Consider the following 57,671-nt stretch of genomic DNA (forward strand, 5'->3'; position numbering starts at 1 on the left):
AGACCAGCACCCAGAAAGAAGCCATAAAAGGGAAGTCCATAAAATTATTTGGGCCTTCAGGTGTTAACAGTGCCGGATCTATCGCTTTTAAAGATGAAATTGCGTGATCAATGCCACCGGCTGCATAAATAATGGCTGCCAGCAGTAAAACAGCCCCGATGATCATCACTAAGCCTTGAAAAGCATCGTTTAGGATACTGGCTCTAAATCCACCAAAAGCGGTATAAATGACTGTACCAATTCCAAAGATGAGTAATCCGACATCATAAGGAATTCCTGCTGTTTCAAGCAGTCTGGCACCACCAACAAACTGAACGGTCATCGCACCAATAAAAGCGACTACGATTGCGATGCTGGCAAACCAGACAATCAAACGGCTACGGTAATGGGCATAAAGCATATCGCTCAGTGTGATGGCATTATATTTACGTGCCAAAATAGCAAATTTTTTACCTAAAATACCTAGTGATAAGAGAACTGTGGGTACCTGAATCATAGCCAGCAGAACCCAGCCCAGACCAAATTTATATGCTGCGCCCGGGCCACCGATAAATGAACTGGCACTAATATAAGTAGCGGCTAGTGTCATCGCCAGTAAAAAGCCACCCATAGTGCGATTACCAATAAAGTAATCAGTAAATTGATTCACTTTTTTACGTTTAATATAAGCGTAAACGGATAAAGAGAAGACGAGAATTAAATAGAGAATTAACGGAATAAGAATATCAATATTCATAATTATTATGTTCTTTATTGAGAATCTGGTTCTAAGGAGATATTTTTAAATTTGAAACGCACGGCGATGTAACAGGCGAGCACAAACCCTAGTGGCACAAATACACAAGAGACTTCAAACCAGAGCGGCAGACCTGTAATTCCAGGCTCACTACCCAAACAGTACGCAGTAATTAACCAGGCCAGTAAATATAAAATAGTTAAGAGCAAAGAAAGCACTGCTTCTTTATTTGCTTGTAAATATCGTTTATCCATAGGTGTTTTAACCGAAGAGAACAAGGCATTAGATTAAAAGAAAGTCGCTTAATTAGCAAGTCGGAGAAATTAAGGGCTATGTGCTTAATTATAGAATTTGTATTAATTGATAAATAAAATAATATTGATAATAATTCTCATTTATAATAAATTACTGCATTATCTTTCTTGACCACAAAATGGAATCATTAATATGAAGAGTAATAAAGCATTGACTAAAACATTTGCTGCGGTAGCACTCTCAATTGGTTGCCTGTTTTCTTCAATGGCGATGGCAAAAACAGTTGTAGATATTGTTGGGCGTGAAGTAGAAGTGCCGGAGCAAGTGAATCGCATTTTACTTGGTGAAGGGCGTATTATTCACTCTTTAGCGTTACTTGAAGGTGATAAACCTTTTGCCCGTATTGCTGGCTGGCAGGGTGACTTCCGCAAACTGGATACACAAAACTATGAAGTGTATAGAGAGAAGTTTCCGGAAATTGATAAGATTCCTTTGATTGGTAATACTACAGAAGACAGCATCAGTGCTGAGAAAGTCTTAACGTTAAATCCGGATATTGCCGTATTTGGTTTATCAGGTCATGGTCCGGGCAGAGATAGCCAATTAGTTAAATTACTTGAGAGTTCTGGTGTACCGGTGATTTTTGTCGATTTCCGTTCTTACCCAATGAAAAACACTATTCCAAGTATGCGTTTACTGGGTGATGCACTAAACCGTGAAGCAGAAGCGACTCGTTATATCAATTTCTATGAAGAAAATTTAAAGCGAGTGACTGACGTAGTAAACCCAATCCCTGAAGATCAGCGTACGACTGTATTTATCGAATTAAAAGCCGCAACCAGTGAAGACTGCTGTTCAACAGCGGGTAACGGTAATATGGGCGAGTTTATTGATGCCGCTGGTGGCTTAAATATCTCTAAAAGTTTACTACCTGCAACACTTGGTCACGTGAATCTTGAAAAAATTATTGCAGTTGATCCACAAGTTTATATTGTTAGTGGGACACAGGCACCTGATTCTAAAAATATTGGCGCTAAACTTGGTGCTTTAGTAACAGAAGATCAAAGTCGTGCAACAGCTGCTGCTGTATTTGACCGTAATGGTATCCGTGATTTAACTGCAGTAAAAACTAAGAATACTCATGCAATTTGGCATGGTTATTATAACTCTGCCTATAACATCTTAGCGATTCAGGCCTTTGCTAAATGGTTCTATCCGGAAAAATTTGCTGATTTAGATCCAAAGCAAACCATGAATGAATTATATAGTGAGTTCTTAGCCGTTGAACCAAGAGGGACATTCTGGGTTGATAATTACACTGCAGAATAATGAAGAGAATTATTTCTATACCAACTAAATAAATATAGCGACCGATGTCTGGTCGCTAATCTTTTTTATAGTGATTTATAAAATAAACAGTCATAACTATAAGATTGAGCAATTTTGGAAGCAGACGACCGATGGATAATAGTCATTTAACAGAAAATAAAGATAGTTTGATTTCCCGGCAGCAACAGGGACAAAAATTTTTAAGCCATTATCAAAAATTATTAAAATATCGTATCGGTATTTTATTACTTTTTGTCGTTATGATTTTTATTTCGCTGGTGCTGGATTTTGTTTTAGGACCGGCGGGTTTATCTCTGGAAACACTCTGGAATGCGCTGGTTTCTCAAAATAGTGTAACAGCTAATATTCGTACCATTGTCTGGGATATCCGTCTGCCATATGCGTTAATGGCTATTGTAGTTGGGATGGCGCTTGGGCTTGCGGGTGCCGAAATGCAGACCATTTTAAATAACCCACTTGCCAGCCCGTTTACGCTTGGACTCTCTGACGCAGCTGCGTTTGGTGCTGCACTGGCAATTGTTTTAGATATCTCTATTCCGGGCGTTCCGGGTCAGTGGATTATCTCGGTTAATGCTTTCCTGTTTGCGGTGCTGGCTGCGCTGATGCTTGATTTGGTAACGCGTCGTTCTCGGGTGTCGAGTGCAGGTATTGTTCTGTTTGGTATTGCTCTGGTCTTTACTTTCAAAGCGCTGGTTTCAATGATGCAATTTATTGCTACAGAAGACACTTTACAAGGCTTAGTATTTTGGACAATGGGTAATTTAACTCGTTCTAACTGGGTTAAAATTGGTATCTTATTTGCGATTTTCTGTGTGTTATTTATCTGGTCTATGACAAACTCATGGAAGCTAACAGCACTGCGTTTAGGTGAAGACAGAGCAGTGAGCTTTGGTATTGATACGAAGAAACTGCGTTTAAGCACTTTGCTAAGAGTGAGTCTGCTGTCAGCGACGGCAGTTGCCTTTGTTGGTCCAATTGGCTTTATTGGTCTTGTAGCTCCTCATATTGCCAGAATTTTATTTGGTGAAGATCACCGTTTCTATCTGCCGGCTAGTGCCCTGGTTGGTGCCATTGTACTGTCACTGGCTTCTATCGTGTCTAAAAACTTACTGCACGGTGTGATTATTCCGGTTGGTATTGTTACTGCTCTGGTTGGTGTGCCGTTCTTTATGAGTATTATTTTACGTTATAGAGGGCGAGTGTAATGACAAAGGGATTAACGGTATCACATCTGACCACTGGTTATGGCCACAAAAATATTATTACAGATCTGAATCTATCGACTTTACCTAAAAATAAGGTTGTTGCTCTGCTGGGGCCAAATGGTAGTGGTAAATCAACTCTTTTACGAGCGCTGGCGGGATTAAATAAAGCCACAGGTAAAATCGTTTATGATGGTCTGGATTTTATGCAATGCCCGTTTGTTGAGCGTGCCAGACGAGTTGTGTATTTACCACAATCGTTACCGGCAGGGGTGCATTTAAGAGTGCTTGAATCAGTGATTGTTGCTCAGCGTGCCAGTAATTTTCAGGCAACTGATGAAAACGCGATTCTTGACGTCTTAGCCAGACTGGGTATTACTCATTTAACGCTCAGTTATTTAGATGAACTATCCGGCGGACAGAAGCAGTTGGTTGGGCTCGCTCAATCTTTAATTCGTAAGCCAGATATTTTACTGCTTGATGAACCACTTAGCGCGCTTGACCTGAATTACCAGTTCCATGTGATGGATATGGTAAAAAAAGAGACCGTTCAGCGCGATATGGTGACCGTGATTGTTGTGCACGATATTAATATTGCATTGCGTCATGCAGATTATATTGTGATGCTAAAGCATGGTGGACTGATTGCAGAAGGTATTCCGTGTGAGGTGATTACACCAGAGAATCTGGCAACAGTGTATGGTGTACAAGGGCGGATTGAATATTGCTCGAGGGGCTACCCGCAAGTGTTGGTTGATGGGTTAATCTAGTTGCGTACCGGGGCATGTATTTTTGGTGCGGTGTTTGATATTAGCGTGGGTTTGGGGCGGACTGCGCCGCCCATGCGTAATATTTTTTGTATAGTGTTTATATAAGCCTTGTTAAGCGCCACTGCTCTCTGGAATTTGCGAGAAGGGATGCAAGTGTGCCATCGCAAATTCCAGAGAGCAGCGACACTTCTGTCATCTCTTAACATTTTTAACTTCTTAATCTCTTCCTTTCAAAAAACTCAGTATCTTTCTGAAATAAAATTTACCTAAAATCTTATTGATGGCTCTATCATTATTTAGAAAATAGAAAATAGAAAATAGAAAATAGAAAATAGAAAATAGAAAATAGAAAATAGAAAATAGAAAATAGAAAATAGAAAATAGAAAATAAATTTAATTAAATCAATGTATTATTTTTATTTAATTTTTAAAGATAAAATATTCTGGTAATTAAAGAGAAATTTGATAGTTTGTCTTTGTCTTTGTCTTTGTCTTTGTCTTTGATTTTGAATTTTTGTTGTTATTACATATTGAGTCTGTGATGCAGTGATTGATGGAGAGCGTACCTCATAGGTCTTAGCGAGCCCTCGAGCGGGTGCCTATGGGGTGCGGTAGGCCATCAAGTCCCACAGAACCTGCAACAACACAAAAAGATACACGCCAGCGGGGCGTGCCCCGCAACCCCCCCCAGCTAATAACAGAACCTGACCTAAAACATTGCGCCCGGGCGGCGCAGTCCGCCCCAAACCCCACGCTAATATCAAACACTAACTTCAAATAAATCAAAAACTTAAATTTATAACCCTTTGATTTATTTGAGGAAATTATTTGATTGAGTTGTTTGAGATATGTAACTTAAAATTCTGCAATTTCAGCTGTGAATGAATATCTTTATTGATTTTATTATCCGTCACCACATCAGTAAAAGATGACATAGCAATGGATGAAAACAGAGAATAAGAGCCATATTTACTGCTATCGGCCACTAAAATTACCCGATTAGCTTTTTCGGCAATGCTGGCTTTCACCAGCGCTTTTTCTTCTGTTGGTGCGGTAATGCCTTTCTCCAGACTCCAGGAATTACAACTAATAAAAGCAATATCCGGATTGATTTGACGAAGTAATAACCGACCATGTTCACCGATGCAGGACTGGCTACTGTCATCGATTTTACCACCAATAATCGTCACTTCAATCTGCTTAAATTCAGATAAAAAAAGGGCAATGTGCAAATCAGAAGTGATCACGCGCAGTGGCATATGCGTCAGGCGACGTGCTATCTCAAGCGTTGTGGTGCCAGCATCTAAAATAATTGAATCACCCGCCAGCACAAAGCTCGCTGCGATATCAGCAATCGATTGTTTTTCTGACTGATTACGGTGAATTTTTTCATACGTGGTGGGTTGAGCCGGAATAAAGCGATTAATCGTCACGCCACCGTGGGTACGATTAATCACGCCTTGCTCATCAAGTTTAATCAGGTCACGACGAATCGTAGCAGGAGAAGCCTTGATAGCTATAACTAAATCTTCAACAGTGACCAGATTATGCTCTTTCAGATAATCCATAATCTGGTCTAAACGATTATGCTTACTCACAATTAACTCACGCCTACGCCAGCTGTGCGGCTAAACGAATGGATTCAATCATACTGTCAGCTTTAGCGATACCTTTCCAGGCGATATCAAAAGCGGTACCGTGATCGGCGGAAGTACGAATAAATGGTAAGCCTGCTGCAATATTTACTCCATCATAAAAGCCCAGTAGTTTTAGTGGGATATGCCCCTGATCGTGATACATCGCCACAACCATATCAAACTTACCTTCATGCGTTTGTAAAAACACCGTATCGGGTGGGCAAGGGCCGGTAACATCTATACCCTTTGCTCGCATTGCCTCAATCGCGGGTGTAACAAATTTAATCTCTTCATCACCAAACAAGCCATTTTCACCAGCATGTGGATTGACACCAGCCACAGCAATACGCGGATGAGCATAACCGACACGTTTTAAGAAATCATTAGCAATGCCAATAACAGTTTCAATACGCTGACTATTTAAATTATCTAAGAATTTACGTAGTGAAACGTGTGTTGTTACATGAATTACTTTCAACTTATCGGTATAAAGCACCATCGCATAGTCTTTACTATTAGTGAGTTCTGCGAGCAGTTCCGTATGGCCCGGATACATATGTCCGGCACTGTGCAGTGCTTCTTTGTTTAGTGGCGCTGTGGCAATTGCTGCTACTTCATGATTCATTGCCAGTTCAGTGGCCTTTTTGACACAACGATATGCCAGATCTCCGGCCTGTTTTTGTACTTTACCCGGTATTAAAGTATTAATATTTTCAACCGGAACATCAATCACGTTGATAATGCCATGTGAAAACTTGGCATCTTTAACCTGTTTGATCACATTAATGGTGACATTACTAATGATGCCAAGTTGTAACTGTTTTTTAAGAATATCAGCGGAACCTACAACCACAGAATGAACATTTTCTACAACGGGAGATTGTAACGCCTGAGCAATGATTTCAGGTCCGATTCCAGCCGGATCTCCCATAGTGATAGCAATGACTTTTGACACAATCGGTCTCCTTAAATAAATTCTAAAGTTTTAATAAATATATCTTGTGAACCAAAGCCTCCGGCTTTAGTAAATACACGGTATGTTGCAGATTTGTCAGTCAGTAGCTGACCATATGGCACACCAGAACTGACTTCTCCCTGAATTGAAAATCCTTTAGCCCCCATTGTTTGCGCAACGGCAATAGCGATATCTCCACCTGTCAGGAATAACCCGCCAAACTCTAAATGGCTTGCAACGTGCTTAGTCAGCTGGCCTAAAAAATCACTAATATGTTCCCCTAGTTCAGTACGGGACAAGTGATGAGTTTGACAAAGCTGATTGATAAAATCGCGCAGGGAACTATCACGGCAGGTTCTGACAATACAGTGGTCACTGTTTTGTAAAATCGTCTGAATTTGCTGACTATACTTTTCAAGTTGTGATGGCTGATACTTTGGCAACAGCGTATGAATATCAATATCAACAATTTGCCAGTTTCCCTTACCATGAGTTTGTGTATAGTCAATTTGTTGCTGCGTCATATGACTCATCGAACCGGCAATAACAAGGAGTGATTTTCCTTCAGATTTGGTTGTCGTTTGTTGTTTAGGTTGATACTGAACAGGTAAATGATCGATTAAACCGGCAGATCCAACCAGTAAATAAGGGTGATTTAATTGATTAACTGACTGCATAATCTGTTTTAAGTCAGAATCTTGTTCTGCATCGAACACAATAATCTTCTTACCATCCTGAATCTGTTTCTCTAACTCTTGTTTGAGATTCAAACTACGAATTTGTGGTAAAAACACCTCTCCGCAAGCTAAATCAGTCTGCTGCAAAATAACTTCTTTAATGCGGGAAGAGTGCACAGGTGTTTTTGGGTCGGTAGCAAATTCAGTCTTTAGTAGCTCAACGTTATTAATATAGACAGTTCCGTTTTTTGTCGTTCGACCCATGGCAGGAAAAGCCGGAACAACAATTGCAATTGGGAGTTGTGTGGTACTCAAAATAGCTGAAGTTTCTGCACCAATATTGCCGCGCAAAGTGGAGTCAATCTTCTTATAAATCAGTGCTGGCAGAGGTGATTGTTTGACGACTTGTTCCTGACGATGCGCTGCTTCTTGCGGTGAAACTGCCCGGCTATCAGTATTTATAATAAGTACATCGCCAGGTTGTGAAAGAGTCATATCCTGCCAGTCATACCAATTAAATATAACATTCGCTGTTGCGCCTTTCTTGGCAAGTTGCACACCACTATCATTCGCACCAGTAAAATCGTCGGCAATAATAAGGATTGAATTACTCTCTTTCTGACTATTCATTGATTACACTCATTCAAAAAAATCAATACTTGGCATAGTATACAAATATTTTTTAATAAATGGTATTAAAAATGATTAAATTTAATCATTTTATTGTTTTCGTGATCTCTTTCACAATTCCATAATTGAGTGTGGAAAAGAGTTTATCATTTGTATTACTATAAATGAGCGAAATAAATCAATTTGATTTTATTTGTTCATTAAAGGAGCAGATAAATAAAATAATCAGAATTCTATTGAGGTAAGAGGCATGCACATAAATAGTACTGTTTTAAGTGGGCAGGGTGTGTTACAAAACATTGATTATCTTATCAATGACAGAAATCACATTCTATTTGTAACCGATAAAAATATTATTAATCTTGCGCCTGTACAGCAATTAATTAAAGAGATCAAAGCCACGGCCCCACATGTGACTTTAGTTGATGATATTCCACCAGAACCCAGTAATCACGATGTTGATGCTTTACTAAAACGTATGGCAGTTGCAGATGCTGATTTAGTGGTTGGTGTCGGTGGTGGGAGTGTGCTGGATGTGGCAAAACTACTATCTGTCCTTTGTGTAAAAAGCTCTGGTGTGACGCTTGAATCTTTACTGGCTGGTGAAAAACCGACTAAACGTTGTACGTCGTTACTCATTCCAACGACTGCTGGTACTGGTTCAGAAGCAACACCGAATGCGATTTTAGCTATTCCGGAAAAGAATACCAAGCAAGGGATTATCTCTCCAGTAATGTTACCTGATTATGTTTGTCTGGTACCTGAGCTGACCACTTCAATGCCTAAACGTATTGCTGCTTCAACCGGCGTGGATGCGTTATGTCACCTTATTGAGTGTTTTACTGCCACTATCTCAAACCCGGTGGGTAATAACTATGCGCTTATGGGAATGCAGAAACTGTTTAAACATATTGAAAGCTCAACCAATAATGCCAATGATTTAGAAGGCAAGTTAAATATGCTCTGGGCTTCTTATTATGGTGGCGCGGCGATTGCTCATGCCGGCACTCATCTGGTGCATGCAATGTCTTATCCTTTAGGTGGTAAATACCATATTCCACATGGTGTAGCAAATGCCATTTTACTTGTGCCGTGTATGGAGTTTGTGCGTGATGCCGTCGTGGATAAATTTGCCCAGGCTTATGATTTATTACCTGATGCTAACCTGGTTTTAACTGCCGAGCAAAAATCGATTGAACTAGTCAAATACTTCCGTGGGCTGGTTGAACGATTAGGATTACCAACAAAGTTACAAGAACTAAATGTGTCACCAGATGATCTTCCTTATCTGGTTGATGCAGCTTTAGATGTAAAACGTTTAATGAATAATGTACCAAAAACCGTTAAGCGTGAAGATGTACTGGCTATTTATCAATCCCTTTTATGAGTTCAGATAACGACAAATTTCGATAATTACAAATTAATCTTTGGAGATAATAGAGATGAGTAAAAAAATTGAAGGTGTGTTAACTGCAATTGTCACCACATTCGACGATAATGGCGACTTTTGTGCTACAAGAATGCGTAAACAAGTTCAGCGTCAGTTAAAAAATGGCAATAGTATTTTCTGTAACGGGACTAATGGTGAATTCTTTGTTTTAAATGAGAAAGAAAAACTTGCTGTGACAGAAGTTTGTGTAGATGAAGTCGCGGGTAAAGCACCGGTTATGGCACACATTGGTGAAATCTCTACCAGAGAAACTATCAAACTGGGTAAACAGATTGAAAAGATGGGGGTTGATGCGGTTTCTGTGATCACTCCTTATTTTATTCCGGTTAAGCAGGAAGAGCTAATTTATCACTACACTAAAATTGCTGACGCACTAACCGTTCCTGTGTTTATGTATAACATTCCAGCCAGAACGGGTAACACCATTCTACCTGAAACAGCCGCTAAACTTGGTGAACATCCAAACATTTTAGGGATTAAAGATAGTGCTGGTAGTTATGAAAGTCTTAAAGGGTTTACTGATGTGGCTAAAAAGATGAGTAATTTTAATGTATTAACCGGGCCTGATTCTTTAATTTATCAGGGTTTTGTTGATGGTTGTGTCGGTTCTATTTCTGGACTGGCTAACGTTGCACCGGGTCAAATCAATGCGATCTGGAAGCATTTTAAAGAAGGCAATCTGGAACAATCTAAAGCAGCACAAGATGCGGTTGGAGAACTGAGAAAAAATCTTTATGCCACAGTGTTCTCACCAGCTGCAGTGAAAAAAGCGTTAGCACTGATGGGAGAAGAAGTAGGCGTGAGCCGTTATCCGATTGAATTCTCTGACAGTGATATTGCTGCGATTAAGGCGATTGTCGCTAAGTTATAAAAATTCTCCAAAATCCGAGTGGTTATTTTCTCGGATTTTGGAGTTGGTACGTTGAGCAGTGTGCACTGCTCGAGCAGGTTTAATTAACATTAAAGGTTTAATGGTATGAAAGTGATTTCTACATCGCCATCGTTTGCTAAGTATGACAATACACCGATTGTCGATCTGCAAAAAAATGGTTTTGAGTATCTGGCTTTCCCTGCGGATGTTTCTCTTGATGAGTTGAAGCCTCATCTAAAGGACACCGTGGCTATTATAGTCGCATTTACAGAAATTAACGACAAGTTATTGGACTTAGCACCAAACTTAAAGATTGTCTGTAAACATGGTGTTGGGGTCGATAATATCGATCTGAATGCGACCAAAAATCGTAATATTTGGGTGACTAATGTACCTAATGCCAATAAGCATGCTGTTGCTGATTTTGCGTTTACTCTGCTTCTTGGGGCTGCTCGCCAGTTACCACAAGCGGTGGAAAAAACTAAAAAAGGTGAATGGCCGCGTATTTTTGCCACTGATGCTTATGGCAAAACGATTGGTATTTTAGGACTGGGCAACATTGGTAAGCAGGTAGCACTGCGTGCCCGTGGCTTTAATATGCAAATCCTTGCTTATGATCCTTATCCTGATCACGCGTTTGCCAAAGAATTTGGTGTGACTTTTGTTTCACTCGATGAATTGACTGAGCGTAGTGATTTTATCTCTATCCATATGCCACTGATCGAATCTACCAATAATCTGTTCAATCTTGAACGGATAAAACGCATGAAGAAAGGCGCTTTCTTGATGAATTTATCACGTGGCGGGATTGTGAATGAAGCTGATCTTTATCGGGCTCTTTCTGACAAGATTATCGCAGGTGCAGCATCAGATGTATTTGTGGAAGAACCATTAACTGAGCATCCGCTTTTTGCTTTAGATAATTTTATTGGCACACCACATATTGCCGGCTATACCGATGGTGCGGTGAGCGCAATTGGTGAGCTATGTGTTGAAAATATTATCAATTGCTTAGTACATGGTAGAAAGCCGATTTATGTCGTTAATGGCTTATAACAACAAAACATGGGATTAAAAGGTCAAATATTATGAATGTAATATCACAAAAAAGATCCTCGGTCAGATGGATTGTTGCAGGGCTCATGTGGGCAGCAATTGCGATTAACTATCTGGACCGGGCAATTATTGCCGCAGCAAGTCCGCACTTAATTTCAGAATTTAACTTAACGCCGGAAGAGATGGGCTGGATTATGTCAGCATTCTTCTGGACTTACGCTTTACTACAAATTCCATCAGGCTGGTTAGCTGATAAATTTGGACAAAAGAAAACGCTCGGCTGGGCTGTGGGCTGGTGGTCTGTGGCAACCGCTTGTATGGGCGTGGCGACTGGATTTAAATCATTGTTACTAATGCGTTTTATCTTAGGTGCAGGTGAAGCAGCGGCTTATCCAAGTAATGCAGGTATCGCTTCACGCTGGTTCCCGGATAAAGAAAGAACGTTTGTGTCAGCGCTGTTTGATAGTGCATCTAAGTTTGGCGGTGCGGTTGCAATGCCACTCATCGTCTGGCTGATGTACTTATTTGACTGGCGTATTACGTTTATTCTGTTTGGCTCGATTGGTGTTATTTGGGTTATTTTCTGGATCTTCTTTTATGCGGATTCACCAGAAAAACACAGAATGGTCAATCAGGCAGAAGTCGACTATATCCGTGAAGGTCAGGCGCAAAAACACGGTATGGAAAAAGGTGCAGCGATGAGGTGGTATCAACTACTTCGTTATAAACCAATTTGGGCGATGTGTCTTGGATTCTTTACCATTAATTATACTTCTTATTTCTTTATTACCTGGTTACCGACTTATCTGGTAAAAGAAAAGGGTATGGGCTTAATTAAGATGGGCTTTGTGGCAACGCTACCATTACTTTGTGGTATGGTTGCAGAGATGACGGCTGGTTGGCTTGCAGATCGTCTCCATCACAATAAAACATTATCACTCACCGCAACACGTAAGTTATTCCTGATTGTTGGGATGGCAATGGCACTTTGTGTTGGTTTTGCACCGTTAACTGACTCAGTAGTATTAACTGTAGTGTTATTATGTGTCGCTCGTTCTGGTACAGCGGTTGCTGCTTCACAAGTGTGGGCACTTCCGGGAGACGTGTCACCAAAGAACATGGTATCAACCGTTGCTGGACTACAAAATACTGTTTCTAACTTTGGTGGTGCTTTTGGTCCAATTATCACGGGTGCTATCGTAACAGCTACGGGTTCATTTACTTGGGCATTAATCTTCTCTGCTGGTTTACTGGTACTTGGTATGTTGAACTATGTGTTCTTATTAGGGAAAGTGGAACCGATTAAAGCTTAATTGATATCAGGGAAGTTTTCTTTGACTTAGAAATTAAGACATCATAAATGATGTGTTTCCTTAACAAAACAGCCATAAAATTTATGGCTGTTTCTTTTTATATTGGGTTAAACAGGAAGCTATTTAGCTATATGTAGCTGGAAAGTCTGCCCTTTTAAAATCTGATAGTCTTCTGGTTGTAACTTATTACCGGTCACAATATCCGTAAATTTAGTTAATGGTACAGAGGAGAACAGGGAATAAGAACCATATTTACTGCTATCAGCCACCAGAACGATTCGATTAGCTTTCTCGGCAATGCTGGCTTTAATTAATGCCTTTTCTTCGGTTGGTGCGGTAATGCCTTTATCTAAACTCCATGAGTTACAACTAACAAAGGCGATATCGGGATTAATCTGACGCAATAATAACCGCCCATGTTCACCAATACAGGACTGACTGCTATCATCAATTTTACCACCGATGATAGTCACTTCAATTTGTTTAAATTCAGATAAAAAGAGGGCGATATGTAAGTCCGCAGTAATCACCCGTAAAGGTAAATGAGTAAGGCGACGGGCAATTTCCAGCGTTGTGGTGCCTGCATCAAGCACAATAGAATCACCGGAATTGACAAAGCTGGCAGCAATATCAGCAATGGCACGCTTTTCGGCTATATTTTTATGAATTTTTTCGTGAGTAGTAGGCTGAACCGGAATAAAACGATTTAAAGAAACACCACCATGAGTACGGCTGATGGCTCCTTGTTCACTTAGTTTAATCAAGTCACGACGAATCGTTGCCGGTGACGCATCGGTCGCGATAACCAGATCCTCTACCGTAACCAGATTATGTTCTTTTAAATAGTCCATAATCTGATCTAATCGACTGTTTTTTGCCACTCGTGAAATCTCTTGCTAAACCCTGAATAGGTGAAATTTTAACACACTATTGCCAGATGTTAATAAGGGAGTGCTGTTAATGCTTCAAATTGTTCGTCGATGATTGCTCCGGTAAGCTCAGATACGTGTTTAATATTATGTCTTAAACAATAGATTTTAAGCTCATCAATAATCTGAGTCATGGCAGATGGCTGAATAAAACTGGTTGTTCCTACCTGTACAGCAGTTGCTCCGGCTAAGAAATATTCAATCACATCTTCCACAGAGCTGATGCCACCGCAACCAATAATTGGAATATTGACTTTTTTATAACACTGATACGTCATGCGGATCATAATTGGTTTAATTGCCGGACCTGAATAGCCACCCATAATATTACCTAGTTTTGGCCTGCGGGTATGAATATCAATCGCCATAGCCAAAATTGTATTACCCACAATTAAGGCGTCAGCACCTTCTGCTTCAGCTGCCTGAGCGACACTGGCGATATCACTGGTATTAGGGGTTAATTTTACCCATAACGGTAACTTTGTGGCCTGACGAAGAGCTTTTACCACTTTGGCGGTTGACTCAGCTTCCATAGCAAAGGCTTTACCGTGGGCTTCAATATTTGGACAGGAGATATTCGCTTCGATCCCTGCAATTCCCGGTACGCCATCAAGCTGCGCAGCAAGCGCAGCAAATTCTGCTGAGGTATTAGCCGAAATACTGGTAATCAGTGGTGAAGAGAACTGACGGTAAAAAGGCACCACATGTTCAAGATAGTAATCAACGCCTTTACTTGGGATACCAATCGCATTAAGCATGCCACTTGGCAGCTCACAAGCTCTTGGAACCGGATTACCGGCACGTAAGTCGTGTGTGAAGGTTTTGGTGACCAGAGCGCCTAACTGGTTAAAATCAATGATTGACGCAAGCTCAGTATCAAAAGTACCGGAGGCGGGCATAATAGGATTTTGCAGCGTTAATCCATTAATGTTGACAGAAAGATCTATCATAAAATCACCTCTTTAATATTAAATACCGGGCCGTCAATACAGACACGTTTACTTTTAGGCTCTGATTCACCTTCTTCTTTAAACGGCTTTATGCAGCAATAACACATACCAATGCCGCAGGCCATCTGTTGTTCGAGTGCAACTTCGCCTTCAATGTTTAATTGATTAACTAAATCTTGTAACAAATGAGTCAGGCGAGTAGAGCCACAAGTAAATACTGCATCAAAAGGTGAAGATTTATGACGAGTTAAAATAATATTTTTTACGTTTTCTACGTCACTGGATTTGTTGCTATCAATAACCTCGATAACAGAAGCTCCAGTAGCAGAAAAGCGGTGCTGAGACATAATGCTGTGCTGATCTCTGGCACTTAAAATAGCAGTGACTTTAATGCCTTTTTCTGCAGCACTTTCTGCCAGTGGTGCCAGTGTGGCTAAACCAACACCGCGACCAAGAACCAGAATATGTTTATATTCAGGCTTTAATGTAAATCCTTTACCTAAAGGGCCAAGTACCGGTAATTGCTGTTCTGCCTGCATCATAGCTAATGTACGAGTGCCACTGCCAGTGACTTTATAGAGAAATTCAACCTGACCTGTTTTAGGATTAGCAAAATAGGTACTCATCGGACGGCGGAAGTAAGGTTTATCGCTCTCAGTTTGTGGGCAAAGCAGATTAAAAAACTGCCCGGGCTCAACGGAAGCTGCCTTTTCACCGACATAAACAACCATATGTTTGTATTCGTTGTTTACCCATTCATTGCTTAAGATTTTTGATTGGCTATCTACTATAGTCATTTTTATTACCTGATTATTCTTGTAAACGTCTTAAATTAAGCATTTGCCAGCTCATGCAAGCTTGCTGTTAATAGTTTGGCTCCGGTCATAATGTCTTCAAATGTGCTGAACTCTTCATGATGATGGCTAATTCCTTTATAAGATGGAATAAAGATCATCGCTGCCGGGTATTTTTGTGCCATGTACATGGTGTCATGCCCGGCACCACTGAGCATTGTCATATAAGAGATATGTTGTTTTTCACACTGGTTTTGGATAACCTGACACACATCAGGATTTAATTTTACCGGTTGTTCTTGTGAAAAGGATTTTACTTCAATTCTGACATCAAATTGTTTTGCTGTTTCAGTTAATAAACTTTTTAGTCCGTCAGAGACACGATTTATACTATCCAGTTCAATGCCTCGGATATCAACATAGAATCTGACCTGACCGGGGATCACGTTAATCGCATTTGGTGTCACTGTTAACTTTCCAACAGTACCTACTGTGCCGTGCACCGATTCAATATTAGCTAAGTGATGAACTTCTGTAATAAGTGCTGCTGCTGCTACAAGTGCATCTTGTCTTTGATTCATTGGCGTTGCACCTGAGTGATCGGCATGACCAAAAATATCAATACATAAACGGGTGGGGGCGGCTATTCCTGTCACAATACCAATGTTTTTTTGTTGTTCTTCAAGGCATTTACCCTGTTCGATATGCAGTTCAATAAAAGCTGAAAAATAGTTATCCGGTAGTAAGCAGCTCTCTATTTCATGACTACGATAATAAGCGTGATCAATCGCTTCAAAAATATTGAGTTCCTGATTATCACGGCTGTCTGCCCATTTTTCTTTATCAAAGGCGCCGACTAAAGCTTTACTACCCATACATGAAATACCAAAACGACTTGATTCTTCAGCGCGAAAGATTACCAGTTCCAAATCACGTTTTAATTCATAAGGTTTAAATTGTAGCAACCCATAGATTCCACTTAGAACACCAATGATCCCATCATAAGCACCACCTTGTGGTACTGTATCTAAGTGGGAACCAGTACCCACAGCAGGTAGAGATGAATCTTTACCAGGCAGACGAGCAAATACGTTACCCATTGCATCTTGTCTCACCATCAGACCACGTTTTTGAATTTCGTTCATAATGTATTGATGGGCTCTTTCATCTTCGTCCGTGTAAGCCAGACGAGTTTGACCCTTATCTTTCGGATTGGCCGTAAAGGTAGTGAGTGTATCAAATAACTGTTTTAGCTCTATTTCAGTAAAAGCGCCATGCATGGGTATTATCCAAAATTAATAAATTGATTGTGAATCTAATTTTTGAGATTAAAAAGAAGCGATGATTATCAGTAGGTTGAATGGTTAACTGAGCTATCTTTTCTATTAAACATGCTTATTTTTAGTCTATTTGACTGATTTTTGCAATAAATAATCTTATTTTTGAGACTCATGTCATAAGTAACCTTAATACAATATGAGAATTATTTTTAAAATCTTCAATAAAATCAAATAGTTAAATTTTAAATAATATAATGATTATATTCAGGTTTTTCTGATAAAAGTGAGTTAAATAAGGCTGATAATGTTTAATTGATGAGGGATACAGAGAAAGTCCCCGGGTTATCCCGGGGACTTAGTGGAAGATTATTTATTCAAACGATTAAATTCATCTTTCGCTTTTTGTAGTTGTTCTGTAAACGTTGGTTCTGCATGTAGACGAGCAACGATTGCTGAGCCAACAATACGAGCTGCAGTTACGTCACTTTGCCAGTGATAACCACAAATAACTCGGCTTTGACCCATTTCATAACCACGATTGAGGATTGCTCCCTGATTGTCCGGATTGATTTCAGCTAAAACCAGCGCAGTTGCCCAGCCAATAGTGGTATGTCCTGACGGGTATGAACCATTTTTAGATAAAGTGGCTTCTTCATCAGAGCGACAGGTTGGTTCATTATAGAAAGCAAATGGACGAATACGCATATAGTAGTTTTTAGCGCTACGTGTTGCCAGGTCACCAGCATCTTCACGCATTTTTAGCACTAATTTAAACAACTCTGGTGTTTTGTCTTTTGTGATTGCCATACCAAAGGCTTGAGAGAAGGCATCGGCAACACCATCGCCAGTCACGTGGGCATCACGGAATGCTTGTTGCCCGCGCTCAGTACCGCGTAGCAATTTTCCTGCATCATATTGCGCTTTATCGTTTAAGAAGTCGATGCTATCCATTGCCGGTGGTGGTGGGAGCAACGTTAAACTATCAATAGATTGGGATTCTTTTAAAAAATAGAGATCAGGTTCGGTGGTAACGTCTTTAGCAGCAAGAGCAACATTAGCAAACAGGGAAGAAATAAAGACAGCAAGTAATACTTTTTTCATGGTAACCTCTTTTTAAATATGTGTGAGCCTCAGTAGGACTTTTTAATGATGATCACTAAACAGAATATTTCCATTCATAACATTAGAAGAATATATGTAGAAAAAAAGTAAATATTACAAAGACATAATTCAAAATATTGAATTAAGATGTCATGATGATTCTATGTAAAACCAGATAAAAAGACGACGATAATTGATAACAATTAATATCCATCAAATTGCACATCAAATGAATGCGGAATCGATAAGTTACCGGGAAACTCATTGGTAAATCAGCGTGTTGGGTAAACAGAATCGCTCAGTTAGTAAATAAAAATCCCCCAAAAGAGGGGGATTTTATCGTTATAGAAGTAAGTTAGGCTGTGAATAGTTTATTCATACGCTGAATAAAACTATTTGGATCAATAAGTGTGCCTTGTTCTGCAAACAGTGCTTGTTCAAGAAGGAGTTCAATCCAGTCTTTAAACTGTGCATCATCACTGATACTTGCAATACGTTTAACTAAAGCATGTTCAGGATTAATCTCTAGAGTATATTTTACTTCCGGTACTTTTTGGCCCGTTGCAGCCAACAGTTTTGCCATTTGAGTGGTCATTTCACTGGCGTCTGTTGTGACAATTGCAGGCGTATCTGTTAAACGATGAGTCAGTTTAACGTCTTTTACGCGAGTATCTAATAGTGTTTTTACACGTGTGACAAATGGTTCTAACTCTTTCTCTGCTTGTTTTTGCTCTTCTGTACTTTCAGTATCAGCGAGTTTTTCTAATGTTTCATCTGACTTACTCACAGACTGGAAGGTTTTCCCTTCAAATTCAGTTAAGTAGTTCATCATCCATTCGTCAATGCGGTCAGAAAGAAGTAAAACTTCGATACCTTTTTTGCGGAACAGTTCCAGATGAGGGCTGTTTTTGGCTGCAATATAGCTATCGGCAGTAATATAATAGATCTTATCCTGACCTTCTTGTAAACGAGCTAAATAGTCACTTAATGACACGGTTGGTAAATCGTTATCATTATGTGTTGAAGCAAAACGTAATAATTTAGCAATGGTTTCGCGATTAGCAAAATCCTCACCAGTTCCTTCTTTAAGAACTAAACCAAACTCTTGCCAGAATTGTTGATATTGTTCACTCTCATCTTTAGCCAGTTTCTCCAGCATTTGTAGCACACGTTTAGTACAGGCATTACGTAAATTTTGAGTGACTTTGCTGTCCTGTAAGATCTCACGAGAGACATTTAATGGTAAATCGTTAGAGTCGATTAAGCCTTTTACAAAACGCAGGTAATTTGGCATAAACTGCTCAGCATCGTCCATAATAAAGACACGATTGACATATAATTTTAAGCCATGTTGATGATCGCGATTCCACATATCCCAAGGTGCTTTAGCCGGGATATAGAGCAGGCTGGTATATTCTTGTTTACCTTCTACCCGATTATGACTCCAGGCTAATGGATCACTGAAATCATGAGAAATGTGTTTATAAAATTCTTTATATTCTTCATCACTGATTTCTGATTTACTGCGTGTCCAGAGTGCCTGAGCTTTATTAATTTTCTCCCATTTTGTTTCTTCACCGTCTTGTGTTTGCACTTCAACCGGCAGAGAAATATGGTCTGAGTATTTACTGATAATGCTTTTAATACGCCAGTCATCTAAGAACTCTTTTTCATCATCTCTCAGATGGAGAATAATTTCTGTACCGCGATCGGCTTTAGTCAGGTCTGATAGGGTGTATTCACCTTCACCGGCTGATTCCCACATAACAGCTTCATCAGCCTGATGACCTGCAGCACGCGTTTTGACGGTAACTTTATCGGCAACAATGAAAGAAGAGTAGAAACCTACACCAAACTGACCGATTAGCTGGCTGTCTTTAAGCTGCTCTGAACCGAGTGATTCTAAAAAGGCTTTAGTGCCTGAGCGGGCAATAGTACCTAAGTTCTCAATAACTTCATCACGCGTCATCCCGATACCATTGTCAGCAATGGTTAAGGTGCCGGCTTCTTTGTCTAAAGAGATTCTGACAGCAAGTTCAGCATTACTTTCATACAGAGCAGAGTTTGCTAAAGCTTTAAAGCGCAGCTTATCGGCAGCATCGGATGCGTTAGAGATTAGCTCACGTAGAAAGATTTCTTTATTAGAATAAAGAGAGTGAATCATTAAATGAAGAAGTTGCTTAACTTCGGATTGGAAACCACGAGTTTCAGTTCCTTGCTTACTCATTATTTACCTCTATATTTGTTCAACGTTCAAAATATTAATTTAACTTTGAATATATAGGAGTAGATGTCAAAATTTCAAGGGTAGGGACATAAAATCAAATAGGTCGCAATGGAAAACAGGCAGTATTGTATTCTTATTAGATTGTTTGGATGAAGTTGCGCGACATAGTCGCACTTTTATTTCAAAAACAGTAAATATTAAATCGGCAGGAAACCTGCTATAGAAGTCTTAGGAAACTGTCAAACTATTACGTTTATAGAGTTAGCGGTGAATCTAAAAACATTAGCGAACAGTCCGCCTAAGAAATTAAGCGAATTAAGAAACAATTTCAACAAGATTCCCATCCGGATCTTCAATAACTGCTTCATAATATCCGTCACCCGTTAACCTTGGCTTACCGACAAGTATGCCATCTTTTTCTGCTTGAGTTGCAATGTTATTAACTGCCTGCTCACTACCTACAGAGATTGCAATATGCACCCAGCCGGTCATATTGTTGGTTTCTTTAACTTTCACTAAATCAGGCTTGGTCATCAGCTCGATAGTTGGACCTTCCTGTAATTTAATGAAATAAGATTCAAATCCAGGATTATTTTTACTAATATATTTTTCGTTAGGTATACCAGAGAAATATTTTTTCCAGAATTCAACCTGGCACTCTAGATCACTCGTCCATAGTGCAATATGGGTAATTTTCATAAAACTCCAGCTCCAGATTAGATAATAATATTAAAAATGGATCGATTAGAGAATAAAAAAGGCGACTGATCAGCCGCCTTGATACATTCACTAATAAAAATTATTTAGCGATATGAGCAATTAAATCAAGAACTTTGTTTGAATAACCAACTTCGTTATCGTACCAAGCCACTAATTTAACGAAAGAGTCATTTAATGCAATACCTGCTTTCGCATCAAATACAGAAGTACATTTTTCACCTAAGAAATCAGTTGAAACAACTTCATCTTCTGTGTAACCCATAATGCCTTTTAATTCACCTTGTGAAGCATCTTTCATTGCTTTACAGATTTCAGCATAAGTAGTTGGTTTAGCTAAACGTGCAGTTAAGTCAACAACAGAAACGTCTGGAGTTGGAACACGGAAAGACATACCAGTTAATTTACCGTTTAGCTCAGGAATTACTTTACCTACAGCTTTAGCAGCACCAGTTGAAGATGGGATGATGTTTTGAGCGGCACCACGACCACCACGCCAGTCTTTAGCAGATGGACCATCAACAGTTTTTTGAGTTGCAGTTGTAGCATGAACTGTAGTCATTAGTGCTTCAACGATTCCGAATTTGTCGTGAAGAACTTTAGCTAAAGGTGCTAAACAGTTAGTTGTACAAGATGCGTTAGAAACGATATCTTGGCCAGCATAAGACTTATGGTTTACACCCATTACAAACATTGGAGTTGCATCTTTAGATGGTCCAGTCATAACAACTTTCTTAGCACCAGCCTGGATGTGTTTACGAGCAGAAGCATCGTCAAGGAATAAACCTGTACCTTCAGCAACAACGTCAACACCGATTTCATTCCATTTTAAGTTAGCAGGATCGCGCTCAGCTGTAACACGGATTGATTTACCGTTAACAACTAATTTGCCATCTTTAACTTCAACAGTACCGTTGAAACGACCGTGAGTTGAGTCATATTTAAGCATATAAGCCATATATTCTACGTCTAGAAGGTCATTGATACCTACGATTTCGATATCTGAACGCTCTTGAGCAGCACGGAAAACGATACGGCCGATACGACCAAATCCATTAATACCTACTTTGATTGTCATAGTCTTACCTTTTGGTTTTTAACGTTAAAATAACTATTACAACCTATCAAATTTTGCGGTTTTTTTCAAGTTAATAATTATGGTGATCTGTTGGGCTAGAGTTGATTATAATTAGGTTTTTCTAAGGCAATCTTAAACTTGTTCGTTGGTTGCAGGATGGGTAAATGTATACTATATTAAGCCACTTCTTATTGGTGCAAATATATCTTCATTTCTATGCGATTAAATACCAGTCAACAACAAGCTGTTGAGTACGTTTCCGGACCCTGTTTGGTTCTGGCGGGCGCAGGCTCGGGTAAAACTCGCGTAATCACCAATAAAATCGCTTATCTGATTCGTGAAGCGGGTTATCAAGCCAGACATATTGCTGCGGTCACTTTTACCAATAAAGCCGCCAGAGAGATGAAAGAACGAGTTGCCCAAACGTTAGGTCGTCAGGAGGCCAGAGGGTTGCTAATTTCAACTTTCCATACACTGGGTCTGGAAATCATTAAACGGGAACATGCCGCACTTGGTATTAAATCTAACTTTTCTCTGTTTGATGATCAGGACCAAATGGCACTGTTAAAAGATCTGACTGAGCAGTGGCTGGAAGGCGATAAAGACTTATTAAATCAGCTGCGTTCTACTATTTCTAACTGGAAAAATGACCTGATTGATCCGGTCATTGCCAAGGCGCGTTCTCATACTCAAAAAGATCAGCTCTTTGCACATTGCTATGATTTGTATGATAAGCAGCTCAGAGCCTGTGGTATTTTAGATTTTGATGATTTAATTCTTTTGCCAACGCTGTTATTACAAAAGAATGAAGAAGCTCGTGATCGCTGGCAAAATCGTATTCGCTATCTTTTGATTGATGAGTATCAGGATACCAATACTAGCCAGTATGAGTTTATTAAGTTGCTGGTGGGTCAAAGAGCTCGATTTACTGTGGTGGGTGATGATGATCAGTCAATTTATTCATGGCGTGGTGCTCGTCCACAAAATCTGGTGCTACTCAAAGAAGATTTTCCTGCTCTTAAAGTGATTAAGCTGGAGCAAAATTATCGTTCTTCCGGCCGAATTTTAAAAGCGGCGAATATTTTAATTGAAAATAACCCTCATATCTTTGAAAAGAAACTGTTTTCTGAACTGGGCTATGGTGAACACCTTAAAGTTATTTCTGCCGATAATGAAGAGCATGAAGCCGAGCGGGTTATTGGTGATTTAATTGGTCACCGCTTTGCTAATAACTCCCATTATGGTGAGTACGCCATTTTGTATCGGGGTAATCATCAGTCGCGGATCTTTGAAAAAGTTTTAATGCAAAATCGTATTCCTTACAAAATTTCAGGCGGGACATCGTTTTTCTCTCGCACAGAAATTAAAGATATTATGGCATATTTAAGACTTTTAACTAATCCGGATGATGATAATGCCTTTATTCGCATTATTAATACGCCAAAGCGGGAAATTGGTCCTGCGACACTGCAAAAACTTGGTGAGTGGGCGACTAAGCGTTCAGTGAGTTTATTTCATGCCAGTTCTGATATCGGGCTAACTGAGATTTTATCCGGCAAACGTCTGGAATCTTTAACAACATTTATTACGTGGTTCTCTGACTTAATGACACGAATTGAAACTGAGCCATTTGAAGTTGTTCAGGCTTTGCTGCATGGTATTCATTACGAAAGCTGGTTATATGAGACGTCACCATCACCAACGGCTGCAGATATGCGTATGCGTAACGTTGAGCAATTATTTACATGGCTGGGCGAAATGCTTAGAGGTGATGATCTTGATGAACCTATGACTCTGGCTCAAGCCGTTTCACGTTTTACTTTGCGCGATATGCTGGAACGCAATGAATCTGAAGAAGAGAATGATGAAGTCCAGCTAATGACGTTGCATGCTTCTAAAGGTCTTGAGTTTCCATATGTGTATCTAGTTGGAATGGAAGAGGGATTGTTACCTCATCAGGTGAGTATTGATGAGGAAAATATTGAAGAAGAACGCCGACTGGCTTATGTTGGAATTACCCGTGCACAGAAAGAACTAACCTTTTCATTAAGTCGCCAACGTCGCCAATATGGTGAAACGATTAATCCTGAACCAAGCCGGTTTCTACTCGAGCTTCCACAAGATGATATTCAGTGGGAAAGTCAAAAAACACAAGTCACAGCAGAGCAAAGAATGATAAAAGGTCAGAGTCGCTTATCAGCTTTAAGAGCACAAATCGAAAAAGCTAAAAATAGTTAACAAAGTGCCAAATAAAAATATTTAGCACTTTGCTGACTTTGAACTATTTACTGATCGGAAGACGTTTGCCAGCTATTGAGCTCACCATCTTTAACATGCTGATCAATATAATCTAACTCTTGCTGAGTAAATGTTAGGTTATTAAGTGCCATACAGTTCTCTTCCAGCTGCTCTGGTTTACTGGCTCCAATGAGCACTGTTGTGACACGTTTATCTTTTAAAATCCAGCTGAGCGCCATCTGCGCTAAACTTTGACCACGTTTTTGTGCCAGTTCATTTAATAGTCTGACTGCATTAAGATTTTTCTCACTTAACATTTTATCTTTAAATGATCCGCCTTTCTCTTTCACAAAACGTGAGTCAGTTGGAATTTCATTCAGATATTTGGTGGTTAAAAGTCCCTGAGCCAGCGGAGTAAAGGCAATACAACCAACACCATGCTTATCCAGAGTCTGTAATAACCCGTTTTCTACCCAGCGATTAAGAATATTATACGATGGCTGATGAATGAGCAGGGGAATTTTCCATTCTTTAAGCAGTGCAACCATGTTATTGGTACGTTCTGGTGAGTAGGAAGAGATACCAACATAGAGAGCTTTACCACTTTGCACGGCTGTAGCTAAAGCTGAGGCTGTCTCTTCCATTGGTGTATCTGGGTCAACGCGGTGCGAATAGAAGATATCAACATAGTCCAGCCCCATGCGCTGTAAACTTTGGTCTAAACTGGCTAATAAATATTTTCTGGAGCCGCCTTTACCATAAGGGCCTGGCCACATGTCATATCCTGCTTTGGTTGAAATAATCAGTTCATCACGATAAGGTTTTAGATCTTGCTTTAAGATGCGTCCGAAGTTTTCTTCTGCTGAACCTGGTGGTGGGCCATAGTTATTGGCTAAATCAAAATGGGTAATACCTAAGTCAAACGCTTTATGCAGCAATGTGCGTTGTGATTCCAGTGTATGATATTGATTACTAAAGTTATGCCAGAGTCCCAGAGAGAGCATTGGGAGTTGCAGACCACTTTGACCACAATAACGGTATTGCATAGTTTGATAACGATTGGGATTTGCAGAGTAAGGCATGTCAGTTTCTCCATTAAGATATATTTTAGATATTCCAAATAAGAACCAATGAATTAAAAACCTTTTAGTCAATAATGTACCGTTGATTGAGAAGAATGTCGATGTTAATCAGGATAAAAAAATCCCGCTGAGTGAGAATCACTGAGCGGGATTTGACTAGCTATAAACTAACTTCTTTTGCTGTATTATTCAGCTACCGGAGTTGTTTTTGATGGTTTTGACATCACAGCTCTGTGTTTGTGTTTAGTAAATACTTTAGTTACAAACACGAAGAATAACGGTACAAAGTAGATAGCAAGGAACGTCGCCGTTAACATACCACCGATTACACCTGTACCTACCGCATTTTGGCTGGCAGAACCTGCACCACTACTTAATGCTAGCGGTAACACCCCAAGAATAAAGGCAAATGATGTCATCAGAATTGGACGCAGACGTAAACGACATGCTTCAAGTGTTGCATCAATTAATGTTTTACCTTCTTTCTCAAGGGCATCTTTAGCAAATTCTACGATTAATATCGCATTCTTCGCGGCGAGCCCCATCGTCGTCAAGAGACCTACGATAAAGTAGATATCGTTTTCCAGACTTGCAAACATGGTTGCATAAACTGTACCAAAGATACCTAGTGGGATAACAAACAGTACCGAAATTGGAATACTCCAGCTCTCATATAGTGCTGCCAGTGACAAGAACACCACGATCAATGAGATAATATATAACGTTGTCGTTTGTGAACCTGTTTGACGTTCCTGATAAGAGATATCTGTCCAGTCAAATGAGAAACCAGTAGGAAGATTTTTGGTTAACTGTTCCATGATTGCCATTGCCTGACCAGAGCTTTGTCCCGGAACGGCTGAACCACTGATCCCCATTGCCGATACACCGTCGTAACGAACCAATGATGGTGAACCAAAGGTTTTAGATGTTGTTGCAAATGAATCAAATGGCACCATTTCACCCTGACTGTTCTTAACATGCCAGAAGCTAAAGTCATCTGGTAACATACGATAAGGAGCGTCAGCCTGTACGTATACTTTTTTAACCCGGTTGTTATACACGAAGTCATCGATATAAGATGAACCAAGTGCCGTTGATAACGTTGAGTTAATAGAACTTAAAGAGACACCTAAAGCCTGGGCTGTTTCGAAGTCCACATTAATTTTGTATTGTGGAACATCAAGCATACCAGATGGGCGAACCTGCATTAAGTTTGGATTTTGTGCCGCCATACCTAACATTTGGTAGAAAGCTGTCATTAATTCAGCATGTCCTTTACCACCGGCATCTTTTAGCATAAAGGAGAAGCCGTTTGCCATACCAAGTGATGGTACAGAAGGGATATTTGTTGCAAAGATACGGCCTTCACGGATTGAAGATAAGAATCCGTTAGCTCGACCCACAATTGCATCCACTTTCATATCTGAACCCGGGCGCTCATTCCAGTCTTTTAACTTGATAAAGCCTAGTGCCATGTTTTGACCACGACCACCCATACCAAAGCCAGCAACGGTAAATATCTCTTCAATCGCATCTTTTTCGTTTTCACGGAAGTAGTCAGAAGCTCTGTTTAGCACATCCTGAGTTTGTGATAAGGTTGAACCTGGCGGTAACTCTGCCATCAAAATGAGTACACCCTGATCCTCTGCCGGTAAGAAGCCGGTAGGTAGACGGTTGAAACCAAAAATCAACGCAAAGCAGATAAGTAAGTACGCACCAAAGCTAATAATTGGATGTTTAATAACTTTAATTACACCTTTTTCATAGACTTTTACACTACGATCAAAGGTACGGTTAAACCAGTTAAAGAAGCCTTTTTTCGCTTTCCCAAGCCAGGTAAATGGTGGAACGGTAGCAAGTTTCTCAAATGCAGTTTGTTTTGGTTTAGTGGTAAATTTCGATGGAGCTTTTAAAATTGTCGCACATAATGCTGGTGTTAACACAATCGCGATCACAACTGATAAGGTCATCGCCGTTACGATTGAGATTGAGAACTGACGATAAATACCACCAGCCGCACCACCATAGAATGCCATCGGTACGAATACTGCAGATAAGACGACCGCAATACCGACTAATGCAGAAGTGATCTGTTCCATCGATTTAATGGTCGCTTCACGAGGAGGAAGTCCTTCCTCATGCATGATCCGCTCCACGTTCTCGATAACAACGATGGCGTCATCCACCAGAAGCCCGATGGCCAGAACCATGGCGAACATGGAAAGAGTATTAATGGTAAATCCACAAATATAAAGAACTGCGAAAGTACCCAGTAATACAACCGGAACCGTAATCGTTGGTATCAATGTTGAACGGAAGTTCTGTAAGAACACGTACATAACTAAAACAACAAGGATAATTGCTTCAAATAGTGTTTGTACTACGTTCTCAATTGATAATGTAACGAATGGCGTTGTGTCATAAGGGAATTTATAACGGATATCGTCAGGGAAAATCGCAGATAATTCTTCGATTTTCTTATCAACAGCCGTCGATGTCTCTAACTGGTTAGCACCTGTGGCAAGGTAAATACCAAGACCTGATGAGGTATAACCATTAAAGCGAGATACGAATCCATAACCTTCTGCACCAAGTTCTACTTTAGCAACATCTTGTAGTAAAACTTTAGAACCATCCTGATTTACACGAACAAGAATGTTTTGGAACTCTTCAGCTGTTTTTAAACGAGACTGAGCAGTGATTGTCGCATTTAACTCCTGACCTTCAGTTGCAGGGTAGGCACCAAGCTGACCCGCAGTTACCTGCGCGTTTTGTGCTTGTATTGCAGCTGTAATTTCAGAAGTAGATAATTTGTAATAGGTTAACTTATGTGGATCTAACCAGATACGCATCGCATATTCAGAACCGAATAATTGAGTATCACCTACACCTTGCACACGACGAACCGGGTCTTGTACTGTTGAGTAAATAAAGTCTGCGATATCTGCTTGTGTTTTTTCCGGGTTAGTTGAGTAGAATGCCACAACTTTTAAGAAGTTATTGTTATTCTTAGCAACTGATACACCGTTTTTTTGAACACTTTCAGGTAAACGCGATTTAATCCCTTCAACTTTATTTAACACCTGTACCTGAGCAACGTCCGGGTTTGTACCTGGGGCAAAGGTTAGGGTGGTTTGTACTAAACCTGCAGAACTACTGGATGATTTCATATAAATTAAGTTATCAATACCAGTTAAGTTTTGCTCAATTAGCTGTGTTACTGTATTTTCAATGGTTTCGGCATCCGCACCCGGATATACCGCAGTTACTGTTACTGCTGGTGGTGCTATATCTGGATATTGCTCGATTGGCAGCAGCTTAATAGCCAGCGCACCCCCGAGCATCATCATAATAGCAATTACCCAAGCAAAAACAGGGCGATCGATAAAAAACTTAGCCATATTTCAAAAAACTCCTACTTGGTATTACTATTGATCATGTCATCAACTTGTTGTTGAGTGATTGATGTTGTGCTTACTACTTCAGCTTTAACTTGAGCATTAGGAGCCATCGCACTAAGGTTCAATAGATTTGATACGATCACCTGATCACCAACATTAATGCCACCAGTCACAATCCAGTAGTTTTTAATACCACCGTAGACCTGAACATTGTTACGTGATTCAACCATACCATTGGCGCCGACAACTTTTGCTGTGTAGTTGCCCTGAACGTCACTGGTAATTCCTTTTTGTGGAACAAGCACAGCGTTATCAATAGTACCTAAAGTAATTTGAGGTTTAACAAACATTCCAGGTAGTAGTTGTCTATCTGGATTTTTAAATTCTGCGCGGATAGTAACAGTACCAGTGGTTTCATCTACTGTACGATCTGAGAACTTGATATAACCTTGGTATGGATATACCCGACCATCGTTAAAAGTTAATGACACGCTTGTTGTATTATCAGCTGAATTAAACAGTGTTTTGCTGTTTTCTTCATCTTGCTCATATTTGATAACAGACTGAGTCATATCAATATAGATAGGATCAAGTTGTTGTACAGATGCCAGTGGAGTTGCCTGAGCAGTTGAAACTAATGCACCTTCAGTGACACTTGATTTACCAATATATCCATCAATAGGCGAGTTCACTCTGGTATATTCAAGATTTACTTTGGCGGTATTAACGGCAGCTTGTGCAACCATTACTTGTGCATCAGCTTGTTTAGCCGCAGCTGCAGCTTTATCGTAATCTTGTTGGCTGATAGATTTAGTTTTTAACAAACCTTCATAACGTTTTAATGTTACCTGAGCAAGACTTGCATCTGCTTTAGCACTAGCAAGAGTTGCTTGTGCACTTTCATAACTTGCCTGATAAATTGCCGGGTCGATTTGGTATAAAGATTGTCCTGCTGTGACATCAGAGCTTTCTTCAAATTCTCTTTTAAGAATAATACCACTGACCTGAGGGCGAATTTCAGCAATTTGGGAAGCGATTACACGACCAGGTAAAGTTGTTTTTACTGTATAAGTAACAGGTTCAACTTTAAATACGTCGACTTTTACCGAAGGTGTTTGGCTTCCCTGACTTTGGTCATCCTTTTTTTCACAACCTGTTAATATGAGGCCTCCAGCAAGCATTAAGGCAACAGTAACAGGAGACAGTACTTTTGTTAATTTCATATATCAATACACCTCGGAAAGTAATTCTGGACATTATTTATCCAGTTAATTGCTAAACTTTAGACAAATTTATCATAAAACGATTTTCAAGTAATGGGAGATTCTAACAAAAAACAGATTAAGAGTGTATGTAAAACAACGCTGTATAGCACAGAGTTCTAAAAAATAGAGTCTTATGAAGTGTGCTAAAGAGTAATGTCTTAACTAACAAAATGATTTTAATCTATTTTTTCTAAAATGAGAGTTACTTTATTACTATAATAGCATGACACAAATGTCTAAAATTATTCGTTTTTTCTATCACACTAATACTTCAGATAAATCAAACATATTTTGCCAGACGACATTTGATGGTACATAATGTAGAGCGTATTTGAATTAAGTATTTGTTGTTAGGTCTGGAAATACAGTAAAATACTTAGCATTACCAAGATAATACAAGTAGTAACTATAATCATTTATTGATGATTTGGTTACTTTGAAGAATATTCACTTAATTTGTTGAGATTAGAGTTATGGATAATTTACGCTTAATCCTGATTATTGTTGCGTCGCTGGCTATTATTGCATTAGTGATTCATGGTTTTTGGATTAATAAGAAAGAGCGTTCGACAATTTTTAATAATAAAAATAAGAAAAACGGTATTAAAGATTCAGGATTATCCTGGGAAGCCAAAACTTATGACGATGCTGATGATATTGGAGAGGTCAGAGTCAGGCGTGCATCGGACTTCGTTGAAAAAGCGTTGACTGCAACACCCGATGAAACTCCTCAAGAGATTAAGCCAAAAGATGCAGATAAAGAATACGTTATCTCTCCTGTTCAGTGTGATTTATTTTCTAATATTCAGGAAGAAGATGACAATGAAGAACCAGCTGTTCAGATAACGACTCAAGAAGTGACAAAAGAGGAACCTGTGCAGGCAGCTTCTGAACCCGTCAAAACAGTTAAAAATGATGTCTTAGTATTACATGTAACAGGACTTAATGGCGCAATGCTAAACGGTAATGATCTGTTAAACAGTATTTTACAATCAGGTTTTCAGTTTGGTGATATGCAGATTTTTCACCGTCATGTCGATCCGGCGGGCAATGGCCCGGTATTATTTAGTTTAGCGAATATGGTTAAGCCGGGTTATTTAGATCCGGAAACCATGCATGATATGGTTACACCGGGTATCTCGTTATTTATGATGTTACCATCATTTGGTGATGGGCAACAAAATTTCAAAATGATGTTACAGGCTGCGCAACGTATTGCCGATGATGTAGATGGTATGGTTCAGGATGATGAGCATCATATGATTACACCACAAAAAATCGATAGCTATAAAGAAAGAATTAAACATGTTATGGGCTAAGTTAGCCCATTTTACTCCTGATTAATGATTTTATATTTAAGGTAATGCTGTGACTTCTCCTTCTCTTGCTACTTTACAGCAACTAAAAGACTTACGTAAACAACTCCGCCATCATGAATACCAATACCATGTTCTGGATAATCCGGAAATTCCTGATGTTGAATACGATAAGCTCATGCAACAATTAATTGCGCTTGAGCAGCAATATCCGGAACTCATTACCGCAGATTCTCCGACTCAACGTGTCGGTGCAACACCGCTGAGTGAACTTGGTACAGTTAAACATGAAAAACCAATGCTTTCACTGGATAATGTGTTTGAAGAGGCTGGTTTTTTAGCCTTTTATAAACGTATCACTGATCGCTTAGATTTTACTGACTCGGATCAGATTGATTTTTGTTGTGAATTAAAACTAGACGGCTTAGCGGTTAGTTTACTATATGAAAATGGTGAACTGATTCAGGCAGCAACACGTGGTGATGGTACAACCGGTGAGGATATCACCAGTAATGTCCGAACTATTAAAGCGATTCCATTACGTCTGGAAGGAGAGAATATTCCTCCTCGTATTGAAATTCGCGGTGAAGTCTATATGACTCACAAAGGATTTGAAAAACTCAATCAACAAGCTGAAAAAAATGGTGAAAAGGTTTTTGCTAATCCTCGTAATGCTGCGGCCGGGTCTTTACGCCAGCTTGATCCAAGTATTACCAATAAACGCCCGTTAACTTTCTTCTGTTATGGTGTGGGTATCGTTGATGAAACAACACTGCCTAAGACTCATTATGACAGGTTGATGTTATTTAAATCATGGGGTATTCCTGTCAGTGATTTAGTGCGTATCTGTAAAACACCCGAAGAAGTACTTAGCTATTATCATGAAATTGAAAATAAGCGTATGTCACTGGGTTTTGATATCGATGGCGTAGTTATTAAGGTCAATGATATTGCTCTGCAAGATAGGCTTGGTTATGTTGCACGCGCACCTCGCTGGGCAACTGCATTTAAATTTCCGGCTCAGGAACAAATTACCCAATTAAAACAAGTTGATTTCCAGGTTGGGCGCACCGGTGCTATTACTCCTGTTGCACGTTTAGTTCCGGTTCAGGTTGCTGGTGTTGTGGTGAGTAATGCGACTTTACATAACAGTGATGAAATTGAACGCCTAAATATTCGTGAAGGGGACTTTGTGATTATTCGCCGTGCGGGTGACGTCATCCCGAAAGTTGTCTCTGTAGTACTGGAAAAAAGACCTGCTGATACTAAAGAGATTGTGTTTCCTACCCATTGTCCGGTTTGCCACTCACTGATTGTACGTGATGACGATCAGGCTATTTCTCGTTGTTCTGGTGGTTTAATTTGCCCGGCACAGCGTAAAGAAGCGCTAAAACATTTTGTCTCACGTAAAGCGCTGGATGTTGAAGGACTTGGTGATCGAATTATCGAACAGTTGGTGGATAAAGAATACGTCTCTAATCCGGCAGATTTATATCGTCTAAATATTCGTGAGCTTTGTACTTTAGATAAAGTGGGTGAGAAGTTAGCGAATAACTTACTTGAGTCACTGGCAAACTCTAAAAGCACGACACTAAATCGTTTTATTTATGCACTGGGTATTCCTAATGTAGGGGAAGTGCTGGCGGAAAATCTGGCAAACGAGCTGGGCTCTTTAGAGGCGATTGCGAGTTCTAATATTGAGCAACTCAGCACGGTGACTGATGTGGGTAAAATTGTGGCAGAAAGTATTCAAAACTTTTTGCAAGAACCACATAATCAGTCGGTTATTGCTCAACTCATTAGTGATGAGATCGGGATTCACTGGCCGGCACCATCAACCACGAATCAAATTGTGCATAACAGTGTATTTAAAGACAAGGTGATTGTCTTAACCGGAACGTTGACCGAGATGACTCGTGATGAAGCCAAAGCTAAGTTAAAACGTTTTGGTGCTAAGGTGACGGGTAGTGTATCTAAAAATACGGATTTAGTTATTGCAGGTGCTTCTGCCGGCTCTAAATTGACCAAAGCAGAAGAGCTGGGCATTAAAGTTATTGATGAAGCAAGTATGGTACAGTTATTTGCTGAAGCTGAACAAAATTAACCAATAAGAGGCAAGATTATGCCATTACTCGACAGTTTTAAAGTTGATCATACTAAAATGAAAGCCCCATTTGTACGTGTTGCTAAAACGATGCAAACACCAAAAGGTGATGCGATTACTGTATTTGATCTCCGTTTTACACAGCCAAATAAAGGCATCTTGTCTGAAAAAGGTATTCATACGCTGGAACATCTGTTTGCAGGTTTTATGCGTGATCATTTAAATAGTGATCAGGTGGAGATTATTGATATTTCACCGATGGGATGTCGTACTGGATTTTATATGAGCCTGATTGGTACACCTAAAGAAGAGTTAGTCGCAAAATCCTGGCTGGCAGCCATGCATGATATTTTAAATGTACAGTCTCAGGCAGAAATTCCGGAGCTGAACGAGTATCAATGCGGCACTTATACCATGCACTCATTATCTGACGCGAAACAAATTGCCCAAAATATTATTAATAGTTCAGTAAGTGTTTGTTTAAATAAAGATATTGAATTAACTGATGAACAATTGGCTAAACTGGCAACAAAATAGATGAAAATAACTTATAGAATTTCAGAGAGTGATTATGTTGGTTCTATAAAGCAGCATTTTCGCTTAACATCAAAACATAAAATTATGTATGGTGCTATTACTGTTGTCGCATTATTACTTATTGTTTGGGGAGAAGGGTTCATGTACCCTTTGGCTGGGGCTCTTTTAGCGATGGTGTTAGTGAGTTTTATCATTAGAGAAGTTATTTACCCTTGGGTGGCGCGTAGAGATTATAAAAAGTATCCGGGAATGAAAGATGTTTTTACTATTGAACCAACAAATGATGGATTTGCGATGACATCTGCACATTCTACGTTCATGTTAACCTGGGATATCATTTTAAAATGGCAAGAAGACGATAAATATATTCGAATTTATACTATGCCCAAACTGTTCTTTACCATTCCAAAATCATTTATTGTTGCAGACGGCTATGAACCCTCTGTGATTACTGATCACTTACAATCACGTTTTAGCCAATCTAAATAGGTTGGCTTTTTCTTTATTATCTCTGATAAATGTTTCACCTATAGAATTTTTACTCTTTGTTTTTTAACAAGTATCACATTATTTAAATAAAAAAGATAAAGCTCTTGCAAAGATGAAACTGCATATTATATTAACCTTTCAATCAATAGGTGATTGAGTATTGATGAGCGATAAATTCATAAGAATTATTTATCATCAATGCACATGATATTTATATTCTGGAGAAAGAAGATGCCAACAGTAACGATTAACTTTTTAAAAGGCCGTACTTTAGATCAAAAAAGAGAAATGGTAAAACGTGTGACTGATGCTTTGGTTGATACTATTCACTGTACGCGTGATCATGTTCATATTGAGCTGAACGAAATTTCGAAAGAAGATGTCGCAAACGGTGGTGTACTTGTTTGTGATGAGGAAAGATAATTAATTGATTAATTTAAATATTAATTGACGGTGTGAAATAAATAGCCATATTAATGGCTATTTTAGATTTTGGTTATTTACCCGTTGGATGTAAGTGGAGTAAATGCCCCATTTTCAACACTTTAGTTTCCAGATAATGCTCATTAGATGGGTTTTCACCAACTTCCAGTGGAATACGTTCTGTTATCTTAATACCAGCTTCGGTTAATACTCTGATTTTTTCCGGGTTATTGGTTAATAAACGAATTTGTTTCACGTTCAATAACTCCAGCATATCTGCACATATTGTAAAATCACGCTCATCAGCAGCAAAACCTAATTGATGGTTCGCTTCAACGGTATCTAGTCCTGTGTCTTGCAGTGCATAGGCCCGAATTTTATTTAATAAGCCAATATTTCGACCTTCCTGACGATGATAAAGTAAAATGCCTTGTCCGTTTTTGGCAATTTGCTCCAGTGATGCTTTTAACTGAAAACCACAATCGCAGCGTAAACTAAAAAGTGCATCGCCGGTTAAACATTCTGAATGTACGCGGGTAAGAATGGGTTTGTCTTCTGATATATCACCAAACACTAAAGCGACATGATCTTTTCCTGTTGCCAGCTCCTGAAACCCTACCATTAAAAATTCACCCCAAGGTGTTGGCAATTTGGCCTGTGCAACTCGCTTTAACTTCATGTTTTCCTCTCTGAACTAAAAATACTTCCATTTGTCTATTATATGATAAAATGATCAAACGCAAAATTTATCGCATTGACTTAGGATAGAATAATAGTGACAGTTATAAAAAAAACAATAATAGTTTTAGCTATTTTTTTAGTTACGCCGATTGTGGCACTTTGCTTAAATTGGGATTGGGATCCAAATTCATTAAATAATTTTTCTGAATATCTGTTTTGGATCACTGAAAGTGCAGGTGCGCCTTGGGGTACTCTGACTTGTGTATTTTTCTTTGTACTTTTTTGTGTACTGTTAAAATTAAAAATTAAAAAACAGATATTTCAGGTTTGGGTATTACTCGTTGCAGCTGTTTTAGTTGGACAGGGTGTCAAGTCTGCTATTAAAAATTATGCCGGAGAGTCGCGTCCTTTTGTACTTTGGATGGAAAAAGAACATGAAGTAGATGATGATTATTTTTATTCACTACCAAGAGTTGAGCGCGAAGAGTTAATTGAAGAACATATTGCTCATTTAAATGAAATTCCGGACTGGCTGGTTGAGCACTGGCAAAATGAAACAGGTTATTCATTTCCGTCAGGGCATACCATGTTTGCGACAACATGGGCATTTTTAGCTTTAGTATTGCTGGGCTTCCGCCGGCATCATATTTCAGTTTCTATCATTATTGCCTGGGCAATAGTGATTGAAATTAGTCGTCTGGCACTTGGAATGCACCATCCCATAGATTTAATTTTAGGTGCTATCTTATCCTGGTTAATTGCTATAGCATGTTATTTTTGTGCTAAGAAGTGGCATATAGTAGAATAGCGTAAATCGATTTATCACAAGGAACGAATATAATGAAATTCGTCATATTATTCTTATTTATCATCGTACTTTTTGCAGCGGCAATCACCCTTGGTGCCAATAATGATCAGACAGTAACATTTAACTATTTAATTGCTCAGTCTGAGTTTAGATTATCTACATTACTGGCGATTGTACTTGGTACCGGTTTTGTACTTGGCTGGTTGATCACTGCAGTATTTTATTTGCGAGTCCGCATCAAATTAACTGCCGTGCAACGTAGATTGAAAAAGATCCAAAAACAGTATGATGATGAAGTGGCAAGCCACCGTAAAACACAATTAACTTCATCTGTCCCGACTTTACCTCAACAGTAGATTGAATTATGTTTGAACTGTTATTTCTGTTACTTCCTATTGCTGCCGGTTATGGTTGGTATATGGGTAGCAGAAATGCAAGCCAGCGCTATAAGGATGAGTCCAATCGACTATCACGCGAATATGTCGATGGAGTCAACTTTTTACTTTCTAATCAGAAAGATAAAGCCGTCGATCTCTTTTTAGATATGCTCAAAGATGATTCCGGTACGCTGGAAGCTCATCTGACTTTAGGTAACTTATTCCGTTCTCGGGGTGAGGTTGATAGAGCTATTCGTATTCATCAGGCTTTGATGGAAAGCGCTTCACTTACTTTTGAACAACGTCTTTTAGCTATTCAGCAGCTAGGCCGTGATTATATGGCGGCTGGCTTTTATGATCGTGCTGAAGAGATGTTTACTCAGCTCGTAGATGAAGAAGAGTTTCAACAAGGTGCACTGCAACAACTTATTATTATCTATCAGGCAACCAGTGAATGGAATAAAGCGATAGTTGCAGCGTCCAGATTAGTTAAATTAGGAAAACCTGAATATAATCAGCAGATTGCTCAGTTCTATTGTGAATTAGCGGCACTCACGATCGCAGTAGAGGATTACTCTAAGTCTTTGATTTATTTGCAAAAATCAATATTGGCTGATAAAAACTGCGCCAGAACATCTTTGATGTTTGGTCGCGTATGGATGGCAGAGAAACGCTACGATAAAGCTATTTATCATCTCACACAGATTTTAGATCAAGATAAAGAATATGTTGGTGAGGGGTTAGAATTTTTAAAAGAGTGTTATGAACAGCTAGGACAGATGGAAGAGTTTAAACACTTTTTGAAGCGCTGCGTTGATGCTGATTCTGGGAATGTCGCTGAGCTAATGTTGGCTGATATTATTGAACAGCAAAATGGCCGTGATGCTGCACAATATTATATTTATCGAGAGTTAATTAAACATCCTAACTTGCGCGGTTTCTATCGTCTGATGGATTATCATTTAGCAGATGCGGAGGAAGGGCGTGCTCGTGAAAGTTTATTATTACTTCGTAATATGGTTGGTGAGCAAATTAAGGCGATTCCTAATTACCGTTGCCAGCGCTGTGGGTTTACCGTGAACTCAATTTATTGGTTATGTCCTGCGTGTCGTTCGTGGGAAACAATTAAACCAATTCGTGATTTTGAACAACCATCCTGATTAAATTAAGTTAAAGAGATTATTTATGTTTTTGGTAGATTCACATTGCCATTTAGACGGGCTTGATTATAGCCAAACTAATATTAGCCAAATTATTGATGAAGCAAAGCAACAAGAAGTTAATTTTTGTTTGTCAGTAGCAACTACTTTATCAGGCTATCAGCATTTAAAGGCCTGGTTAGCGCCTTATCAAAATATCGCCTTATCCTGTGGTGTTCATCCCTTAAACCTGGATGATGAACCTTTTAATTTAGCTTTGTTTAAACAACTGGCAGCAGAATCTGTGGTGGTTGGTCTTGGTGAAACTGGTCTGGATTATTATTATCAGAAAGATAATATGGCGACACAACAAGAAGTTTTCAGAGAACATATCCGCCTTGGTCGTGAACTGAATAAACCAGTTATTATTCATACGCGAGAAGCCAAAGATGATACGCTGGCTATTATTAAAGAAGAGAATATTAGCTCAGGTGTTTTGCACTGTTTTACTGAAGATTTAGATATGGCTAAAAAATTGCTGGATCTTGGTTTGTATATCTCTTTTTCGGGTATTGTGACGTTCCGTAATGCTGAACGCCTAAGAGAAGTTGCTCGTTATGTGCCTTTAGATCGTATGTTGATTGAAACAGATTCTCCTTATTTAGCTCCGGTTCCTTATCGCGGCAAAGAAAACCACCCTGCATATGTCAGAGCGGTAGCAGAATATTTAGCTGTATTGAAAAACGTATCAGTAGTTGAGCTGGCATCGCAGACAACCGATAATTTTAGCCAATTGTTTAATGTTAAATTCGATAATCGGTAGTTAAATGATTTATAGTCAGGTTATTTATAGTAGTATATAACACATTACCTAAATCCAACTTGTTAAGGAATTATCCCATGGCAGAAGAAACAATTTTTAGTAAAATTATTCGACGTGAAATTCCAGCTGATATTGTGTTTCAGGATGATCGTGTAACTGCATTTAGAGATATCGCTCCTCAGGCACCTACGCATATTTTAATTATTCCTAATAAATTAATCCCAACTGTCAATGATGTGACTGAAGCCGATGAAGCTACATTGGGTCATATGATCACAGTAGCGGCTAAAATCGCTAAGCAGGAAGGGATTGATGAAAGTGGTTACCGCTTAATTATGAATTGTAATAAAGATGCCGGACAAGTCGTGTTTCATATCCATATGCATTTAGTCGGTGGTCGTAACTTAGGCCGATTAGTTGAGTAGTTTTACCCCAATAAGTGTAGAGATGATGAAAAAGCGATTCGGTTATGTTTTAGTGATTGGTTTGATGTTGCTGTTGACCGGGTGTCACTTGACTCAGTCAACAGCACCGATCAAATCTGTTGAAGAAGTAAAACAACCTGAAACAGGCATTGAGCAGCCACCTAAAATAGTCACCACTGACTGGAAAACTATTCTGGCACCACTGGTTGCTGAACTCATCCAAACCACTCAGCCTGATGCCAATAATCTACTCCTTGTTAGTGATATTAAAAATAATACCGGGGATTATCTTGCCGGTAATAACGTCAGTGATGCTTTAGCTTCTTTACTTAGAGAGCAAGATCTCTATGTCGTTCTGGATAAATCTTTTGTTAATGCTGGTAAACAGGCATTAGGTATCTCTTCTGATGATGTCTTAGTTTCAAGAACAAAAGTTGTTGGACTGGCAAGATACGTTAATGCTAATTATGTTTTATTCACTACGATTAATTCACTACCTAAGTCACCTGACATCCAGGCTAATGTCGCTTTAGAGCTTATTTCTGCCCAGACAGGCGAAATCATCTGGGACTTTTCTTCCGATGAACTCTCCAATAATAATTGATAGATAACATAAATAAGGTAATATGCAGATGGGACCAGTAATGTTAGATGTAAAAGGATATGAAATTGACGCAGAAGAGCGTGAGATTCTGCAACATCCTTTAGTTGGCGGTGTCATCTTTTTCGCGCGTAATTTTCACGACGTTGAACAACTTTCTGCCTTAGTTCAGTCTATTCGTAAAACATCTAAACAACGTTTACTGCTTGCTGTTGATCATGAAGGTGGTCGAGTTCAGCGTTTTCGCACCGGTTTTACTCCTATTCCAACTGCTCGTTCATTTGCAGCGATTAACACTTTAGATGAAGCAAAAAGTTTAGCTCAGGACGCAGGATGGTTGATTGCTTCTGAACTGACGGCACTGGATATTGATATTAGTTTTACACCGGTTTTAGACTTAGGTTATCAGTGTCTGGCAATTGGTGATCGTTCATTTCATGAAGATATAAAAGTCGCTTTACCTGTAGTCACAGCTATGATTGATGGTTTGCATTCGGCAGGAATGAAAGTGACAGGTAAACACTTTCCGGGGCATGGTGCAGTGACTACTGACTCTCATAAAGAAACACCTTTTGATCGTCGTGACAAAAAAGATATTGAGAAAGATATGCAAATCTTTGCCGATCTTATTGCCGGGCATAAATTAGATGCGATTATGCCGGCTCATGTGATTTATCCTGTATTTGATGACAAACCTGCCAGTGGTTCCTCTTTTTGGCTAAAAACAGTATTAAAGAACAGGTTAAATTTTAATGGTGTCGTTTTTTCTGATGACCTTTCAATGGAAGGAGCCGCCATTATGGGGGGATATGGAGCACGTGCTCAGGCCTCACTAGATGCTGGTTGTGATGTTCTTTTGGTTTGTAATAACCGCGAAGGCGCGGTTGAAGTTTTGGACAATTTAACACCAATTGAGACAAATAAACCAGAACTACTGTTTCATCACAACAGAATCAACTATAATGCGTTACTGCAAAGCGATGAATGGAAACATCGCCATGAAAGAATGTTACGTCTAAATGAGCGTTGGCTTGCTTACAAACAGTGATAGGGAATAAAAAAACATGACACAAACGGACTCTCACTTTTCTCCAGTTGCCATTATTGAAATAGATAAACAAGATTCTATACTTGCGATCAACCCAGCTGCAATCCAGCTATTAAATCTTTCTGACAAATTACCCGCTAAATTTAACTATCGGCAGTATTTTGGTCTGTCTGCAAATATTGCTCTGGAAGATTTAGAAAGCACAACAATTGTTATTCATCGTCAGAATTATTTTCTACAAGTCTTTGTCGAAACGGAAAGAACCATTTTCGTCGTTCAACCAATCAATTATCTTAAATCTCGTCTGGCAATTAGCCGTGTACCTATTGAAAATAGTTTTGATTGCTTTGCCTCTAAAAGTAAGGCAATGCAAAATCTGATTGCTCAGGCGAAAGCATTTTCCAGACAAAAAGAGCCTCTTTTAATCTCTGGTGAAACCGGAACGGGTAAAGATGTTTTAGCTCAAGCATGTCATAACTATAGTTTTCGTGGTGATAAAATTTTCTTAGCCATTAATTGTGCAGCATTACCTGATGAAGTGGTTGAAAGTGAACTTTATGGCCATGCTCAGGGCGCGTATCCTGGCGTGACAGAAGGGAAGAAAGGTTTTTTTGAACAGGCTAATGGTGGCTCAGTACTTCTTGATGGTATTGATGAAATGTCATCAAGAATGCAGACTAAATTACTTCGATTTATTAATGACGGGACATTCCGTCGAGTTGGTGACGATAACGAAGTAAAAGTCGATGTCAGAGTTATCTGTGCGACTAAAGCTGATTTATCTTCTCTGGTTAAACAAGGTCTGTTCCGTGAAGACCTCTATTATCGTTTAAATGTTTTACCTCTGCATATTCCAGCACTACGTGAGCGTCAGGATGATATTATGCCACTGACACAATTCTTTGTGGCTGAGTTTGCTAATAAACAAGGGATTGTAGCACCAAAAATAGGTGAGGATGTTGCTACTTTACTCTTAAAATATCCATGGCCGGGTAATGTTCGTCAGCTTAAAAATGTACTCTATTCAACCCTGGCTCAGTTGAATAAAAAGGAACTGACTGCAAAAGATATTCATTTACCGGAGCTAATGAATTCCGGGCAGAATTTATTTGAACTAGCCAACACTCTGTCTGATCAGGGCCTTGATGAGATGGTGAAACAATTTGAAAAAACTATTCTGGCTAAACTGTATTTAGAGTTTCCAAGTACACGTAAGTTATCTAAGCGTTTAGGTATTTCCCATACTGCGGTGGCAAATAAGCTGCGGGATTATGGAATTAGTAAATAATATTAATTAACAACAGGAGAGGATTTTGAATATTCTATTTTTTTCTAATGATGGCAAGCTTGGTGATGCTGTCCTCCATACATCATTAGTTAAAGGTATTAAAGATTCTTATCCTGACGCAAATATTTACTGTACTACTGCCGGCTCAACGACTGAGTTTTGGCAAAGAGATCCTAGAATTACTGAAAGCTGGTATTTATGGAAATTATCTTTCTGGCAGATCATTAAACTGGGTCTGGCTATTCGTAAAAAGAAAATTGATTATATTATCTCCTGGAATCCTATCAAGGCGGAAAAGCTAAAATTATTATGCTGGTTGATTAATCCCAAACATGGCGTGAAGGTTTTTGTTGTTAAACCTCACGAACATGCATCAATTAAAGAGCAACGAGTTCTTGAGATGCTGGGATGTAAAGAGACTAAAGTTCGTTACAACATTACACCAACAAAGGTCGAGTATACCTGGAATGAAAATAGTATCTATCTGAATATTTTTGCTAGTATTGAAAGCAGAACAATACAGCATTCTGATGCAGTGAAATTGCTTGATCTATTGGCTGAGAAATTTCCGACAAGAACAGTTTATTTAACTTATGTTGAGCAAAATAAAAATAGAGTTGATGCACTTATTGAACAAACCAAAAACAAACATGTCATAGGTGTTGATTGTTCTAATAATCTGGAGAAACTCTTATCACTATGTGAACATACGTCACTTGTTATTTCCCCTGATACCGCAATTGTACATATTGCGTCTGCTTTTAATAAAACAATTATTGCACTATTTGAGAAAGATAATATGCTGCTACAGACTAACTGGGCGCCAATTAGTGATCGTTATACCATTATTAATTTCTTTAAAGAACACAATCGAGAAGAGGTTATGGTTCTTGTCATTGATACAATAGTAAATAATAATTTTTAGTTTTTTTCGTTTCTGATTAAATCTAATTGTTCCTGAATGTGTTGAATTAAAATATCCGGCAAAATATCAGATACTTGATTTTTGTTTGCAAACAGCTGGACTGCATTTGGGTAATTTGGTGACCAGACATAGTTATTAATAAAGTTACGATCAATCATTCTATTATTATAAGTACAAATCATTCTTCTATTAAATGTATTTGCCAGATGCACGATGGATGTATCTGGTGTAATAACTAAATCTGCAGATTTTACGAGAGCGGCCGCTACAAAGAATGAGCGGTGTGGATTAATGATGATGTTTTCGTAAGTTTTTAACTGACTAATTCTTTGATGTTCACCAATAATAATGGTCAACACCTGATCTCTGCTATTCAAAAACTGAGTCATTTTATCAATTTGTGTAAGAGAAAAATCTCTCATTTTATTGGTAGAAAAAGGATTAAATATGACTATAGTTGAGTATTTTTGCAAATATTGTTGTAAAAAACCGTTAGCTATAGCCATATCATCTTCAGGAAGTGGAACATCATAACTGATTTCTTGTGCTGGAATTTGTAAGTAATCTAAGAGATATGTTAATCGTTTTGTGATATGGGATTTATATTCTTTGTACTCAATAGAGTGGTCGAAAATATTATATTGTTTCTGGTTAAATCCAATAGTATGTTTAGCGTTAATCGCTTTAATAATTTTAAAACGTATATAGCTGGATAAATCTTTGTCATAGAGATCAATAAGAAGATCAAAGTCAGTTGTTGTTTTTAGTTTTTGATAGTCTTCAGCTGAAAATGATTTATCAACAAGGATAACCTTATCGATATTCGAGTTATTCTCAAAGTAAAATGCAATTCGTTTTTCCGCAAGAATAGTAATTTTATAATTTTGTTCTTTGAGAATTTTAATTAATCCTGAAAGCACAATAGCATCACCAATTCCTTTTCCATACATTAATATAGCGATGTCTGTGATATTATTTAAATCAATATCTGTTTTAATTCGTTTTTCATTACAAAGGAAAAATATTTTGATGTTATTTTTTAATTCTTTGGTTTTGATATTACGTTGTCTGTTCAGATGTTTACAGTATTGAAATATGTTTGAGAGGTATTGAGCCCATTGCATGCATAAATTCTCACTGTTTAATTATTTAAAATAAAAGGAGGGACTTGTTATTGCCTCCTTTTGATAGTTTTTATAAAAGACTCACTTTTAATTTCATTTTAGATGATTATTAAATAGGCTCTAATATTTAAATAAGAAATATAGTTTATTACTTTTAATCAAAGTTGTAAGAGTATAAGTTTTCCCTTAATTATTTACAAGATTTGTTAGATCTTTACTTCTATTTTACTTTATATGTTTGAGGAAATTAATTAGAATGCTTCTACTCATATTGTGCTATTGAATAAAATATACCATTATTAGTAAAATAGAGATTTTATTAATATTACAGCCTAACTTAACGGAATTTTAAAGAGAATTACATTTCGAGAAAAGGATATCAGATGTCTTTGAAACAAAAGGTCAGAGAACTTAATTGGAAGAGAAACTTTGCAGTTAAAAAATTGAGACTTGTTTTAAAATTTAAATTTTATAAATTTATTACATTATTTTTCCCAAGAAGAAGTAAGGATTTTGATCTTAAAAGTTGTAAGAAAGTATTACTTATAAGAAATGACCGCATTGGTGACATGGTTGCGACTACATCAATAATTAGAAGTTTAGCTAATGCGGGATACGATGTTTATATTTCCTCTCGTAAATCAAGTCTCGATATTCTTGAGCAAAACCCTTATATAAAAGGTTCGTTTGTTTATGATGATTCTAGTTTGATAAAATTATTTTCTTCTATTAAAACAATAAGAAAAGAAAGGTTTGATATTGCAATTGAAATGAGATTTAATCGGTTCATTGATTTCAAAAATTTAACCTTTTGTGTATATACAAATACTACAATTTTGGCTGGGTTTAATAAAAGTAGTATTCCTGCATTTAATATTTCAATCCCTTATTATGAACCAAATAAACATGTGACTAATCAATTAGGACTTGTTTTAGATTTATTAAATATAGTACGTGATGATATGCACTATGAGTTATATTCTAACGATCTTCAAAGTAAGAATGCTCAAAATTTTATTGATAAAATAAAAGTTGATGATAGAAAAATTATTTTATTTAATCCTTTTGGTAGTCAAGAGGTAAGATGTTTTTCTAATGAGCAATTAAAGTTAGTTTGTGACATTATAAGTAAATATGGAATTGTTGTTGTTATTGGCGAAAAAAGAAAATTAGAACAAATCTCTAATCTCGTTTCTGATGATATTATAACGTTCGATTCAGCAAGTATTACTGATATTGTACCGTTGGTCCGTCTGTCTGATATGGTTGTAAGCGTGGATACTTCTATTGTTCATATCGCTTCATGCTTTAAGAAAAAAACAATTGCTTTTTATATAGATACAGTGCCCAAAAAACCAAATAGTAATAATAAGAAAGCTACCTACAATTATAATCTTATGATGAGTAAAGCAAAATTAGAAGATTGTTTTCAAGATAGGTTATATATCATTAACAACCATCCGAATCAGTCAACACTTGTAAACCATAATGTTTGGTCTCCCAACAGTCCTTATGCTAAGCAGATCATCTTTGATTTTGACCCTGTAAGCACTATACCTTTGAATATATTGGAAACTGAAACTCGTGAGGCATTTCAAGAAATACTTCATGAAAATGATATAAATTTGAACTTGTAAAAAATTAAAGTAGAATATTTCAATTTTTACGAACAAGTTTAGGAATTTTATGAATATAAAAAATGTTGTTTACTCTACAACAAGACAATGGAACCCGGGAGATGAATTCATTTTATTGGGGGTAAAACACCTTATTACTAAAGTAATTGGCAAGCATAATGCAATTATTTTTAACCGTACTCCTCAAATTCGTCGAGATCAGCACTATGTGGGTGCGAACTGGCTCAGACGCTTCATGTATAAGCATGGGCGTGAAAAATATATGGATAATACGATTTTTTGGGATAACTCAGTAAAAACTGGCAAGGAACTTGATTATGCTGATCTTGTTATCTTCGCGGGTTCTCCTGAGTGGAGAGGGGATAGATTAAAAGAGTTATACAGTGCTATTTTAAAATATCATTTACCAGCCTACTTTTTAGGACTTGGTGCTGCAGGTGATCTAGATTTTAATCAGTTTAGTGAAGATGAAAAAATAGTATTAAGCAATGCAAAGTTGATTACTGCACGTGATGAATACTGTAATGAGCAATTATCTTGTGTAAATAGTCATTATTTGCCTTGTCCAGCATTATTCTCAAGTCCATCTTATAAAGTGGTAAAAGAAGTCAAAAAAGTTGGTTTATTGTATGGCTCTGATTTAGCAGTAACTAATAATAATATCAGTACAGACACTTATAACTTTATGAAAAGGGTATATGCAAAACTACTTGATAAATATGAAGAAAAATATGAATTTGAATTTGTAGCACATTATATTGATGAATTACCACTCTTTAAAAAAGACTATCCTGATAAAACAATTAGATATTCATATGACTCTAAAGATTATCTGGATATTTTTGCTGACTATGACTTGATCATTGGCCATCGAGTTCATGGTATTGGTATGTGTGCTTCAATGGGTACTCCAGGTATTATGATAGCTCACGACCGTCGAGCAACAACAGTGAAAGGGTTTTTGGCTGATATGGTGACAATAGATTCATCTGAGGAAGATTTTCTCCATATTGTAGAGAAAGCAATTGAGGAAGTTGAAACCAGAAGTGAAGCTTTGATTAAGCATCGACTGGAAACAGAAAAGCGTTATTTAGATTTACTAAAACCTACATTTTAATGCTAAAGGTGGTATTAAATAAAATAATACTACCTTTTTCTATCATCCCCCCATATATGGAATTGTTTATTTACCGATATAAAGACTAGTAATGTAACTGTGTTTTAGGAGTAATTATGAAATATATTCATGCAATTATTTTTTTAATGACACATGATTTAACTGAACTAAAAAAATATTGGGAAGTTGAACTCATCAAAGGGAAAGAATTTAGATGGCGAAGACTTTTCCGTCGCTTGAAAGAGCGTCATTTTAATGGTGATTCTAATTTTGTTTTCCTATGGCGATTAGCTAATGAGATGTTCAAGAATGGAACCCAAAGACAAAAAAACGCAGCAAAACGAATCAATAATAAACTCAAAGCCAAATATAATACTGAAATCCAACTCGGTGCTAAGATTGGTGCAGGTTTAAATATTGTTCACCCAATGGCAATAGAAATAACAGCTAAAGTTGATATTGGTGAAAATTTTACCTGTTTACAGTTTGTTACTATTGGTCTTCAGCATTATCCTCTTATGATAAAAATGGGAAATAATGTCACTGTAGGATGTAATTCTGTTGTTTTGGGGGGAGAAATCAATATTGGTAATAATGTATATATTGGAGCTATGTCTTTTGTAAATAAAGATCTTCCTGATAATTGTGTTGTTTATACGAAAAAAACTAATGAGATTATTATAAAAGATAATTGCTAATTTTATAGGTATTGTTTATTGTAATGACTGATTATAAGGATATTTAGAACCATTATAATGAGAAGGACTTCATTAATAAAAATATTATTTTAAAATGAAGGGAATATGGATGAAAATATTCGTTGTTAACCTAAAAAACTCATTAGATCGTAAACAAAATATTATACAGCAGTGTGAAAAATTAGATATCGAAGTTGAGTTTTTTGAAGCAGTATATGGTAAAGAACTGTCAGAAGAACAGTTAAAAGAAAAAGTATTTGGGTATCCGGACATTATCTTATCCAAAGGTGAAATAGGTTGCTCATTAAGCCATATAGAGCTTTATAAGGAAATAGTCAAAAGAAAACTGCCCTATGCTTTAATACTAGAGGACGATACAACTTTTAGTGAGAAATTTCCTCTTCTTATAGAAAAAATCAAACAGATAATGCAGAATAATTTTTCAGATGAACCTGCTGTTCTCTTATTAAATAATGCAAAAGCAAGATATATAAATAGTGGAGCTATCTCCCTCTCCGAGAATTTTAAAATCCATAAAGCATTTGGTTCTTATTGTACAGACTCCTATATTGTTAATTTAAAAGCAGCAGAAAATCTTTATAGTCTATTATATCCAGTCAAGTTTGAAGCTGATCGCTGGGGATTATTTTATCAATTAGGTGTGGTGAACTTATATAAGTTGATACCAAGTTTATTTAAAATCAATGGGGCTTATATTTCTACTATTCAGGATGAAGAGAGAGAACGATTATTTATTACACGTAAACAACAAGTAACAAAAATGATTAAAAATCTGCCAGTTAAGATGAGATTTAATCTGTTACTTAATCGGACTAAAGTTAATTTAAATCCTTTTATGAGAAAGGGAACATAATTTATAGATTTAATCTGAATTGACTAATATTTAGTTTTCCTAAACTAAACATACTCATTTCCTCGAACACAAATAAATCCCAGCCACAATAAATAATGAGCTCACTAAATGAAACCAGGCGAGCTCAACATTTAAAAAGATAATACTGAGTAGCCCACCTGAAAGTGGAATGATGTGGGTATAAATTTCTCCTCTGGTGGCCCCTATATCTGCAATTCCTCTATTCCAAAATACATAAGATAACCAGGACGGAAAAATCACTAGATATAACAAGCCTGCAATAAAGGCGAATTGAAAGTATGGGGAGAAGTTGCTAGTAGGGTGATAGATGCTGTAAATAATCGTAACCGGCAATAAAATTAAAGCGCCGATTAAAGAACTTACAGTGACAAAGGCATTACCAGAAATAGTTTTATCTTTTTTACGTAAAAAAGAGCAGTAAAATGCCCAGCTTATGGCTGAACCCATTGTCCAGAGATCACCCTGGTTAAGATTTTTAAACGCATCCAGATTGGTAAAATTGCCTTGTAAAATCAGGTAAACCACACCAAGAGAGCTCAGTATCACACCCAGGATATTATTACGACTAATGTAATCATTAAATACCAGTTTATTTATCAGGAGTACCATTCCGGGTGTCGCTGACATATAAATCGCTGCATTGAGAGAAGAAGTGTATTGTAAACCAATATAAAGCGTCAGAGGGAAAAGTACCTGACCAAAAACTGCCAGCATGGTAACGGTTGAGAGTGATTTTTTGATTTTAGGTAAGTCTATTTTGACTTGTTTATAATACATGCACATCAGAAGCAAAGCAGTTAAGGCCCAGCGTCCTTCTGTCAGAATAATTGGATCAGTCTGATCAACTAAAATATGACCAACAACGTAGTTTCCACCCCAGAATATAGCAGCCAGTGTTAAGAGTAAATAAGTCACAGTAAAACCTCAAATCAATTACCAGTTATAGGGTAAACAGTATCATTCTAAGATAAAAAATGAGGCCATTCATAGCATTTACTCATAATTTTCATTAAAGAAATAATCGCGCTCACATGATGACATTATGCTAAAATACGCCATTCTAATAATTAGACTGTTTAAACCGAGTATTTTGTGATTGATGATTTTGCGCCAGAGGGTTTACTCGCTCAGGCGATTAAAGGCTTTAAACCAAGAGCTCCGCAACAAGAGATGGCGGAGATGGTTAGCCGTGCAATCGAAAATAAAGAACAACTGGTTGTTGAAGCAGGAACGGGAACAGGTAAAACATTTGCTTATTTAGTGCCTGCATTACGCTCAGATAAAAAAGTAGTCATTTCAACAGGCTCTAAGAATCTACAGGATCAGCTATACAGTAAAGACCTGCCTATTATCAAAAAAGCATTAGACTACTCTGGTAAAATTGCTTTGCTTAAAGGGCGCTCTAATTATCTTTGTCTGGAAAGACTTTCCCATCAATATGCAGCTGCCGGTGATTTAACGGCAACTCTTCGTGAAGATTTATCCAAAGTTAAAAATTGGTCACTGAAAACTAAAGACGGTGATACCAGCAAATGTACCACCGTTAATGAAGATAGCTCAATTTGGCCAATTTTAACCAGTACTAATGACAGTTGCACTGGTACGGAATGTCCTCATTATGAAGATTGCTACGTGGTAAAAGCTCGCAGACGGGCGATGAATGCTGATGTCGTGGTTGTGAATCACCATCTGTTTTTGGCTGATGTGGTGGTAAAAGATACCGGATTTGGTGAGCTCATTCCCCGTGCTGACGTGATGATTTTTGATGAAGCACATCAAGTGCCGGATCTGGCTTGTCAGTATTTTGGGCAGCAGCTTACAAGTAGGCAACTATTTGATTTGGCTAAAGAAATTAATCTTTGTTATCGAACGGAAGTTAAGGACATGTCTCAGCTACAAAAATGCTCAGATAAGCTCAGTAAAAGTGTACAGGATTTTCGTTTAGCGATTGGTGAAAGTGGTTTTAAAGGTAATCTTCGTTATCTTTTTAGCCAGCCAAAAGTGAAACAAGCGATTGATATTTTAAAAGATGCCTTCCTGTTTTGTCGTGATGTACTTATGCTAGGGCTTGGTCGTTCTTCGAATCTGGATAACTGTTTTGAGCGAGTCACTCAATACTCTGATCTGCTTAATCGTTTGATGGATGTGAATGCTCCAGGATTTAGCTACTGGTATGAGTGCACTTCTCATCATTTTGTATTGGCTATTACTCCACTATCTGTAGCACAAAAATTTAGTGAGTTACTGGAGGAACGTAAAGGGACATGGGTATTTACTTCTGCCACATTGTCAGTTGATCATAAGCTAGAGTACTTTACTCAAAGACTTGGCTTAGATGCAGCTAAATCGCTATTATTGGCAAGTCCTTTTGATTATGAACATCAAACACTTCTGTGTGTGCCACGTTATATTCCTTCACCTAATGAGCCAAATTCAGCTGTAAAGCTGGCTGAGATATTGCTTCCTGTGGTTGAGGCAAATAATGGTCGTTGCTTCTTCCTTTGTACCTCTTATGCCATGATGAATGCACTGGCAGAGGAATTTCGTAAAAGTTTAACCTTGCCAATTCTGGTGCAGGGTGAAACCAGTAAAGTGAAACTTTTAGAACAGTTTATTGATAAAGGTAATGCTCTGCTCATTGCTACCAGTAGCTTCTGGGAGGGAGTGGACGTAAGAGGGGACACATTATCGTGCGTTATCATCGATAAACTACCATTTTCATCGCCAGATGAGCCACTGCTTAAAGCCAGAATGGAAGATTGTCAGCTGCAAGGTGGTGATCCATTTGCTGAAGTACAAATCCCGGAAGCTGTAATTACCTTAAAACAGGGTGTGGGTCGTTTAATTCGTGATCATCAGGACCGTGGTGTGATTATTATTTGTGATAATCGTTTAGTCATGCGACCATATGGCTCGACATTTTTAAATAGCCTGCCACCATCACCAAGAACCCGAGATGTGGAAAAGGTTATTCAGTTTTTAACCCAAAAGTCATAACTTAATCATTAATTAGTTTGAGCGTATTATGTCATTAACGATTCTAGCCCTTGATACTTCAACAGAAGCCTGTTCAGTTGCTTTATTAAAAGATAACCAGATTATTGCTGATTTTATCTTATCTCAACGTGAGCATACACAGCGTATCCTGCCAATGGTAGATAAGGTTTTAATTGAAGCAGAAATTACCGTTAATGCTCTTGATGCTATTGCATTTGGACGTGGCCCGGGTAGTTTTACAGGAGTTCGTATCGGCATTGGTATTGCTCAGGGATTAGCATTTGGGGCAGATAAGCCTTTATTAGCTGTCTCAACTCTTGAAACGCTGGCTGAAAGAGCATATAGAGAATCCGGTGCAACCAATGTGATTGCAACTATTGATGCCAGAATGAATGAAGTTTACTTTGGACAATATGAACGAACTACTGATGGTAACTGGCTACTTTTAGGTAAAGAGCTGGTGATTAAACCAGAACAAGTCAGCCATTGTATTTTACCTTTCTCAAATACTAAGCCAGTGTATAGTGCCGGAACCGGATGGCAAACGTATCCGGATATGATGTCAAATATCCAGTCAACTCAAGCCCTTTTGCCAACAGCGCAAGATATGCTACCTATTGCTAAAAACTTATGGCTAACCAAACAGTGGACTGCAGTTGAAAACGTTGAACCAACTTACCTAAGAAATGAAGTGACCTGGCAAAAATTACCGGGCAGAGGATAGATTTACCATATAACTACTTAAAATAAATTATCTATTATGATAGTAGCTCAGAAATACAGGGATAGTGAGATTGCTATTTGCTACTAAATTGACTGAATAAAAACAAGAAAACCTGCCTTTTAATAAACAAAATCATTGTTAATTAAAAATAGCAGGTTTTTATTTTAATGCTAATTAATTATCTTGGAATAGACCCAGATGCTCTTTTGCATAAGCTTCAAAATCAGTGCAGCCACCGATTGGTTTCTCATCAATAAAGATTTGTGGAACTGTTTCAACAGGTTTACCAACACTTTTTGATAGATCTTCCTTAGTAATGCCTTCAGCCTGAATATCTACATAGCGATAAGAGAAATCATCACGATCTTGAGATAGCTTTTCAGCAAGTTCTTTTGCTCTTACACAGTATGGACAACCTGGACGTCCAAAAATAACAGCGTACATTAAACACCTCTTTGTTTTAAAATCTAGTTGCTACTATACTCATCTTTTCCAGAAAGGAAAGCAGTTAATGGTGTTTAATTTAATCGCTTTTAGCTATTAATCCTATATTGTGACATGGGTCATAAATAATGAAAATTATTTATCTGCTATCAACTAAACCCTTTCCAGGATTAGCTCAGTGTGTCCTGTATGTTTACAGGGTTTTGAGTTAATAAGGATAAATCCTTGTTGCTGATAAAAATTTACTGCCTGTTGATTTCTTTGATAAACAGCAAGTGTTAATACTGGATATATTTGAGATATATGATCAATAAGTTGTTTTCCGATACCCTGACGCCAGTGAATGGGATGAATAAATAGAGCTTCTAACACTTTATTATTGGTCACAGCAGCAAAACCAAGTATTTGATTTGACTCCAAAGCAAGGTAAAGATCAGAAGAGGGCAGGTACTGAGATACCATTGACGAATAATATCCCTGCCAGATGGATTTATCGATAAAGTGATGAACCATTATCGATGCTTCAAGCCAGATATCCGCACAGGTTTGAATATCACTCAATGTTTGGCGCTGAATAATATCTATTTTCTTCATTGCTATTTGAACTGGTTGCTTTTAGCATCATAATGAAAATCAGCAGCAGCTAATTTTTGACATAATTCATCTTCTACAATGTCATAATAACGTGCTAAATCGTTCAGAGACGAATACTTATCGCGTAGCTGCATATTCACAATGCTAAGTAAAATATTAACATCCATGGTTTTAAAATTAGTTAAACTCACACGCTGTCCTTCTGACTTAAATTGAAATTATCTTTATTACTTTAACCGGGTTAGTGTAAACTATTTAGCCACAGAAAATAAACGATTAGTATTTATGGTTATTCCCAGTTTTGAACAAATTATGAGCTGGCTTGATGAAGCTGGCATTGGTTATTATCAGTGTGAACATTGTCAGGCGCTGCACATCAAGCATATCCAGTCTCTAAATGATGTCTATGATGCAAAAATCGATTTTATTGATGATATTTTATATTACACGCTTATTGCAGAAGTGCGCCCAAGTGCCGTTCCGACACTGATGACTGAGTTAAGCCAAATCAATGCTGCATCACCTATTATTAAAGCGTATTTAGATATTCAGGATGATAGTTCACCAAAACTGGTACTTTTACATTCGGTAAACTGTGGAGAAGGCCTGAGTGTCAATCAATTCTCGCTCTTTTTGCTGCGAGTGGAAGAAGATGCTTTGCAAGTCATCAATGAGGTGAAAAATTGTGACCTGTTGGCTTATGTCGATCAGGATAATAATGACAATCTCTCTGGTAAGGATTTATCCACCTATCACTAAAACCAAAACTCCCGGCTGTTTGTTTTTTAATCATTTGGCCGCTATTTTATTTAATATTTCTCATTATAAGTGGACATATTTGAGAATTAGCGTATTCTCCCTTTCCGTAAAGCGAGGGTGGTGTCCTAATTTATTATCAGTTTTATTCTTCGTCCCAATTCTCCGGTTGGCCATAATAAAATAACTGACTCGCGGTTACCTCGGTTTTGCCTAACCAGCAAAATTTGGGTGTCTATTTTCCCTTGTCTAACAAGACCTGAAGATAGACATTGTGTTCAACACTGTGTTTCACCCGAACTTATGGGAGTTGTGCGGATGTTTACTCAACGTAACAAATGGTTTAGTAAAAAATCTTCTTTAAATATCATTCCAATGATTGCTGGCATGACGCTAGCGGTATCTCAACCTGTATTTGCAAAAGATGACGTTGTCCGCGTATATAACTGGGCAGGTCAAATTGGCTCTACAACTATTTCTGAATTCCAAAAAGAGACTGGTATTCGCGTTGTTTATGACGTATACGACTCAAATGAAGTTTTGGAAGGTAAGTTAATGGCTGGTCGTTCAGGTTTTGATGTCGTGTCGCCATCTGATAGTTTCCTTGCCAGACAAATTCAGTCTGATATCTATTTACCTTTAGATAAAAGCAAGTTACCAAACTGGAAAAACTTAAATCCTGAGCTAATGAAATTATTATCAGCTCATGACCCGGATAATACTTATTCAATTCCGTATGTGTGGATGACCACAGGAATTGGATATAACGTTGATATGATCAAAGCCCGTCTTGGTGATGATGCACCAACAGATAGCTGGGATCTTATTTTTAAACCAGAAAATCTTGAAAAATTAAAAGATTGTGGTGTGGCATTCTTAGATGCGCCAACTGAAGTCTTTGCGAGTGTTTTAAACTATATTGGTAAAGATCCAAATAGTACGAGTGCTAATGACTATACCGGTCCTGCATATGACTTACTGGCTAAACTACGTCCAAACATTCGTTATTTCCATTCATCTCAATATATCAATGATATTGCGAATGGTGATATTTGTGTGGTTCTTGGTTGGGCTGGTGACGTTTTACAAGCGCGTGACAGAGCAAAAGAAGCTAATAATGGTGTAAATGTTCGTTACTACATTCCAAAAGAAGGTGCGATCGTATTCTTTGATACATTTGCAATCCCTAAAGATTCTGAGAATGTGGAAGCGGCACATGAGTTCTTAAACTTTATCATGCGTCCTGATGTTGCGGCAGAAGTAACAAATGACGTGAACTTTGCAAGTGCAAATTTAGCAGCAAATGAGTTCATTCGTCCGGATGTTCTTAATGATCCGGCGGTTTACCCAACGCCAGCAGCAATGGAAAAATTATTTACGCTAAAAGTACAAGAGCCAAGACTTGAACGTACTATTACTCGTACCTGGACTAAAGTCAGAACTGGTAAGTAATAGACATTAGTTAAAAGCTAAAATAGTATAGACGGAAGAGCTACTCCTCCGTCTACTTTTTTTATAACACAGTATTGTTATGAGGAATTGTGTTAAATGAATGAAACCGTAATTCATGCTCATCCAAAAAAGAAAATGGTGACACCATTATTAGAAATTAAAAACTTAACCAAAGTTTTTGGTGACTACTATGCGGTGGACGATCTTAATCTAACTATTTATGAAGGTGAAATTTTTGCCTTACTTGGTGCGTCGGGTAGTGGTAAGTCGACACTGCTGCGTATGCTGGCAGGTTTTGAGCAGCCGACATCTGGTCAAATTTTACTGGATGGTAAAGACTTAGCACAGGTTCCACCATATCAAAGACCGTTGAACATGATGTTTCAATCATATGCTTTATTCCCTCATATGACTGTAGAGCAAAATATCGCTTTTGGTTTAAAACAAGATAAACTTTCTTCCCAGGAAATTAAACAACGTGTGGCAGAAATGCTAGCACTAGTGCATATGGAAGAGTACGGTAAACGTAAACCGCATCAGCTTTCTGGTGGTCAGCGTCAACGTGTCGCTTTAGCGCGTAGCTTAGCAAAACGTCCTCGTCTGTTATTACTTGATGAGCCAATGGGTGCGCTTGATAAAAAACTTCGTGACCGTATGCAGCTTGAAGTTGTTGATATTCTTGAACAAGTAGGTGCGACTTGCGTCATGGTTACCCATGATCAGGAAGAAGCAATGACAATGGCTGGTCGTATTGCTATTATGAATAAAGGACAATTTGTTCAAATCGGTGAACCAGAAGAGATCTACGAGCATCCAACCAGCCGCTATAGTGCTGAATTTATCGGCTCAGTAAATATTTTTGAAGGCTTGTTACAAGAAACTCTGGATGATGGCTTATTAATTGCCTGTCCGGCACTGCGCCATCCTCTTAAAGTTGACTTTGATTCTCCGGTTGTTGAAGGTGTACCTGTTATGGTTGCGCTGCGCCCGGAAAAAATTCAACTGTGTGAAGAGATCCCTGAAGAGGGATGTAACTTTGCTATTGGTGAAGTGGTCAATATCGCTTATTTAGGTGACTTATCCATTTATCATGTGCAGTTACATAGTGGTCAGATTATTTCTGCTCAACTACAAAATGAACACCGTTTCCGTAAAGGAATGCCAACCTGGGGTGATGAAATGTACCTATGTTGGGAAGCGGATAGTTGTGTTGTACTTACTCTCTAATTTAAGATGGGGAAAGTAGAAATGTCTCATTCTTCTGATGTAACTAAAGAAGATAGCAAATCATTCGCTTTATGGTTTGATATGTTTCTGGGGAAACATGGCCGTAAATTTGTGATCGCCGTACCTTATTTATGGATGATCCTGCTATTTTTATTACCATTTTTAATCGTCTTTAAGCTTAGTTTCTCTGAAATGATCCGGGCCATTCCTCCTTACACTGATTTAGTGTCATGGGAAGATGGTCTGATGAGTATTTCATTGAACTTTGGTAACTATATCAATTTAGTTGACGATACGCTTTATATCAGCGCTTATCTGCAGTCATTAAAAATTGCCTGTATCTCAACTTTACTGTGTATTTTAATTGGTTATCCTCTGGCGTGGGCAATATCTCAGTGTAAATCATCAACACGTAATATTTTATTATTACTGGTCATTTTACCATCATGGACATCATTCTTAATTCGAGTTTATGCATGGATTGGGATCTTAAAAAATAATGGTTTACTTAATAACTTCTTGATGTGGTTAGGTGTGATTGACCAGCCTTTGGTGATATTAAATACGAATATTGCAGTGTATATCGGTATTGTTTACTCCTATTTACCGTTTGTAGTACTGCCAATTTATACTTCACTGACTAAAATTGATAATACATTGATTGAAGCCGCGCTTGATTTAGGTTGTAAACCAATTAAAGCCTTCTTTACCGTCATTATTCCACTGACTAAAAGCGGAATTATTGCCGGCGGAATGTTAGTATTTATCCCGGCTGTAGGTGAATACGTTATTCCTGAACTACTTGGTGGTTCTGATACGATTATGATCGGTCGTGTTCTGTGGCAGGAATTCTTTAATAATCGTGACTGGCCGGCGGCAGCTGCGGTAGCGTCAGTAATGTTATTGATTCTGATTATTCCTATCTTCTACTTTAATAAGTATCAAAATAAAGAGATGGGAGGTAAATAAGCATGAACTTTTCTATTATTGGTCGTTCAGCACTAGGCGTATTTATTGCTACTTTAGTTCTCTCATTTGCATTGACGATTTTAATTTCG

54 protein-coding genes (1 of these 54 cut by a window edge) are annotated in these 57,671 nt (G+C 38.1%); 32 read left to right on the forward strand and 22 right to left on the reverse strand.

All coding sequences use genetic code 11. From position 1 onward, the window contains the following. Together panF and IPMB12_RS05455 are read right to left on the reverse strand one after the other, a co-directional pair. Positions 1-736, reverse strand: the 5' portion of a protein-coding gene (gene panF, locus IPMB12_RS05450; protein ID WP_166915702.1) for a sodium/pantothenate symporter. It extends 710 nt beyond the left edge of the window; 736 of the gene's 1,446 nt are visible here — the first part of the coding sequence; it begins with the start codon at positions 734-736; the stop codon falls past the left edge of the window. A gap of 14 nt (positions 737-750) precedes the next feature. After that, a complete protein-coding gene (locus tag IPMB12_RS05455) occupies positions 751-990 on the reverse strand; it encodes a DUF997 family protein (protein WP_166915704.1) in 240 nt (79 codons plus the stop codon). Between the two features lie 193 nt (positions 991-1,183). Here IPMB12_RS05455 and IPMB12_RS05460 point away from each other — a divergent pair, with 193 nt between their 5' ends. From IPMB12_RS05460 to IPMB12_RS05470, 3 genes are all read left to right on the forward strand, one after another. Beyond that, on the forward strand, positions 1,184-2,320 hold the full coding sequence (locus tag IPMB12_RS05460) for an ABC transporter substrate-binding protein (RefSeq protein ID WP_166915706.1): 1,137 nt from the start codon (positions 1,184-1,186) through the stop codon (positions 2,318-2,320). Between the two features lie 131 nt (positions 2,321-2,451). Further along, positions 2,452-3,546 (forward strand): FecCD family ABC transporter permease, encoded by a 1,095-nt coding sequence (locus IPMB12_RS05465; RefSeq protein WP_166915708.1) that lies wholly within the window; start codon positions 2,452-2,454, stop codon positions 3,544-3,546. Then, the gene (locus IPMB12_RS05470) at positions 3,546-4,313 is read left to right on the forward strand and encodes an ABC transporter ATP-binding protein (protein WP_166915710.1); all 768 of its coding nucleotides are present in this window, start codon (positions 3,546-3,548) and stop codon (positions 4,311-4,313) included. Before IPMB12_RS05465 ends, IPMB12_RS05470 begins: the two co-directional genes overlap by 1 nt. A gap of 824 nt (positions 4,314-5,137) precedes the next feature. On the opposite strand, the gene IPMB12_RS05475 is transcribed toward IPMB12_RS05470, so the two are convergent. Genes IPMB12_RS05475 through dtnK form a run of 3 tightly spaced genes read right to left on the reverse strand, consistent with a single transcriptional unit; the run spans position 5,138 to position 8,212 of the window. Next, positions 5,138-5,881 (reverse strand): DeoR/GlpR family DNA-binding transcription regulator, encoded by a 744-nt coding sequence (locus tag IPMB12_RS05475; RefSeq protein WP_166917703.1) that lies wholly within the window; start codon positions 5,879-5,881, stop codon positions 5,138-5,140. A 43-nt stretch (positions 5,882-5,924) separates the two neighbouring features. Continuing rightward, positions 5,925-6,905, reverse strand: coding sequence for a 4-hydroxythreonine-4-phosphate dehydrogenase PdxA (gene pdxA / locus IPMB12_RS05480; protein ID WP_166915712.1), 981 nt, complete (start codon positions 6,903-6,905; stop codon positions 5,925-5,927). A gap of 11 nt (positions 6,906-6,916) precedes the next feature. Beyond that, positions 6,917-8,212 carry a D-threonate kinase gene (dtnK, locus tag IPMB12_RS05485; RefSeq protein ID WP_166915714.1) on the reverse strand — a complete coding sequence of 432 codons (1,296 nt, stop codon included), beginning with the start codon at positions 8,210-8,212 and terminating at the stop codon, positions 6,917-6,919. 250 nt (positions 8,213-8,462) lie between these two features. On the opposite strand from dtnK, the gene IPMB12_RS05490 reads away from it, so the two are divergent. The 4 genes from IPMB12_RS05490 to IPMB12_RS05505 all read left to right on the forward strand — a co-directional run bounded on the left by IPMB12_RS05490 (position 8,463) and on the right by IPMB12_RS05505 (position 12,902). Next, positions 8,463-9,599 carry an iron-containing alcohol dehydrogenase gene (locus tag IPMB12_RS05490; RefSeq protein ID WP_166915716.1) on the forward strand — a complete coding sequence of 379 codons (1,137 nt, stop codon included), beginning with the start codon at positions 8,463-8,465 and terminating at the stop codon, positions 9,597-9,599. 55 nt (positions 9,600-9,654) lie between these two features. Continuing rightward, on the forward strand, positions 9,655-10,533 hold the full coding sequence (locus tag IPMB12_RS05495) for a dihydrodipicolinate synthase family protein (protein WP_166915718.1): 879 nt from the start codon (positions 9,655-9,657) through the stop codon (positions 10,531-10,533). Positions 10,534-10,638: 105 nt separating this feature from the next. Continuing rightward, positions 10,639-11,589 carry a phosphoglycerate dehydrogenase gene (locus IPMB12_RS05500; RefSeq protein WP_166915720.1) on the forward strand — a complete coding sequence of 317 codons (951 nt, stop codon included), beginning with the start codon at positions 10,639-10,641 and terminating at the stop codon, positions 11,587-11,589. 32 nt (positions 11,590-11,621) lie between these two features. Further along, complete coding sequence (locus tag IPMB12_RS05505; protein ID WP_166915722.1) at positions 11,622-12,902, forward strand: MFS transporter; 1,281 nt, start codon at positions 11,622-11,624, stop codon at positions 12,900-12,902. 119 nt (positions 12,903-13,021) lie between these two features. On the opposite strand, the gene IPMB12_RS05510 is transcribed toward IPMB12_RS05505, so the two are convergent. The 8 genes from IPMB12_RS05510 to gap all read right to left on the reverse strand — a co-directional run bounded on the left by IPMB12_RS05510 (position 13,022) and on the right by gap (position 21,978). After that, entirely contained in the window at positions 13,022-13,753 is a 732-nt protein-coding gene (locus IPMB12_RS05510; RefSeq protein WP_166917704.1) for a DeoR/GlpR family DNA-binding transcription regulator, read from the reverse strand. Between the two features lie 89 nt (positions 13,754-13,842). Beyond that, positions 13,843-14,781: a dihydroorotate dehydrogenase gene (locus IPMB12_RS05515; RefSeq protein WP_166915724.1), complete on the reverse strand. Its 939-nt coding sequence runs from the start codon at positions 14,779-14,781 to the stop codon at positions 13,843-13,845. Next, the gene (locus IPMB12_RS05520; RefSeq protein ID WP_166915726.1) at positions 14,778-15,578 is read right to left on the reverse strand and encodes a dihydroorotate dehydrogenase electron transfer subunit; all 801 of its coding nucleotides are present in this window, start codon (positions 15,576-15,578) and stop codon (positions 14,778-14,780) included. The genes IPMB12_RS05515 and IPMB12_RS05520 overlap by 4 nt, the downstream gene beginning before the upstream one ends. Positions 15,579-15,613: 35 nt before the next feature. Further along, the gene (locus tag IPMB12_RS05525; RefSeq protein ID WP_166915728.1) at positions 15,614-16,855 is read right to left on the reverse strand and encodes a Zn-dependent hydrolase; all 1,242 of its coding nucleotides are present in this window, start codon (positions 16,853-16,855) and stop codon (positions 15,614-15,616) included. Between the two features lie 366 nt (positions 16,856-17,221). Continuing rightward, entirely contained in the window at positions 17,222-17,956 is a 735-nt protein-coding gene (locus IPMB12_RS05530) for an acid phosphatase (protein WP_166915730.1), read from the reverse strand. A 355-nt stretch (positions 17,957-18,311) separates the two neighbouring features. After that, positions 18,312-20,183, reverse strand: coding sequence for a molecular chaperone HtpG (gene htpG / locus IPMB12_RS05535; RefSeq protein ID WP_166915732.1), 1,872 nt, complete (start codon positions 20,181-20,183; stop codon positions 18,312-18,314). A 315-nt stretch (positions 20,184-20,498) separates the two neighbouring features. Further along, entirely contained in the window at positions 20,499-20,882 is a 384-nt protein-coding gene (locus IPMB12_RS05540; RefSeq protein ID WP_166915734.1) for a VOC family protein, read from the reverse strand. Positions 20,883-20,982: 100 nt separating this feature from the next. Then, entirely contained in the window at positions 20,983-21,978 is a 996-nt protein-coding gene (gap, locus tag IPMB12_RS05545; RefSeq protein WP_166915736.1) for a type I glyceraldehyde-3-phosphate dehydrogenase, read from the reverse strand. Between the two features lie 216 nt (positions 21,979-22,194). On the opposite strand from gap, the gene rep reads away from it, so the two are divergent. Beyond that, positions 22,195-24,216, forward strand: coding sequence for a DNA helicase Rep (gene rep / locus IPMB12_RS05550; protein WP_166915738.1), 2,022 nt, complete (start codon positions 22,195-22,197; stop codon positions 24,214-24,216). A 47-nt stretch (positions 24,217-24,263) separates the two neighbouring features. On the opposite strand, the gene mgrA is transcribed toward rep, so the two are convergent. The 3 genes from mgrA to IPMB12_RS05565 form a co-directional block, all read right to left on the reverse strand. After that, entirely contained in the window at positions 24,264-25,298 is a 1,035-nt protein-coding gene (gene mgrA, locus IPMB12_RS05555) for an L-glyceraldehyde 3-phosphate reductase (protein ID WP_166915740.1), read from the reverse strand. Between the two features lie 185 nt (positions 25,299-25,483). Next, the gene (locus tag IPMB12_RS05560; RefSeq protein WP_166915742.1) at positions 25,484-28,699 is read right to left on the reverse strand and encodes an efflux RND transporter permease subunit; all 3,216 of its coding nucleotides are present in this window, start codon (positions 28,697-28,699) and stop codon (positions 25,484-25,486) included. 14 nt (positions 28,700-28,713) lie between these two features. Further along, on the reverse strand, positions 28,714-29,922 hold the full coding sequence (locus tag IPMB12_RS05565; RefSeq protein ID WP_166915744.1) for an efflux RND transporter periplasmic adaptor subunit: 1,209 nt from the start codon (positions 29,920-29,922) through the stop codon (positions 28,714-28,716). 515 nt (positions 29,923-30,437) lie between these two features. On the opposite strand from IPMB12_RS05565, the gene zipA reads away from it, so the two are divergent. The 5 genes from zipA (at position 30,438) to IPMB12_RS05590 (ending at position 34,833) form a co-directional block, all read left to right on the forward strand. Beyond that, positions 30,438-31,283: a cell division protein ZipA gene (gene zipA, locus IPMB12_RS05570; protein WP_166915746.1), complete on the forward strand. Its 846-nt coding sequence runs from the start codon at positions 30,438-30,440 to the stop codon at positions 31,281-31,283. Positions 31,284-31,332: 49 nt separating this feature from the next. Next, positions 31,333-33,384 carry an NAD-dependent DNA ligase LigA gene (gene ligA, locus IPMB12_RS05575; protein ID WP_166915748.1) on the forward strand — a complete coding sequence of 684 codons (2,052 nt, stop codon included), beginning with the start codon at positions 31,333-31,335 and terminating at the stop codon, positions 33,382-33,384. Positions 33,385-33,402: 18 nt separating this feature from the next. Next, positions 33,403-33,921, forward strand: a complete 519-nt coding sequence (gene luxS, locus IPMB12_RS05580) for an S-ribosylhomocysteine lyase (protein ID WP_166915750.1) — start codon at positions 33,403-33,405, stop codon at positions 33,919-33,921. Then, positions 33,922-34,410, forward strand: coding sequence for a YcxB family protein (locus tag IPMB12_RS05585; RefSeq protein WP_166915752.1), 489 nt, complete (start codon positions 33,922-33,924; stop codon positions 34,408-34,410). A gap of 231 nt (positions 34,411-34,641) precedes the next feature. After that, entirely contained in the window at positions 34,642-34,833 is a 192-nt protein-coding gene (locus IPMB12_RS05590) for a 2-hydroxymuconate tautomerase (protein WP_166915754.1), read from the forward strand. A gap of 73 nt (positions 34,834-34,906) precedes the next feature. On the opposite strand, the gene ribA is transcribed toward IPMB12_RS05590, so the two are convergent. Continuing rightward, positions 34,907-35,512: a GTP cyclohydrolase II gene (ribA, locus tag IPMB12_RS05595; RefSeq protein ID WP_166915756.1), complete on the reverse strand. Its 606-nt coding sequence runs from the start codon at positions 35,510-35,512 to the stop codon at positions 34,907-34,909. Positions 35,513-35,608: 96 nt separating this feature from the next. Between ribA and pgpB the strand changes: the two genes are divergently transcribed. The 9 genes from pgpB (at position 35,609) to IPMB12_RS05640 (ending at position 42,948) form a co-directional block, all read left to right on the forward strand. Continuing rightward, positions 35,609-36,322: a phosphatidylglycerophosphatase B gene (pgpB, locus tag IPMB12_RS05600; protein ID WP_166915758.1), complete on the forward strand. Its 714-nt coding sequence runs from the start codon at positions 35,609-35,611 to the stop codon at positions 36,320-36,322. A gap of 32 nt (positions 36,323-36,354) precedes the next feature. Beyond that, entirely contained in the window at positions 36,355-36,678 is a 324-nt protein-coding gene (locus tag IPMB12_RS05605) for a LapA family protein (protein WP_166915760.1), read from the forward strand. 8 nt (positions 36,679-36,686) lie between these two features. Then, positions 36,687-37,859 carry a lipopolysaccharide assembly protein LapB gene (lapB, locus tag IPMB12_RS05610; protein WP_166915762.1) on the forward strand — a complete coding sequence of 391 codons (1,173 nt, stop codon included), beginning with the start codon at positions 36,687-36,689 and terminating at the stop codon, positions 37,857-37,859. 25 nt (positions 37,860-37,884) lie between these two features. Then, positions 37,885-38,661 (forward strand): YchF/TatD family DNA exonuclease, encoded by a 777-nt coding sequence (locus tag IPMB12_RS05615; RefSeq protein WP_166915764.1) that lies wholly within the window; start codon positions 37,885-37,887, stop codon positions 38,659-38,661. Positions 38,662-38,738: 77 nt separating this feature from the next. Next, positions 38,739-39,086, forward strand: coding sequence for a purine nucleoside phosphoramidase (gene hinT, locus IPMB12_RS05620; protein WP_166915766.1), 348 nt, complete (start codon positions 38,739-38,741; stop codon positions 39,084-39,086). Positions 39,087-39,108: 22 nt separating this feature from the next. After that, complete coding sequence (locus IPMB12_RS05625; protein WP_166915768.1) at positions 39,109-39,690, forward strand: penicillin-binding protein activator LpoB; 582 nt, start codon at positions 39,109-39,111, stop codon at positions 39,688-39,690. Positions 39,691-39,718: 28 nt separating this feature from the next. Beyond that, the gene (gene nagZ, locus IPMB12_RS05630; RefSeq protein ID WP_166915770.1) at positions 39,719-40,735 is read left to right on the forward strand and encodes a beta-N-acetylhexosaminidase; all 1,017 of its coding nucleotides are present in this window, start codon (positions 39,719-39,721) and stop codon (positions 40,733-40,735) included. Between the two features lie 16 nt (positions 40,736-40,751). After that, positions 40,752-42,023, forward strand: a complete 1,272-nt coding sequence (locus IPMB12_RS05635) for a sigma 54-interacting transcriptional regulator (protein ID WP_166915773.1) — start codon at positions 40,752-40,754, stop codon at positions 42,021-42,023. A gap of 25 nt (positions 42,024-42,048) precedes the next feature. After that, complete coding sequence (locus IPMB12_RS05640; protein ID WP_166915775.1) at positions 42,049-42,948, forward strand: glycosyltransferase family 9 protein; 900 nt, start codon at positions 42,049-42,051, stop codon at positions 42,946-42,948. Here IPMB12_RS05640 and IPMB12_RS05645 read toward each other — a convergent pair. Further along, a complete protein-coding gene (locus tag IPMB12_RS05645) occupies positions 42,945-44,072 on the reverse strand; it encodes a glycosyltransferase family 9 protein (protein WP_166915777.1) in 1,128 nt (375 codons plus the stop codon). The genes IPMB12_RS05640 and IPMB12_RS05645 overlap by 4 nt on opposite strands. 383 nt (positions 44,073-44,455) lie before the next feature. Here IPMB12_RS05645 and IPMB12_RS05650 point away from each other — a divergent pair, with 383 nt between their 5' ends. The 4 genes from IPMB12_RS05650 (at position 44,456) to IPMB12_RS05665 (ending at position 48,398) form a co-directional block, all read left to right on the forward strand. Further along, positions 44,456-45,709, forward strand: a complete 1,254-nt coding sequence (locus IPMB12_RS05650) for a glycosyltransferase family 9 protein (RefSeq protein ID WP_166915779.1) — start codon at positions 44,456-44,458, stop codon at positions 45,707-45,709. Between the two features lie 49 nt (positions 45,710-45,758). Further along, entirely contained in the window at positions 45,759-46,826 is a 1,068-nt protein-coding gene (locus IPMB12_RS05655; protein WP_208293564.1) for a polysaccharide pyruvyl transferase family protein, read from the forward strand. A gap of 116 nt (positions 46,827-46,942) precedes the next feature. Next, positions 46,943-47,524 carry an LbetaH domain-containing protein gene (locus tag IPMB12_RS05660; protein ID WP_166915781.1) on the forward strand — a complete coding sequence of 194 codons (582 nt, stop codon included), beginning with the start codon at positions 46,943-46,945 and terminating at the stop codon, positions 47,522-47,524. Positions 47,525-47,633: 109 nt separating this feature from the next. After that, positions 47,634-48,398: a glycosyltransferase family 25 protein gene (locus IPMB12_RS05665; protein ID WP_166915783.1), complete on the forward strand. Its 765-nt coding sequence runs from the start codon at positions 47,634-47,636 to the stop codon at positions 48,396-48,398. A 54-nt stretch (positions 48,399-48,452) separates the two neighbouring features. Here IPMB12_RS05665 and IPMB12_RS05670 read toward each other — a convergent pair whose 3' ends face one another. Then, positions 48,453-49,334: a DMT family transporter gene (locus tag IPMB12_RS05670; RefSeq protein ID WP_166915785.1), complete on the reverse strand. Its 882-nt coding sequence runs from the start codon at positions 49,332-49,334 to the stop codon at positions 48,453-48,455. Positions 49,335-49,511: 177 nt separating this feature from the next. On the opposite strand from IPMB12_RS05670, the gene IPMB12_RS05675 reads away from it, so the two are divergent. Together IPMB12_RS05675 and tsaB are read left to right on the forward strand one after the other, a co-directional pair. Next, positions 49,512-51,416, forward strand: coding sequence for an ATP-dependent DNA helicase (locus IPMB12_RS05675; RefSeq protein WP_166915787.1), 1,905 nt, complete (start codon positions 49,512-49,514; stop codon positions 51,414-51,416). A 28-nt stretch (positions 51,417-51,444) separates the two neighbouring features. After that, positions 51,445-52,140 (forward strand): tRNA (adenosine(37)-N6)-threonylcarbamoyltransferase complex dimerization subunit type 1 TsaB, encoded by a 696-nt coding sequence (gene tsaB, locus IPMB12_RS05680; protein ID WP_166915789.1) that lies wholly within the window; start codon positions 51,445-51,447, stop codon positions 52,138-52,140. A gap of 174 nt (positions 52,141-52,314) precedes the next feature. On the opposite strand, the gene IPMB12_RS05685 is transcribed toward tsaB, so the two are convergent. The 3 genes from IPMB12_RS05685 to IPMB12_RS05695 form a co-directional block, all read right to left on the reverse strand. Next, entirely contained in the window at positions 52,315-52,584 is a 270-nt protein-coding gene (locus IPMB12_RS05685; RefSeq protein WP_166915791.1) for a GrxA family glutaredoxin, read from the reverse strand. A gap of 153 nt (positions 52,585-52,737) precedes the next feature. Further along, complete coding sequence (locus IPMB12_RS05690; RefSeq protein ID WP_166915793.1) at positions 52,738-53,178, reverse strand: GNAT family N-acetyltransferase; 441 nt, start codon at positions 53,176-53,178, stop codon at positions 52,738-52,740. A 2-nt stretch (positions 53,179-53,180) separates the two neighbouring features. After that, positions 53,181-53,369 (reverse strand): DUF4250 domain-containing protein, encoded by a 189-nt coding sequence (locus IPMB12_RS05695; RefSeq protein WP_166915795.1) that lies wholly within the window; start codon positions 53,367-53,369, stop codon positions 53,181-53,183. A gap of 94 nt (positions 53,370-53,463) precedes the next feature. On the opposite strand from IPMB12_RS05695, the gene IPMB12_RS05700 reads away from it, so the two are divergent. The 4 genes from IPMB12_RS05700 to potH all read left to right on the forward strand — a co-directional run bounded on the left by IPMB12_RS05700 (position 53,464) and on the right by potH (position 57,582). Further along, positions 53,464-53,937, forward strand: coding sequence for a YbjN domain-containing protein (locus IPMB12_RS05700; protein WP_166915797.1), 474 nt, complete (start codon positions 53,464-53,466; stop codon positions 53,935-53,937). Positions 53,938-54,252: 315 nt separating this feature from the next. Continuing rightward, a complete protein-coding gene (locus IPMB12_RS05705; RefSeq protein ID WP_166915799.1) occupies positions 54,253-55,386 on the forward strand; it encodes an extracellular solute-binding protein in 1,134 nt (377 codons plus the stop codon). A gap of 96 nt (positions 55,387-55,482) precedes the next feature. Next, positions 55,483-56,613 carry a putrescine ABC transporter ATP-binding subunit PotG gene (potG, locus tag IPMB12_RS05710; RefSeq protein WP_166915801.1) on the forward strand — a complete coding sequence of 377 codons (1,131 nt, stop codon included), beginning with the start codon at positions 55,483-55,485 and terminating at the stop codon, positions 56,611-56,613. An 81-nt stretch (positions 56,614-56,694) separates the two neighbouring features. Further along, positions 56,695-57,582, forward strand: coding sequence for a putrescine ABC transporter permease PotH (gene potH / locus IPMB12_RS05715; RefSeq protein WP_407704073.1), 888 nt, complete (start codon positions 56,695-56,697; stop codon positions 57,580-57,582). The last annotated feature ends 89 nt before the right edge of the window (positions 57,583-57,671 follow it).

This window comes from Zophobihabitans entericus, from assembly GCF_011745665.1.
In the GTDB taxonomy this organism is placed as follows: Bacteria; Pseudomonadota; Gammaproteobacteria; order Enterobacterales; family Orbaceae; genus Zophobihabitans; species Zophobihabitans entericus.

Bases quoted from the DNA above. Each gene is read 5' to 3' on its own strand.
- IPMB12_RS05465 (WP_166915708.1), top strand. From the start codon at position 2,452: ATGGATAATAGTCATTTAACAGAAAATAAAGATAGTTTGATTTCCCGG.
- IPMB12_RS05565 (WP_166915744.1), bottom strand. From the start codon at position 29,922: ATGAAATTAACAAAAGTACTGTCTCCTGTTACTGTTGCCTTAATGCTT.
- ribA (WP_166915756.1), bottom strand. From the start codon at position 35,512: ATGAAGTTAAAGCGAGTTGCACAGGCCAAATTGCCAACACCTTGGGGT.
- htpG (WP_166915732.1), bottom strand. From the start codon at position 20,183: ATGAGTAAGCAAGGAACTGAAACTCGTGGTTTCCAATCCGAAGTTAAG.
- IPMB12_RS05615 (WP_166915764.1), top strand. From the start codon at position 37,885: ATGTTTTTGGTAGATTCACATTGCCATTTAGACGGGCTTGATTATAGC.
- IPMB12_RS05505 (WP_166915722.1), top strand. From the start codon at position 11,622: ATGAATGTAATATCACAAAAAAGATCCTCGGTCAGATGGATTGTTGCA.
- IPMB12_RS05460 (WP_166915706.1), top strand. From the start codon at position 1,184: ATGAAGAGTAATAAAGCATTGACTAAAACATTTGCTGCGGTAGCACTC.
- IPMB12_RS05510 (WP_166917704.1), bottom strand. From the start codon at position 13,753: ATGGACTATTTAAAAGAACATAATCTGGTTACGGTAGAGGATCTGGTT.
- mgrA (WP_166915740.1), bottom strand. From the start codon at position 25,298: ATGCCTTACTCTGCAAATCCCAATCGTTATCAAACTATGCAATACCGT.
- IPMB12_RS05475 (WP_166917703.1), bottom strand. From the start codon at position 5,881: ATGGATTATCTGAAAGAGCATAATCTGGTCACTGTTGAAGATTTAGTT.
- IPMB12_RS05685 (WP_166915791.1), bottom strand. From the start codon at position 52,584: ATGTACGCTGTTATTTTTGGACGTCCAGGTTGTCCATACTGTGTAAGA.
- IPMB12_RS05490 (WP_166915716.1), top strand. From the start codon at position 8,463: ATGCACATAAATAGTACTGTTTTAAGTGGGCAGGGTGTGTTACAAAAC.
- gap (WP_166915736.1), bottom strand. From the start codon at position 21,978: ATGACAATCAAAGTAGGTATTAATGGATTTGGTCGTATCGGCCGTATC.
- IPMB12_RS05455 (WP_166915704.1), bottom strand. From the start codon at position 990: ATGGATAAACGATATTTACAAGCAAATAAAGAAGCAGTGCTTTCTTTG.
- IPMB12_RS05520 (WP_166915726.1), bottom strand. From the start codon at position 15,578: ATGACTATAGTAGATAGCCAATCAAAAATCTTAAGCAATGAATGGGTA.
- potG (WP_166915801.1), top strand. From the start codon at position 55,483: ATGAATGAAACCGTAATTCATGCTCATCCAAAAAAGAAAATGGTGACA.
- IPMB12_RS05540 (WP_166915734.1), bottom strand. From the start codon at position 20,882: ATGAAAATTACCCATATTGCACTATGGACGAGTGATCTAGAGTGCCAG.
- IPMB12_RS05635 (WP_166915773.1), top strand. From the start codon at position 40,752: ATGACACAAACGGACTCTCACTTTTCTCCAGTTGCCATTATTGAAATA.
- IPMB12_RS05660 (WP_166915781.1), top strand. From the start codon at position 46,943: ATGAAATATATTCATGCAATTATTTTTTTAATGACACATGATTTAACT.
- IPMB12_RS05650 (WP_166915779.1), top strand. From the start codon at position 44,456: ATGTCTTTGAAACAAAAGGTCAGAGAACTTAATTGGAAGAGAAACTTT.
- tsaB (WP_166915789.1), top strand. From the start codon at position 51,445: ATGTCATTAACGATTCTAGCCCTTGATACTTCAACAGAAGCCTGTTCA.
- IPMB12_RS05605 (WP_166915760.1), top strand. From the start codon at position 36,355: ATGAAATTCGTCATATTATTCTTATTTATCATCGTACTTTTTGCAGCG.
- zipA (WP_166915746.1), top strand. From the start codon at position 30,438: ATGGATAATTTACGCTTAATCCTGATTATTGTTGCGTCGCTGGCTATT.
- IPMB12_RS05530 (WP_166915730.1), bottom strand. From the start codon at position 17,956: ATGAAAAAAGTATTACTTGCTGTCTTTATTTCTTCCCTGTTTGCTAAT.
- IPMB12_RS05645 (WP_166915777.1), bottom strand. From the start codon at position 44,072: ATGCAATGGGCTCAATACCTCTCAAACATATTTCAATACTGTAAACAT.
- lapB (WP_166915762.1), top strand. From the start codon at position 36,687: ATGTTTGAACTGTTATTTCTGTTACTTCCTATTGCTGCCGGTTATGGT.
- IPMB12_RS05500 (WP_166915720.1), top strand. From the start codon at position 10,639: ATGAAAGTGATTTCTACATCGCCATCGTTTGCTAAGTATGACAATACA.
- IPMB12_RS05515 (WP_166915724.1), bottom strand. From the start codon at position 14,781: ATGATAGATCTTTCTGTCAACATTAATGGATTAACGCTGCAAAATCCT.
- nagZ (WP_166915770.1), top strand. From the start codon at position 39,719: ATGGGACCAGTAATGTTAGATGTAAAAGGATATGAAATTGACGCAGAA.
- luxS (WP_166915750.1), top strand. From the start codon at position 33,403: ATGCCATTACTCGACAGTTTTAAAGTTGATCATACTAAAATGAAAGCC.
- IPMB12_RS05665 (WP_166915783.1), top strand. From the start codon at position 47,634: ATGAAAATATTCGTTGTTAACCTAAAAAACTCATTAGATCGTAAACAA.
- IPMB12_RS05525 (WP_166915728.1), bottom strand. From the start codon at position 16,855: ATGCATGGCGCTTTTACTGAAATAGAGCTAAAACAGTTATTTGATACA.
- IPMB12_RS05700 (WP_166915797.1), top strand. From the start codon at position 53,464: ATGGTTATTCCCAGTTTTGAACAAATTATGAGCTGGCTTGATGAAGCT.
- rep (WP_166915738.1), top strand. From the start codon at position 22,195: ATGCGATTAAATACCAGTCAACAACAAGCTGTTGAGTACGTTTCCGGA.
- dtnK (WP_166915714.1), bottom strand. From the start codon at position 8,212: ATGAATAGTCAGAAAGAGAGTAATTCAATCCTTATTATTGCCGACGAT.
- IPMB12_RS05585 (WP_166915752.1), top strand. From the start codon at position 33,922: ATGAAAATAACTTATAGAATTTCAGAGAGTGATTATGTTGGTTCTATA.
- potH (WP_407704073.1), top strand. From the start codon at position 56,695: ATGTTTCTGGGGAAACATGGCCGTAAATTTGTGATCGCCGTACCTTAT.
- IPMB12_RS05705 (WP_166915799.1), top strand. From the start codon at position 54,253: ATGTTTACTCAACGTAACAAATGGTTTAGTAAAAAATCTTCTTTAAAT.
- hinT (WP_166915766.1), top strand. From the start codon at position 38,739: ATGGCAGAAGAAACAATTTTTAGTAAAATTATTCGACGTGAAATTCCA.
- IPMB12_RS05590 (WP_166915754.1), top strand. From the start codon at position 34,642: ATGCCAACAGTAACGATTAACTTTTTAAAAGGCCGTACTTTAGATCAA.
- IPMB12_RS05625 (WP_166915768.1), top strand. From the start codon at position 39,109: ATGATGAAAAAGCGATTCGGTTATGTTTTAGTGATTGGTTTGATGTTG.
- IPMB12_RS05560 (WP_166915742.1), bottom strand. From the start codon at position 28,699: ATGGCTAAGTTTTTTATCGATCGCCCTGTTTTTGCTTGGGTAATTGCT.
- IPMB12_RS05495 (WP_166915718.1), top strand. From the start codon at position 9,655: ATGAGTAAAAAAATTGAAGGTGTGTTAACTGCAATTGTCACCACATTC.
- IPMB12_RS05470 (WP_166915710.1), top strand. From the start codon at position 3,546: ATGACAAAGGGATTAACGGTATCACATCTGACCACTGGTTATGGCCAC.
- IPMB12_RS05690 (WP_166915793.1), bottom strand. From the start codon at position 53,178: ATGAAGAAAATAGATATTATTCAGCGCCAAACATTGAGTGATATTCAA.
- IPMB12_RS05655 (WP_208293564.1), top strand. From the start codon at position 45,759: ATGAATATAAAAAATGTTGTTTACTCTACAACAAGACAATGGAACCCG.